We start from the raw sequence: 57671 nt of genomic DNA on the forward strand, positions 1-57671 counted from the left end.
TGCAATCCAGGCGCAATGGTAAATATGGTATATTGTTTTTAACATATGACAATTTATCTTATCAAGATTGGCGAGGATTATATTATTTTCTTAAACTGTTTTATAATAATTGAGCTTCTTAATTAAAGGTTTGCTATATTCAAGATTATTTTTGCAAACTAGGATTGAGTATAATTATCGGTTAGCTACATGGTAATTAAATGCATTTATTTCATATTTCGGCAGTTTTATGTGTTAGACCAATTTGATAAAGTTGATTTTTTTTCAACCCATAAATTTCTGCGACTATAGCTGCTGCTTTTTTCAGTGGCAATTCTCGTTGTAATTGATGAAGTAATTGAATGGCTTTTGGATCAAGCGTTTGTTGCTCAACTTGTTGAAAACCTTCAATAATTAGTACAAATTCACCTTTTTGACGATTAGAATCTATTTTTAACCAAGCAATAAGTTGACCAAGAGGTTGATGAATCACTGTTTCCCAAGATTTGGTCAGTTCCTTGGCTAAGACCACCATGCGATCAGCGCCATAAATAGTGAGCATATCATTCAAACTATCCATAATCCGATGGGTTGATTCATAAAATACGATAGTGCGTGTTTCTTGTTGTAACTGTGTTAATAGATCAATTCTAGACTTGCTTTTTGATGGTAGAAAGCCTTCGTAACAAAAGCGGTCTGTCGGTAACCCTGATACGCAAAGCGCAGCAATAGCCGCACAGGGGCCCGGTATTGGTACGACGTTAATTTTCTGCTCGTAACAAGCTTTTACTAGATGATAACCAGGGTCATTGATTAATGGTGTTCCTGCATCTGATATTAAAGCGATTGATAAGCCAGATTTAAGTTTTTCAATGAGCACGGCAGATTTTTGTTGTTCGTTGTGATCATGTAAAGCAAACAAACGACCTTGTATAGCCAAATGTTGTAATAATAGACCACTATGACGAGTATCTTCAGCGGCAATTAAATCGACTTGTTTTAAAGTTTCGATCGCCCTAAGGGTAATATCACCCAAATTACCGATGGGGGTTGCAACAATATAAAGGGTAGACGGTTCCACTGTGATGAATGACGACATAATATCCAATAAATATAGTATGAAAAATTTTTTTAATAACTTAACATAAAAAAGATACGAATTGGAATGATTATTCCAAATAGAATTTTTTAATACAAATAAAAATTATTTCTATTAATGCTATTATCATGTTTTTTTACAAAAGTTGTGTATAATAATAGCAATCTATACTGAAAATAATCCATTATGCTAAACTGCATATTACAGAAAAATAAACATTTAAATTCAGTTGATTATGTAAATTATTAGTAATGATAATTTATGATTGCTATGATAGTCTTATTGTAACGATTAATGTTGTAGAATTGAATTATTTGATTTAATGTGAATTATTAAGGAGTATTGTCTTGATTACGTTAGCTAACCAAAGCATGATTAAAAGTTCAATGAAAAAATGTTTCATAAGTTCTTTTATTCTATTCATAGCATCTTGTAGTCAAACTGATCCCGCTCGGGTAAAAGACATATCTGATTCGCCAGAATTTGTCGCTGGCTCAACCACAGAAAATGTTAGTGAAGTGACATCTGATTATACAGTTCCACCTAAAAATATTTCATCCTCGGAAACGTTTTCTTCAACTACTACAACCAGTAGTAATGGTGATATTGTAGAAACGTCACAAGAACGATTTTTTTATAATCGTAATTATGAAGATATTCCTAAAGGCGGTTATCAAGGTAACACTTATACCGTTAAACGTGGAGATACTTTATTTTATATCGCTTGGATAACAGGTAATGATTTCCGTTCTTTAGCAGCTAAAAATAGAATTTCTGCACCTTATGAATTAAGTGTCGGGCAAATATTGGATGTGAGTGGTGGTACTACAACGGTTGTGGTTACCCGAAAAACTGTTATACAGCCAACACAAACAAAAACTAATCCAAAACCAATTACAACAACTACTACCACCACAACTTCGAGTAATAATCAAAAGCCAGTCACACAAATTAATACCACCACAAGTACTCCCCTTGTTGATCAAAGAAAGCAGCCAATTATCTCGCCAAATACAGCTGCCATCGTTTGGCAATGGCCAGCTAAAGGTAAAATTATTGAACGATTTTCAAATGCATCTAAAGGAATTGATATAGCGGGAAATGTCGGGGATAAGATAGTTGCTGCAGCAGACGGAAAAGTTGTCTATGCCGGTAACGCATTACCAGGATATGGTAATTTAATTATTATTAAGCACAATGATGATTATTTAACTGCTTATGCACATAATCAAAGTTTTTTAGTGAAAGAGCAACAAGATATTAAAGCTGGGCAGCAGATAGCCACAATGGGCCGTACGGGTACTAGTTCACCACGACTACATTTTGAAATTCGTTACAAAGCGAAATCAGTTGATCCAACGCGTTATTTATCTAACCCATAAGAATTTGACTAGGGATTCAAAATGTGACTGTTAAAGAATTGTTAAAATATTAATTCTAAATGAAAGGAGTTATCCATGGCAGTAAAAAAATTAGTCTTAATTAGACATGGTGAAAGTGAATGGAATAAAGAAAATCGCTTCTGTGGTTGGACAGACGTAGATCTTTCTGAAAAAGGTCATCAAGAAGCAATTGAAGCGGGTAAGTTACTAAAATCAGAGGGATTTAAGTTCGATTATGCATATACTTCTGTTTTAACTCGAGCGATTCATACTTTATGGCATGTTCTTGATGGCGTGGAACAACCGTATGTTCCTGAAGAAAAAAGTTGGCGCTTAAATGAACGCCATTACGGAGCCTTGCAGGGGCTAAATAAGGCAGAAACGGCAGCAAAATATGGTGATGATCAAGTGAAATTATGGCGTCGTGGTTTTGCAATCACGCCACCAGCTTTAGAAAAATCAGATGAACGTTATCCAGGTCATGATTCTCGTTATAAAGGTTTAACTGACAAGGAGTTACCATTAACTGAAAGTTTAGCGCTAACCATTGAACGTGTTTTACCTTTCTGGAAAGAGAGTATTGCACCTCGCGTTGCAGCTGGTGAACGAGTTATTATTGCCGCTCACGGTAATTCGTTACGTGCCCTAGTTAAATATTTAGATAACATAAGTGATGATGATATTATTGAACTTAATATTCCGACAGGAGTGCCGTTAGTTTATGAGTTCGATGATAATATGAAAGTTATAAAACACTATTATTTAGGGGATGCTGATGCGATTGCAGCAAAAGCCGCAGCTGTTGCCAATCAAGGCAAAGCCAAATAATTAGACTATTGTGATAAACTAACAAGGAAGCAAAGTGCTTCCTTTTTTAAAGCTTAATAGATCATTTATACGCTACACTTTTTTATCAATTTAGATAGTATTAGCAAGTTATCACTTTAGTTTGTTTAGTGACTTGCTCAACTAATTGAGTATCTACTGATTGGTTGGTAATCAGTCCCGTTACTTCACACCAGTCGCAAATTTTATATAAACTTTTACGTGTAAACTTGCTGTAATCAGCTAAAATAAAGCGCTGTTCAGAGTGAGCTATAATGACCTGATCAATATAGGCATCCGATGATGAAGGGCTTGATGGACCATTTGAGTTACTAAAGCCATCAGTCCCTAAGAAGCAAAAATCAACATGAATTTGATTAATCATAGCTACTGTCCAGCCACCACAAACCGAACTGCTTTTATTACGTAATTCGCCACCAAAGAGAAAAACTTGATTTTCTGATTGAATTAACAAACTTGCCACCGGTAATGAATCTGTGAATATTTTAAAACCCGATTTAATAGATAAAAGTTTAGCTAACTCCAAAGTAGTACTACCGGTACCAATAATCATGGAGCTATTTTGCGGGATTAATTTTAATGTTTTTTGAGTTATCGTTTTTTTAATAATAATTTCTTTTTCTCGGACTTGAAAAGAGTGCTCAAAAGCAGATTGCTTTAATGTTGCTTCACCATGGCTCTTAATAGCAAAGCCAATCTGTTCTAAATGAGCCGATATTCCGTTAAATTGTCATATTAATTTTACATTAAATATTATCTTAAAAAATTTTCATCAAATTTGACACGATATAGTAACAATAGGTCAACAAATTGATCCTAATTTGGTTAGTCATTTTTTTAAATTATATAACTCAAGCGAAACATATTTTTGTCGCTGGTGCGAGTCGTTCAGGGTTAATGATTAATGCTTTTGCTAATCGTTTATTACATTTAGGTTATTCCGTAAGTATCGTTGGTGAAATTAATTCCCCCTATTCCCACCAGCCAATTTGTTGATTATTAATTCAGGATCAGGGGCAACGCTACGTTAATTGAACAGGCGAAACTCGTAAAGCAAATAAGGTTAATATTTCCTTAATTACCAGCAATATGGCATTGAGTCTAGCAAAACTTGCTGATTGTGTGATAACAATACCGTGTGAAATGCGAACAAGTAAACAACCCATGGGTTCATTATTTGAACAATCTAGCTTACTTTTAACGGATTGTCTGGTATTGTGTTTAATGGCTCAGCAAGCAGAAACCAGCCAGTCAATGACGGTCAGACATGCTGACCTTGAATAAGTTGGATATTAAAACGATGAGTTGTTATTCAGCTTAATAGTTGTTTAAATGTATTTAATAAGCTTACAAAAATCGGATATGTTGTATTAACTATAATTAGATTAAGTTACTTTATTTCATAACAATAAAAAAATCATTATAATAGCGAGTTTTGGAGCATTAATCATTGAGATGAATATGAATCGAAGTAACATTAAGTCATTTAAATCACAACTACATCCTCGTAATCGACATCGCAATGGTTATGATTTTCAAACTTTGATGGCGATATTACCAGAATTTTCTCAATATGTATCTCATAATCAATATGGTAACTTATCAATAGATTTTTCTGATCCGAATGCGGTGAAATTGCTTAATAAAGCATTATTGTTACAATTTTATCGCATCAATTATTGGGATATCCCGAAAGACTATTTATGTCCACCCATCCCAGGTCGGGCTGACTATATTCACTATTTAGCTGATTTATTGGCACAAGACAATCAAGGTAAAATACCAAAAGGGCGAGGGATTCGCGTGTTAGATATTGGTATAGGAGCGAATGTGATTTACCCCATTATTGGACATGCTGAATATGGTTGGTCTTTTATCGGAAGTGATATTAATCAAACAGTTATTAAACTTGCTAAACAGATTGCTCACGCAAATGAAAATTTGTCATCAGCATTAGAGTGTCGTTGGCAAAAAGATAATCAGCATATTTTTAAAAATGTGATAAACCTTCATGAACGATTTGCTTTAACACTATGCAATCCACCTTTTCATGCTTCCTTAAGTGAAGCACAAGCCGCAACACAACGTAAGTTATTCAATTTGGGAAAATCATTTGATCCTGCCAAACAACCTATGCAGAATTTTGGAGGGCAAAATAGTGAATTATGGTGTAAAGGGGGAGAAGTAGCTTTTATTGGTAAAATGATTCAAGAGAGTACATTATACAAACAGCATTGCTTATGGTTCAGCTCGTTGATTTCAAAAAAGGATTCGTTAGCGATCATTAAACGTAAATTGAAACAAATTAATGCGCAAGATGTTATTACTGTTCCGATGGCGCAAGGGCAGAAAATTAGTCGCTTTATAGCCTGGAGTTTTTATACTTCACAACAACGACAACAATTATTAGGTCAATGGCAGCACACATCGCATGAGTAATAAATCAAAGGATAGCAATTCTAATTTGATATCCTTTTAAAAGATCATACGTAGCTTACTACAACATCCCTTTGAGGCGATATAAAATATTCAATGCTTCTTTGGGCGTTAAACTATCAGGATTAATATCATGTAAAGCTTGTTCAACTTCTGATGGTTCATGTTCAGTAATTAGGGTTAATTGCGAACTATCGACATGACTACATGAGGTTTGTAGTGAGAGTGATTCTAACTCTTTTAATTTCTGTTTTGCTCGTTTTAATATCGTATTGGGTACTCCGGCCAAGCCTGCAACTGCGATACCATAACTTTTATTTGCTGCACCTTCCCGCACGGTGTGTCGAAACGCAATGGTATTGTCATGTTCAATGGCATCGAAATGAATATTATAGATGCCATTGATATGATTGGGTAGTTGGGTTAATTCAAAGTAATGGGTCGCAAATAGGGTCATCGCCTTAATGTGATTAGCTAGATTTTCAGCACATGCCCAAGCTAATGAAAGCCCATCATAGGTTGATGTGCCTCGACCGATTTCATCCATGAGTACCAAGCTTTGTTCAGTTGCGTTATGCATAATGTTGGCTGTTTCAGTCATTTCAACCATAAAGGTCGAACGTCCCGACGCCAAATCATCTGATGCACCTATTCGCGTAAAGATGCGATCAACAGGCCCAATAACTGCTTTAGATGCAGGAACAAAGCTACCAATATAAGTCAGTAAAACAATCAATGCGGCCTGACGCATATAGGTGCTTTTCCCGCCCATATTTGGGCCCGTAATAATAAGCATTCTGCGGTTTGGTGATAGCAAAAGCGAGTTTGCAATAAATGGTGTTTTTAAAACTTGCTCTATAACGACATGTCGACCATCTTTAATTTCAATTCCGGCGCTATTAGATAATGTCGGGCACTGATAATTAAGTGTTAAAGCACGTTCAGCAAGGTTAGTTAGTACATCAAGTTCAGCTATTGCATCAGCACTCATTTGCATATTCGCTAAATCAGGCAATAGTAACTCAAAAAGTTGATCGTAAAGTTGTTTTTCTAAAGCTAATGCACGACCTTTAGAGGTTAACACTTTATCTTCATATTCTTTTAATTCTGGAATAATATAACGTTCAACATTCTTCAATGTTTGCCGTCTGGTATAGTGAATCGGCGCTAAATGGCTTTGCCCTCGACTGATTTGAATATAGTAACCATGTACCGCATTAAATCCGACTTTTAAGGTATCGATACCTAGCGTTTCACGCTCGCGAATCTCAAGTTGTTCCAGATAATTCGTTGCACCGTCAGCAAGATTACGAAGTTCATCTAATTCGGCATTATAGCCAGTTGCAATCACCCCTCCATCACGAATAATAACGGGTGGGGCTTCAACAATCGCTTGATTTAAAAGATCGGCTATCTGATCAAATTGATTGATTTTAGCTCGTAAAGCAATTAAATAAGGTGATGAGTGATGATTTAACAATTGTTGTAATTCTGGCAATACATTATAGGCATCACGTAAACGAGCAAAATCGCGTGGGCGTGCTGTTCTTAACGCTAATCTGGCTAAAATTCGTTCCAGATCACCAATTTGCTTTAAGATCGGTTGAATATCACTAAGATCTTGCTGTAATTCGCTAATGGCTTCTTGTCTATTTTGCAAAATAACCACATTACGGATAGGCGAATGCAACCAACGTTTTAACATTCGGCTTCCCATAGCGGTTTGCGTTTTGTCTAATATATCGGCAACCGTATTTTCAGTGCCACCACATAAATTTTCGGTGATTTCTAAGTTTCGGCGAGTAGCTGCATCTAAAACAACAAAATCATAGGCTGACTCTTTAATGATAGAGCGAATATGGGGCAGGGCTGTGCGCTGAGTATCTTTCACATATTGCAATAAACAACCAGCGGCAGACAATGCATAACAACAATCCTCAACCCCAAATCCGACTAAATCATTCGTTCCAAATTGTAACTTAAGCTGTTGTTTCGCTGTTTCAAGATCGAAGTCCCACAATGGGCGCCGTCTTAAGCCATTACGATTGTCAATTAATGACATGGATTCGAAATCTTCAGGATAAAGGAGTTCAACTGGATTAGTCCGCTGTAGTTCTGCTTGCATTGCTTCAACGTTATCGCATTCAAATACAAAAAAACGACCAGAACTGATATCAAGAGTTGCATAACCAAAATGATTTTTGTGCTGCCAAATGGAAGCCAGCAAATTATCTTTTCGATCTTCTAAAAGTAATTCATCACTTACTGTGCCAGGAGTGACTATACGAACAACCTTACGCTCAACAGGCCCTTTACTGGTAGCAGGATCGCCAATCTGCTCACAAATTGCGACCGACTCACCCAACGCAATGAGTTTTGCTAAATAACTTTCAACTGCATGATAAGGCACGCCTGCCATTGGAATAGGTTCACCATTTGAAGAGCCTCTTTTAGTTAACGAGATATCAAGAAGTTGCGAAGCCCGTTTAGCATCATCATAAAACATCTCATAAAAATCACCCATACGATAAAACAGTAAAATATCCGGATTTTCTGCTTTCAATTTTAGGTATTGTCGCATCATTGGTGTGTGGTCGGTGAAGTTGTCGTATTCGGTCATATTATCAATTCTTTTTTATCTAAAACTCAGGCGATTACTATATATAATCTTACTAACTTTTTCGCAAAATCTTTGATTTTGCTTTTAAGTATTAAGGTAACTGTCTTAAAAAACCTAAAAATCGGTGAAACTTATTATATTAGGCATAGTTTAATATTAAATGATTGTATCACTTTATAGGCTGTATTGAAAATGAGGTGATTAAGTTATAAGCAAATTAAAGTTTATTATTAGAGTTTAGTCTGGTAATGATTGAATATAGGTGATGGTGTAAAGAAAGAAGATTAAAACTGAAAAAATTGCTTTATACGGATATCCAATAACTGATTTTACTATTTAGAAAATGATTTATTTATGTTAAACGGAATATATTTAAGACGCCTTATTGAAAAAAGGTAAAAAAATAATTGTTATAAGTAATATTAAAATTATATGCAGAATTATGTATTATAAGAACATATTTATTAAATATCTTTTTATAAAGTTATTAATTTATCATTCGCTCAAATACTTAAAAAATTAGTGGTATTGTTATGAGTTTATTAGCTAAAGCGTATTATAGAATTTATGGTGGTGAGTTAGTTACTCCTTCTCAATATGAGGCAAAAAATAGGCAATTAGGAGTAAAAAATCTTGCTATATGTATTTCATGTAAAGAACCATTGATTTCCCATGGCGTCGGTAGCCCTAATGTAACAGAGAGATTCCGTCATTATAAAAATGATGATAATTATCCTACTTGTCCATTACATAGTTCATCAAATCGAAATGCATTTTTAAGTAAAACTCTATTAGATGTTGAAAATGGGAAGTTATTACGTAGTGAGTTTTTTAGTAAAGAAAATTTGCTTCGTGCTTATGAATTATGTCATAAAATGAAAGGTGGAACAGCAAACTGTTTATCTCAAAAAGAATTTATTCACATAGTCGAAGCGGCTGATGCTACGGGAATATGGAATTATAAAGGCATTAAGTTATGGGGGATAATGATTATTCTCTTGCTTAAGACAAATTATTCTTTTAAGAGTAGTGGTATTCAATATTATTACAAATTTAAACGAAGAAAACCTCGCCGAAATTGCCCAGAAAATGAATGGTGGAATGATATTATATTACAACCTTGCTTTCTTCAAGATAATAAAGAGATTAATCATAAGTATAAATCAATAATTAATTTCTCTGAAGATTGGTATCAAAAACAAGTAAAAGAAATGAAATTTAAAGAAGATTATGCTCAGGTTATTTATTCTCATTTTAAGGTTTAAAATTAATGTATTTATCAAAATTAATAATAAAAAATTTTCGTAAAATTAAACAAGCTGAGTTTAATTTTGTCCCGGGATTAAATATTATTTTAGGACCAAATAATATTGGTAAAACAGCTGTTGTAGATGCACTTAGATCTCTTTTAGCTTGTCATGAAGATCCTTATCCTAGATTATTTAGTGATGACATTCATCGAATTGATATGCAACCAAATGGTGATAGTATTGAATTTAATTTCATATTTAGCGAATTGGATTATCTAGATGAAGCTGAATTTCTTCCTGCCTTAGTACCGATTGCGGATGGTAAGTTTAATGCGCATATAAATATACGTTATAGTGTTATTGATGAAACTGGAAGAATGAGAGTTAAACGTTGGTGTGGAGAACTTGAAGATACACCTGTAACAGTTGATATGCTGGAGAGCCTTAAATCTGTTTATTTGAAACCTTTAAGGGATGCATCTCAAGGGTTAAAACCTAATCGCAATAGCCAACTTGCTCGATTAATGCGATTGAATGGAAAACAGGACAATCAAGGCAAGGAAAGTATTGAAACATTAATTAAAAGATTTGAAAAGTTATTAAAACGACGTTCCCCTATTAAAAATACTGAAAATACAATTTCACAACGTCACAATAAAATGTTAGGAGAACAATTATCTCAGACATTGCAATTAGAAGTAAGTGGAACAAGCTTTGATCAACTTACGTCTCGTTTATCATTGATGAGTAATGGTTTTGATATAGATTACAATGGATTAGGATATAATAATTTAATTTATATGGCCGTTGTTCTTAGTGAAATGATAAATGATCCCAGTGTACTTTATCGTGGTTTAATAATTGAAGAGCCAGAAGCACATTTACATCCACAGTTACAAGTTATTTTACTTGAGTACCTTAAGAATATTCAAAAAAATGATGAAGATAAAATTCAGCTATTTGTTACGAGTCATTCATCAAATTTTGCGAGCTTAGCTAAATTAAATTCATTAACATGTATGATAGAAAAAGACTCTCAGTTAAAAGTTTTTTCACCAAGAAATATAATATTTGATAATTCTCCTGCAAAACATCAAAAAAACTTGAAAAAACTTGAACGTTATTTAGATATAACTAGATCAGAATTATTTTTTGCTAGAAAAGTTATTTTAGTCGAAGGTATGGCTGAGTTAGTATTATTGCATGCTCTTACTCGATTCACTAAAAATAAATATAACATTCGGGAGCATGCTATCAGTTTGATAAGTGTAGACGGATTGAATTTCGATTGTTTTATGCCGTTATTTAGCAATGAAGGTCTATCTATACCTGTGAGTATTATTACAGATGCTGATCCTAAATCGAATGAAATCAATGCTGATGGAACAAAGCAATCTATATATCCAAAACTTGGGGAAAAGATTATTCTTTCAGATAATACCAAATTATTAAAAAGTAAAGAAAGTGATCAAATTAAGATTTTTCATGGAGTGAAGACATTTGAATATGATCTCGCCTTATATGAAGAAAATCGAATTTTAATGTTGGAGGCTTTAAAAGAGATACATCCTGTGATATCAAATAATTTAAAAGAAAAGTTAAACTCAACAACAGAAAATGAAGAAAAAGCAAAAATCTTATTTTGTGGTATGTTTGAGCGTAAAACTGGTGAAAATGTACAAAAAGGTCGTTTTGCTCAATCTTTATCAGATATTTTAAATGATATAGATGATTCAAAAAAATTTATAGTTCCTCAATATATAGAAGATGCATTATCTCATGTTTGTAGTTAAGGAATAAATCGTAATGAAATTATCAGAGCAGCAACATCAAATAGTGAATTCTGATCTTAGTTCTATGCTAATTATCGCATGTGCTGGTAGTGGAAAAACAGAAACTGCAATACAAAAATTAATAAAGTTGCGCTCAGATATGGCTGATGATAGAGGATATGTTACTTTACTTTCATTTACTAATACAGCTATAAAGACATTTAGGAATAGATATTTTAGTTTAACTTCAAAAAATACCGATAGGTTTAAGAATAGGGTTTGTATAGAAACTATAGATAGTTTTATTACTACAAATATTTTACGCCCCCATTCTTTTCGTATAATGGGCTGTAAATCTACGCCTTTTTTGATTTCTGGTAAAGAATCTTTTCTAAAAAACAAGGGTTTCCAATATTGGTATACAACGCCATTAAATAAAATACTACCTGTGAAAAACGAAAATATAAATAATGTAACTATTAAATTAAAAGGTAATGATATTGAGTTTTATTATAAAGAAAATAAAAAAGAATATCCTATAACCAATGGTTTTGGGATAACTAAAAAATTAGGTAAAATTGGTGCATATACCCATGAACTAGGAAAGTATTGGGTATTAAAAACACTTAGCCAAAATGAAAATCTGTTATCAGCAATTATCAGACGTTTTCCAATTATAATAGTAGATGAAGCACAAGATATTGATGTATTACACGGTTTAATTTTAAAATTATTACATAAAGCTAGGTGCAAATTAATATTAATAGGTGATCCTAATCAAGCAATATTCGAATTTTCAGGTGCAAATGGGGATTTTCTTAAATCGTTTGAAGAAAAATCAATAAAAAATTATCCTTTATCAATTAATTATCGTTCTGTTCCTAAAATTGTTTCAGTGGCTAATTTGGTTTCTAATAGAAAAGATAAAGCTAATAGACAAGAAGATTCTGCTAATTATGGTATATATTATGTTTTATATGATAAAGACAATATAGGGAATCTAGTAAATATCTTTATTTCAAAAGTAGAGGAAATTGGATTAAATATTGATAATTCTGCTGTTTTATGTAGAAATAGATCTGGCATCGATAAATTGTTAGGAACGAGAGAACTTGGGCAAGGTAAAACTAAACTATTAGCTTTAGCAACAATAAAAAGAGATAAGCATAAAAAATATAAAGAAGCTTTTGATATAGTTGTTCAATGCATATCTGGATTACTTTCTTCATTACCTAATAATTTTGCTGAATTAGTCAATCATGATCCTAAATTTAAACAGCTAAAACAAATGATTTGGATATTCATCCGCAATCCTTCAAAAGGTTTACCATTAGGAGAGCAATTAGCAAAAAACCAATGGTATCCAGCCTTAAAATTAAATATATCTAATTTATTAAAAGAAATTGAAAGCAATTATGGATTTCAATTAAAAAGCGCAATTGGTAATGTTATATCTTCAAAAAATTTACCAAATGAACCCTTGATCAATAATTCCACTATGTTTAAAAGAACAATACGAGTTGATACAGTTCATCAAGTAAAAGGTGAAAGTCTTGATGCTGTCTTATATATTTCAACAGAAAAAGAACATTTAAAGGAAATGATTAATGGCACAAAAAAAGAACTAGGTCGTATTGGTTATGTAGCTTTGACTCGAGCTAAAAATTTATTTGTTATAGGTATTCAAAAAGAATGGTATTCAGTCTTTACTAAGACATTTTCTGATTTAAATGTAGCAGAATTATAAATTATTTTTAAGTTATAAGGCTTTTCAAAAGTGTAACAAAAAGTATAACAAATCATTTAAATTAAAAAAATCTAATTAAAATTCAATTGATTAATACAAACGCATCATTGGGGTATGACTAGAAAGATTTTCATTATTAATCATAGCATTAATTCTTAATTGTATTCCAACAGTTGTATTGGTGATTTCCAATATTATAGTTTAGATAATATTAAAAGATTTACTAATCTAAATTGTGGCATATTTAATATAATTATATTACACCGATATATTATTATAGCGTAAAAAGAAACCTTAAGACTATTTTCTTCGCGAGTCAAATGAAAGGTGATTAATTTAATATCAAATTTAAATATTAACCATAGCCGCCCTATTTTAGATAAGTGCTGCTATGGCTAAAAGTGATTTGATTCAGTAACTTGAAAAATTATTCCGAATTTATTATGTTTTTATTTATGATGTAAATGAAGTATATGGCCCATTTTATGTGCTTTGGTTGCTAAATAATGTTCATTATTCGGGTTTTCGCCAACTTCTAATGGAATTCGTTCGGTAATGGTGATACCTGCTTGCTGTAGGACTTTGACTTTTTCTGGATTATTGGTGAGTAATTGGATTTTATTGACGCCAAGAAGTTTTAACATATCGGCACATATTGTAAAATCGCGCTCATCAGCAGCAAAACCCAATTGCTCATTTGCTTCAACGGTATCCAGACCTTGATCTTGTAATGCATAGGCTCTGATTTTATTAAGCAGGCCTATATTACGACCTTCCTGACGATGATATAGCAAAATCCCTTTACCTGCTTTAGCAATTTGTTTTAAAGCTGCTTCAAGCTGAAAACCACAGTCACAACGCAGGCTGAATAATGCATCACCCGTAAGACATTCAGAGTGAATTCTAGTTAGAATAGGTTGTTGCTCATTGATATCACCAAATACCATTGCAACATGATCCTTGCCGGTGGTCAGTTCCTCAAAACCGATGATGATAAAGGTTCCCCAAGGGGTAGGTAGCTTTGCTTGAGCAACACGTTTTAATTGCATTGAAAACTCCAGGTTTTTTAACATTTAAAAAAGACTTATTATATCTTAAATCTAATTCAATGTTGATATTGATTGATGTGAGTTTTTTGTGCTGATTTTGTGTAAATAAAGTTAAAATTAGCTACAAAGAATGTATTTGTTGTACAGTCATTTCGCTAAATAATAGTATGATGTTTAATAACTATGTTATTATGTCATAATTCTTTATAGTCAATGAAAATATCTATGTTTGTAAACTTTCGTAAAAGCTTATTGATTCTAATAATTCTTTTAATTACACCTTTAATATTTTTAACCATAAATTGGCGTTGGCAGCCAGAATTGTTAAATAATTATTCTTATTATTTTTATTGGCTAACCGAAACAGCTGGCTCCCCATGGAGCATTATTACATGCATTTTTTTTTCATTGATAATGGTGTTATGTCTAAAAATCAGATCAAAAAACTTGTTAATTAAATTAATATTGATTTTAGCTGTTGCTATTGTAGCAGGTCAGATAATTAAATCTGGCATTAAAAATTTAATGGCCGAACCAAGACCATATGTATTATGGATGGCTGATAAATATCAGATTAATGATAAGTATTTTTATTCTTTACCTCGTATGGAACGGCAAGCATTATTACAAGTTTATTTACAATCCTCTTCAGAAGTTCCGAACTGGTTATATCAACATTGGCAGAAAGAAACGGGTTATAGTTTTCCATCAGGACATACGTTATTTGCGGTAACATGGGCGTTTATCGCTTTCTTTTTATTAAGTTTTAGGCGATTTTATTTAATTATCGGCCTTATTATAGCTTGGGCAATATTAGTACAAGTCAGTCGTTTTACATTAGGGATGCATCATCCGATTGATGTGATATGTAGTACCTTCATTGGATGGCTAATAGCTTTATTTACTTATTCATTCGGAATTGAGCGATACGTGTTTAAAAATAAACAATGAACATTATAATGTTAAATTTAATACTCTAAAAGTCAAACTATAAAATGATTTTAAATAAGTATATAATTTTAATATATTCTGTTTGATTTATTAATATGAATAGTTGAAGGAAACATTAATGAAATTTATATTACTATTTTTTGTATTGATTGTGATTTTTGTGGTCGCGATAACTTTTGGCGCTAATAATGACCAAAATGTTGTATTTAACTATTTGGTTGCACAATCCCAGTTTAGATTGTCTTCGCTATTGGCAATGTTGTTTGGTATAGGATTTATGTTAGGTTGGCTCTTTAGTGGTTATTTTTATTTTAAAGAAAAACTTAAATTGTCTTCGACAATGCGTAAACTAAAAAAATTGCAGAAAAAATACGATGAAGAAATCGTAACTCGTCAAAAAGAGCAAGTCTCTACTTTAACAGAGCGTAAATAGAAGCGTATTATGTTTGAATTATTATTTTTGTTATTGCCTGTTGCTGCTGCTTATGGATGGTATATGGGGAGGCGTAGTGCAAAGCAAAAATATCAAAATGATTCAAACCGCTTATCGCGTGAATATGTTGATGGTTTAAATTTTCTTTTATCTAACCAACGCGATAAAGCGGTTGATCTGTTCTTAGATATGTTAAAGGATGATTCCGGCACTTTAGAAGCCCATTTAACATTAGGGAATTTATTTCGAACGCGTGGTGAAGTTGATCGCGCGATTCGAATTCACCAAACTTTGATGGAAAGCTCATCGTTATCTTTTGAGCAACGCTTGTTGGCCATGCAACAATTGGGGCGTGATTATATGACGGCGGGTTTTTACGATCGTGCTGAAAGTATATTCACTCAATTAATTGATGAAGAAGATTTTCAACAATATGCGTTACAGCAATTAATTATTATTTATCAATCTACTAGTGAGTGGAATAAAGCAATTTCAGCTGCGGCAAAGTTAGTTAAATTAGGTGAAAAAAAATATAGCTGTTATATCGCTCAATTTTATTGTGAATTAGCCGTATTAACTATTGCGAGTGAAGATTTTAATAAATCATTATTTTATTTACAAAAATCAATATTAGCTGATCCTAATTGTGCCAGAACTTCATTAATGTTTGGGCGAATCTATATGGCTCAAGAAAATTATATTAGTGCTATTCATCATTTCACTCAAATTCTAGACCAAGATAAAGCATTTATTAGTGAAGCATTGCCTTTTTTGAGAACTTGTTATCAATATCTCAATTCACAAGAAGAATTCAAAGAATTTTTAAAACGTTGCGTCGAAGTTGATTCAGGTAGTATGGCGGAATTAATGTTGGCTGACTTGATAGAAGAGCAATCTGGCCGCGATGCAGCACAGTATTATATATATCGTGAATTAGTTAAACACCCTAATCTGAAAGGATTTTGTCGCTTAATGGATTATCATTTGGCAGAAGCAGAAGAAGGCAAAGCTAAAGAAAGTTTATTATTATTACGTAATATGGTTGGTGAGCAGATTAAATCTATTCCCAATTATAGTTGCGAAAAGTGTGGTTTTACCGTTAATTCAATTTACTGGTTATGCCCAGCCTGCCGCTCTTGGGCGACGATTAAACCGATCCGTGATTTTAAGCAACATAGTAAGTAAAATGCTAGACTTCAGCTTTTGTATTTAAAAAGATTATAACTGCTATACTTTTTTACCAATCAAACGTGTATTTTTATAAAAAATACCAATTTAAGAGAAAGAAACCATGTTTTTAATTGATTCCCATTGCCATCTCGATAGTTTAGATTATCAGCAAAAAACTATTGATGTAGTGCTAGATGAGGCGTATAAACGAGATGTAAAACATATCTTAAGTGTCGCCACCACACTGTCTGGTTTTCAATCGATGTACCAATTATTAGATCAATATTTTGATAAAATATCACTCTCTTGCGGTGTTCATCCACTGAATCTAGGGGATGAGCCTTTTGACTTGACATTATTTCGACAGTTAGCGACTAATAAGCACGTTATTGCACTTGGAGAGACAGGATTAGATTACTATTATCAACAAGATAATGTAAAACAACAAAAAGCTGCGTTCGCAGAGCATATCCATTTAGGAAAAGAACTCAAAAAACCGATTATTGTCCACACACGTCAAGCGAGAAAAGATACCTTAGATCTGATTAAATCAGAAAATGCTTATTCAGGGGTATTACACTGTTTTACTGAAGATCAGGATACTGCTCGACAATTACTTGATTTAGGTTTTTATATTTCTTTTTCAGGAATTATTACTTTTAATAATGCTGCTGAGTTACGTGAGGTGGCAAAATTTGTGCCTTTAGATCGTCTATTAATCGAAACTGATTCACCCTATTTAGCCCCAGTCCCTTTTAGAGGCAAAGAAAATCAGCCGGCTAATGTGCGGCAAGTTGCTGAATATTTGTCTATATTAAAAGGAACTTCGTTGGAGATGCTCGCTGAGGCAACAACTAATAATTTTAGCCATTTATTTGGTGTAACAATATGTTAATATGTGCTGAATTGATGAACCTTTGATAACAAATTTTTAGATGTTAATAAATAACAGCTTAATCGCAATTTATCAACATCATAATAATATTGATATGTAAAATGATTATTGATAATAACTGAAAACAAAAAGGTAAACCTATGGTTCAAGAAACAATTTTTAGCAGAATTATTCGCCGTGAAATTCCATCTGATATTGTCTATCAAGATGATTTTGTAACTGCTTTTCGAGATATTTCACCCCAAGCACCTGTACATATTTTGATCATACCCAATAAAATTATCCCAACTGTCAATGATATTAGTGAGCATGATGAAAAAATATTAGGTCACCTATTTACTGTCGCGGCTAAAATTGCTAAACAAGAGGGGATTGATGATTCTGGTTATCGTCTGATAATGAATTGCAATAAAGATGCAGGTCAAGAAGTATTTCATTTACATATGCATCTACTGGGTGGTAAAAATTTAGGTAAGTTGGTCGAATAAATTCAGAGCAGGATGGTAAATCATGAAATATTTTCGAAGTACTATTATTTTTGCAGTATTTTTAATGTTAAGCGGATGTCAAACGTTGACAAAAACCAATAAACAATCACAAGCAGCGCCGATTATCACTATTGATGAATCACCGGTAACAGCGCAAGCGCCAAAATTATTAGAACAACCACCAAAACTTATTCAAACAAACTGGCAACCAGTTATTCAACCATTAGTAAAAAATTTACTAAGAACGGTCAAAATAGATGAAAATAATCAGCTATTAATTAGTGACGCGAAAAATTATAGTAGCCAATATGTATCATCAACTGAAATGAATAAAATTATTGTCAAATTAATATCGCAAAAACCGGTTTTTAACATTATCGATAGATTAATAATAAATCAATCTAAATCGGTCTTAGGTATTCCTTATAATGATTCATCCGTTTCACGTAGTAAAATGCTGACGTTAGCAAAAAATGTTAAGGCTGATTATCTGTTATTTACTACAGTTAACGAGCAATCTAACTTACCGGATACTCCTGTTGATGTTGTTATGGAATTAGTCTCTGTCGAGACCGGCAAAAAAATCTGGCAATCATCGACCGAGCAACTAAAAGCTAAACCTGCGTCAAAAAGTGAGAGATAAATGGGACCATTAATGATTGATGTACAGGGCTTAGCGCTCTGTGATGATGATAGAAGATTGCTGCAAAATAACAGTGTTGCAGGTGTCATTCTGTTTGGTCGCAATTTTGAAAATCCTCAACAGCTTACTGAATTAATTCGCGAAATACGAGCATGTACTGCTGAACGACTATTAATTACGGTTGATCATGAAGGTGGAAGGGTACAGCGTTTTAAACATGGTTTTACTTTATTACCACCCGCTCAAGCTTATGGCAAATTATGTGATTTAAAATCAGCAATAAAACTTGCTTTCGATGCTGGCTGGTTATTAGCCATGGAGCTAATGGCGTTTGATATTGATTTAAGTTTTGCTCCGGTTTTGGATTTAGGCCATGACTGTCTAGCTATCGGTTCACGCTCATTTCACTCGGATCGGGTTATTGCTGAAAAGATCGCATCAGCAATGATAGATGGTATGCATAATGCTGGTATGAAAACAGTCGGTAAACACTTTCCAGGGCATGGGGCGGTTATTGCCGACTCCCATAAAGAAACGCCAGTTGACAACCGTAATCAAACAGAGGTTTACAACGATATGCAGATTTTTGCTGATCTTATTAAAGCAAATAAACTGGATGCTATTATGCCAGCACATGTAATTTATTCTGCTATTGATAATAAGCCTGCAAGTGGCTCACCGTTTTGGTTAAAAACGGTATTAAAAGATCAATTAGCCTTCAAAGGAATTATATTTTCGGACGATCTTTCAATGGAGGGTGCAGCTTTTCTCGGTAATTATGCAGAACGAGCGCAAGCTGCATTAGCTGCTGGGTGTGATATTTTACTAGCATGTAACAATCGAGAAGGTACATTGTCGATATTAGCGGATCTAGATAATATAACGAGTGAAAAACCTAAATCATTATTGAGTCATACAAAAGTTGATTATCATACATTAGTTAATAGCCATGAATGGAAGATACGCCACCAATCTTTAACCCAACTCAATGAATTATGGCAACAATCGCTCAATCAATTAGGTAATAAATAATGCATCAAAATATCTATTCACCGGTGGCTTTTTTGGCAGTAGCATCTAATGGATTATTGATTGAACTCAATCAAGTTGCGCAAACCCTATTTTCATTGCCGGAATTTTTATTAAAAGATACGGCAAAGCACAATTTTAAAGTTAACCTTCACCAGCTTTTTAAGCTTGATGAGCGTTTACCTGTTTCAGACTTAAATAATATTAAAATTATTATTAATCAACAGTATTATTTGTTACAAATAATCGATAACATCGAACGTTTAATTTTGATCATTCAACCCGTGAATTATCTAAAAAATAGTTTGATAATCGAAAATAGAGTCCATCAACAAGCCTTTGATGTGTTCACCGCAAGTAGCCTAACAATGCAGAAGTTAATCAAACAGGCTAAGGCCTTCTCCCGTCAGTCTGAACCGTTGCTTATTTCGGGTTCGACCGGAAGTGGAAAAGATCTCTTGGCTCTAACTTGCCATCAATACAGCCAACGTGGGGATCAGATTTTTCTAGGGTTAAATTGTGCAGCCATGCCAGATGAGGTCGTTGAGAGTGAGCTTTATGGTCATGCTCCAGGCGCTTATCCAGGCGCAGTTGATGGTAAAAAAGGTTTTTTTGAGCAAGCCAATGGCGGATCAGTCTTATTGGATGGCATTGATGAAATGTCGTACCGAATGCAAACTAAATTGATTCGTTTTATCAACGATGGTTCTTTTAGACGGGTTGGTGATGATAATGAAGTTAGAGTCAATGTAAGAATTATTTGCGCTACCAAAGTTGATCTTTATTCTCTGGTAAAACAAGGCAAATTTCGGGAAGACCTTTATTATCGTTTAAATGTATTACCACTTTCTTTACCTGATTTGAAAGATCGTCAAGATGATATCATCGCGTTAGCTGTTTATTTTATCAATGAATTTGCTAATAAACATGGAATTTTGCCACCCATATTAAGTCAATCAGCCGAGCAGGCATTATTAAGTTATTCTTGGCCTGGCAATGTCAGAGAATTAAAAAATATTCTATACTCTGCTTTAGCACAACTTAATAGTGCTCAACTGACCGAGAAAGACATTCTCCTGCCAAAAAAAATGGAAAGTATCCTACAGTTGACAGATAACAATATTGAAGGCAAAACGTTAGACGAAATGACTAAGCAGTTTGAAAAACAAATACTACAACAACTTTATCAAACTTACCCGAGTTCGAGAAAACTATCAAAACGCCTAGGAATATCTCATACTGCAGTTGCAAATAAATTGCGGGAATATGGGATTGGTAAATAAAAATTTATAAAAAAATTAACTTTAGGAGTATAGAGTTGAAAATTTATGCTATAAATCTCGCTTCACAAACTGAGAAGAAAAATTATATTATTAATGAATGTAAAAAATTAAATTTAAATGTGGATATTTTTGATGGGATATATGGTGCTGAATTATCAGAAGAATATTTAAAGTCAAATGTGCTGGATTATCCTAATTGTTATTTAACCAAAGGTGAAATTGGTTGTGCCTTAAGTCATATTAAAATCTATGAAGATATTATCAAAAATAATCTCCCCTATGCTATGATTTTGGAAGATGATGCGGTTTTAAGTTCACAGTTACCAAGTTTTATTGCTGATTTTGAAAAATTTAACACTAAAGAAGGTATTTTTCTTCTGATTGATGACTTTAAATATATTGTTAATAAAAAAATCAAAATAGGAAGCTTTGATGTCTATCTAGTTGAAAATGCAATAACAGCTACGGGTTATATTCTTACATTAGAAGCAGCAAAATCGATGGTAAAGTTTCTTTATCCGATACGTTATGAAGCTGACATATTTAAGATTTTCAAAATGTGTACAGGTACAAAAATCTATGCCACTGTACCACATTTAGTGAGTTCGAATGATAAAGATAAATTGAATTCATCTATCGAAGATGACCGAAAGCTATTAGTTGAAAAGAGAAAAACTTATCGAAATAATCTGTTTAAGAATTATGAAAAAAGAAAACGATTTAAGCGCTTTTTATGGCGTATTTTTATAAAACCAAAACAGAAGATACAAGTATATAAATCCTAATTTAAATCATTAACTTCGAAGTCTATTTATTAAAAATTGGAGAGCTCTATTGTATAAAAAATAAAAATAAGTTTTTCGTTAAATCTAATCGCAACATTAGTAGTTAAAATTCTTTTGTTAGAGATATAACAACATAATCATTATGTTTAAAATTAAAAATATTGTTCTTTTTGTTCAACGATATTAGTAATTTCAATGAAGCGTGAAAAATTCAAATAAAAGAACTGTGTATTCTATACTCTGATAACTCATACAAAAATGAAGTAATTATATTATTTAGTTAAGTAAAACTAGTGTTTTAAAATTAAAGCGAATTCTTTTCGTGAGGATATTTTAAATTTAAATAATAATTTTTCATTTTTTTTCAATCCATAGTCATCAGAATCTCTTCTTTTTGAGAATCTAGTTAGAATTATTTTTTTGAAAAAGGTTAATTTATCCCTTCTTGCATAATCAGGTAACCATGACCCCATGAAATGGTGTATAGCATAATTATTTTTATTAATTTCGGGCATACAAAAATAATAAGAAGGGAAAATAATAGCATTATTCATTAACTGAACTTGGCCGTTGGGATTATACGGTGGCATAAAATTAAAAGCTTTTTCAAAATAATTGGTGATTCTAATTGTAATAGGCATTAAATCAAATTCATTATTATTTTTGAATTTTAATCCACTATATAAATGTAATAAATCTCCAATTATTTTATTTCCCTTTTGAGCTCCTATAACAGCTGATGCTATTGGGAAACAAGATTTTTTATGAATTTCATGACTGGTAAAAAAATCTAAGTGCATAAAATTTTCAAATGTATTAGTTACTTCAACATCTGTATCTAAATAAATACCACCTTCATGATACAATGCATAAAGTCTTATATAATCAGATGCAAAAGCCCATTTCCTATTATTGAAAGCTTCCAGAGCATAATCATTTTTTATAAATGAAAAAGAATCATTATTCCATTCCTTTATTTCAAAATCTGGGAAATATTTTTTCCAGCTATCAATACATTTTAAAATAAAATCATTTTTTGGTGAATCACCAAGCCACACATAGTGAATCTTCTTTGGTATACTGTGCATAAGAAATGATAACCTTTCAATTGATCATTTTGTAAAATTGTTATAAATTCAGATTTAGGTATATTTAGCGATTAAGATAAAATAGCGGATGCGATTATAATAGATTTCTTAATTTTCAAAAAGTTTTATTTCAATTTTTCTATATCAAACAACAACAATTAATTAGAATCTAGCTTATTAGATTTAAAATATCACCCTATAATAAAATCCGTAATGAACTCAATATAACTAATCTTGATCAGTTAATATCTGTGATATCAGTTGCTAAAATTTTCTTTTTTTAAGTTTTAAAGGAGTGCGATTTCCAATCGCCGCTATTTTGATGATCTCTAATATCATTAAATTGGCTTTGTATTGTCAAATGCATGTATTAATATCAATTTAATATAATAATGCTAACTTTATTTGTAAAATAGAATAATATTTTGATGATTAATAGAGGTAATAGTGAATCCTATTTAAAAGGGATCATATTTAAGTAACAAATCGTTAAATTATAGGGCTATTGAGTTAAAGTATTGTTAACAAAACATGAATTTTCAAACTGTTTGCTTTTATTTAGTTATTTCGATATTTTTATATTTTCAATTAGCTAATAAATGGTTAGATCATGGTTTATTTTACTAAAAATATACTAATACTATTTATTTAAGTATAATTCCATAAATTTAAAATTTATATGGCATGTCATGAAAATACTATTTGTTGGTGAAGCCCTTTCCGGATTTGGTGGTACGGAGACGGTTATAAAAAAATTAACGCAATTTATTGAAAATGATACACAAGAGCAGCATCAATATATGCTCTATTTTTTATGTCGTAATAACAAATTTGATAAAACATGGTTAATAAATAAAAAAACCTTTTTTGAATATGCAAAATTGAATATTTCTTTTATCCGAAAAATGCAATATGTCAATTCATTATCAAAATTTATCAAGAATTATCAACCTGATGTGATTATCTCATTTGATATTACAACCTGTGAATTGGCAGCTAAAGCGATAAAAAAAACGCAATTATCTATCCCATTAGTTTCTTGGGTTCATTATTCCTTAGAACATAAAAAGCATCCAGAATGTGTCACTTATGCCGATTATCATTTTGCAATTAGTCGAGGTATTCAACAACAGTTAAATAAACGAGGCATAGCTAATGATAAAATATTCACTATTTTTAATCCCGTAACTAATCAGTCAGAAATAATACCCAGACCAGAGCCTACCATGCCTAAGATCTTTGTTTATGTTGGTCGATTAAAATTTGAGGGGCAAAAACGTTTAAAAGATATGTTTGAAAGCCTTGCTCAAATTAAAGGTGATTGGATATTACATATTATTGGTAATGGTTCCGATAATGAATTATGTCAAAATTATGTAGCACAGTTAGGTATAAAAGATAGAGTGAGATGGCATGGGTGGCAAAGTAATCCATGGCGATATATAAAAAATAATATCAGATATATTTCTTCCTTTTTAATGACATCAAAATTTGAAGGTTTACCAATGACACTATTAGAAGCAATGTCATATGGTATATATTGTATTAGTTCTGACTGTCCTTCTGGCCCTGCGGATATTATCCAAAATGATATTAATGGCAAATTATATCCATTAGGTGAGCTGGACATTCTCCGTACCGAGATAACGGCTATTATAGATGGCAAAGTGTTGCCATCATCTGAGCAAATTAAAATATCTATTAAATCGTTTTATGATGATGAATACTATCAAAACGTTAAACAGCGTTTACATTGGATCATAAACCATTTTAATTAAAAGAGACCGACATGTACTTTAATCAAGACCAAGTTATTTCTAATGTACTAAATTATAATTATTTCGATGATCAAGATGATTTAAATCCTTCGTTTAATATTGCCTACGGAATAGACAAGAATTTTTTATTTGGTTGTGCAATATCGATTTCGTCAATATTGCTAAATAATAACAACCAAAAATTTCAGTTTCATATTTTTACTGATTATTTGGATGATGATTTTAAAGCCAAAATTAAAGCACTTGCCCAGCAATATCAGACAAGTATTTCAATTTATTTGGTAAATTGCCAAGAGCTTAAAAAATTACCAAGTACTAAAAATTGGTCTTATGCTACGTATTTTCGTTTTATCATCGCTGATATTTTATACCCGACTATCGATAGATTACTTTATATTGATGCCGATATTATTTGTAAGGGCTCACTTGAAGAATTGATTAGTCTTGATATTGATGATTATGTAGCCGCGGCTGTAACTGAAGGTGAATCTGTATGGTGGCAAAAGTGTGCGCAACGTTTAGCTATTGATAATTTGATATTGGGCTATTTTAATGCGGGTTTTCTTTATATTAATATCAAAAAGTGGCAAGAAGATGATGTTAGTGGTAAAGCGATGGCACTTTTAGCTCAAGAAAGTATTAGAAGCAAATTAGCTTATTTAGATCAAGATCTCTTAAATATGATCATTGTTGGTCAAGTCTATTTCTTAGATAAACGTTATAATCGTCAATATAGTATTAATTATGAGCTAAAAGCGGCAAAAGGGACTTATTACCCAAATCCGATTGATGATGCAACCATATTTATTCATTATATCGGACCAACAAAACCTTGGCATACATGGGCTGCAGCGTATCCATGTGCAAATTACTTTATAGAAGCGAAAAGGCATTCTCCTTGGCAAAATGATCCATTATTAGTTGCTATGAATGCCAATCAGTGGCGATATTGTGCAAAACATCAATTTCACCAAAGAAAGCCAATGGCGGGCTTATTAAGTTATTTTAAATATTATTGGTATAAAATTTTTAAATAATGGATTAGCGATAATAAATAAAAGGGTCACTTGTTATAAGGTATTTTTATTAATCACATCGAGTGACCTATCACTTACAGATATGGATTTTATAATTCTTTTTGTTTCTTCTGTTAAAAAATAATTCAATGGGTTGTGGTCATAATTTCACATAAATTGCCAATAATTGCGCTAGATTAAACAAATATTGAGTAATGAAAACTATAAGCGATTAAATCAATATTCATAATGTAGGAAAAAATATAATTTAAGGCAATTTTTGCCAGAATAATATCAGTGGTAGTTTGTGCTAGATGATGAAGAGCATGTGTTGTGGTATATTCCAAAAGTGTCATCGCTAAGATTTTACCATTTACATGATCGTCTGGTGTGAACTCTACTCAGATAGCTTAAGCATTTTATTAAATCGATGTTTTTTGTAATACTAAGTGGCAGCATAGAATATTGTTCGTCTATTGTTTAATAATGAGTCTCTCTAGTTTAGAGCTGTGCAGTTACAACCTTTATTTTGGTATGCGAACTGACAACACACGTTTTCAAAACCAAATTATCCCGACAACAGTTCGTTATACAAAAAATTTTCCATATAAGCTTTTTGAGCAAAACAACTATCTGAAGCGTAAATATAAATGTTTGACATTTTGTTAAAACCAATAACGCGATCTACTAAATATTTATATTTAATACAAACGATATCTAATATCACTTGTGACGTTTAAATGAATATTTAACACATGCATGCTATTACATCTGATCACTATCATATAATTATGATAATATCAGTGGATAATATTATTCAATATGTGAAAATATAACATTTAGAAATAAAAAAATATTTATCTCATAAAATAGTTTTTTCATGGAAAAATAATGATTAATTAAGTAGTATTAACAACCAGTTAATACAGTGCGAAATTTTAGAAACATCTCGGGAATTTGGTAATATGATTTTTAAAAAGAAAATAGGGAAGCTGACCGTTTTTATTAAAGATAATGATAGTTTTTATGAAAAAATATTAGATGAATTTTTATCAAATCGTATGGATATAAAGAAATTATTACGCAGTGAAGATGAAACCAAAGTGTGGTTGATTGATACTGAAAAAGGACCAATGGTTTTAAAGCTTTATGTACCAAAAACCAAACGATTTGAACGTATTTTGAAATCCTTAATTAAACGTGATTTTTATCAAAGTTTAATTTATCGTACTAATAATGCAGTTATTCATGGTGCGAGTATGATTAATGATATTTATCTTTTAGCACAAAAAAAAATATGTAATTATGCTTATGTTCATATTATTTTAATGGAATATATTGATGGCATTCAAATTCGTGATTTGGAACCGATTTCCGATGAGTTAAAGTTAGAGATTACTCAGGTTATCGAGCAAATTCATAGTTATGATATGGTGAGTGGCGCGCCACACAAGGAAAATACGATGTTAACTAAAGATGGGATTAAATTAATCGATCTTTCGGGTAAAAAATGTACTTGTGTCAGCCGGGCTAAAGATAGAATGGAATTACAAAAATATTTAGGTATAAAAAATACCAAACAAGATCTAGGTTATTATATTTATATATCAATTAAAAATCTGAAAAAAACTTTTAAAAACATTAGAATTAAACTTGGTTTAAGAAAACCTTAAATAAATAATAAAGATGAGTAGAAATAGATTTACTCATCTTTCTAGTAACAATCCATCTATTTAGTCACTAATTTAAAATAAGCTTCTAGGACTGTTGAGTTTTCTTTTTTAATACTTGCTATAAAACGTTGCCATTTTCTATCGATGGAACGTTTAGCAAAATAGCGACAATAATTATCAATTTTTATGAGTCGCGCGTTACCTATATTATCGATAATCACCAAGCGATTACCAATATGACGTTTTTGATACAAGATATTTTTACTTTTTATTGTCATGGTAATAATGCGATCTTTTTGAAGAGCATCATATAAATGATTTAATGCCAAAGCCAGATCAGTTATCTCTTTATCGGTTAATGCTTGTTTTAGACAATTTTCCAGTGAGATGGAGATTTGATTATTATCGTCACGAATTAAGTCATAAACATGACCAATACCTAAATCGGTGTCAATTGGACCATAGTATTTTGATAAACAGTTCCAACGAATATGGCGTTTAAGTAGATGATTATAGTATTTTACTTCGCGATTCGTTTCTGTTTCGGCACCAGCATTATAATTAATTTTGATACATTTATTTTGATCTTCGGGATGACGATAACATTTACGATGTAACCCCTTGCCAATATAATTTTCTGGTGTGAGATAAATAATGTTTTTCATAATTTTAAACTAATAAGAATCCTATAAAATGGTTAACTATTTTTTATTTCTTAACTTTCTGGAAAATTTAATCCATTTATCTCTTAATCCAACAAAATGATATAAAAGCCCAGGTTTTTCATTTAAATTAATATCATAATAACGTTTCAGATGACGAGCATCTTTAGCTTTAGCAATACAAAACATACCATTATCTGATAAATCAATAAATTTAATGTCATTATTTTCATTCAGCAAAATATTAAAAGGATTCAAATCGCATGATGCTAATCCGTATTGATGTAATTGTTTCACTGCCGTTTTTATTTTCATAGTTAAAGGTGAATAATCGTCACAAAAATCCTTAATTGGTTTGCCTTCAACATATTCACTGAGTAAAAAAGTCTCTAAAATATTATGGGTTCTATACTGAGCGACCACAAAAATGCTGCCAACCAGATTGCAACCCTGTTGTTTTGCTTTTTCAATACGTTGTTGAAGATTGAAATAAAATGACCCTTGCAGAAAGAGTTTGATTTTTTGATCAAAATGAGCAATTTTTTCACTATCCCATTTTATCGTATATTTTTTACCATCAACTTCAATTAACCAAACAGCACGTGTTTTTTTTTCAGTTAAAGTTTGGTAGGGTATTTGTTTGGACAAAAATTGTTTTAGCATAGTGACATACTGATTATCACTAGCATGAATAGTAAAATTTTCTAAGGAAGTCGACTTAATCATAAATAATTAATTACAAAGTTAAAAAAATTTATTGTTAATGATTATTTTAACACGTTTATTTTTTAATTGACCGGAATAATTAGAATCCATTTTTTTAGTGATGTTAGTTAATAGGGTCTATTTAATATCAAATTGATTATTAAATAACAATTGGTCTTATTAAAAATAGCTTAATAAGACCTGATAAAATATGTTGGTAGCGATCAATGCTCATAAAAATATTTCATATTATTTAAAGCCTGATGAATATATTGGTAATTAGGAACATCATCCACGGTTTTGTTATATTGATCCATATAATGACTAAAACCGACACTATTAACTAGATAAATATTTTTCGGTGTGCGCACAGCATAACTACTATAATTAGACATCAATAGCCAATTGCGATTGCTAATAGGCCTAAATAAATCGTAACCTGTTGAATAATCTTGAATATCATTCGTCACTGATAAATAATGCTTCATCAAAGATGGTACAACATCTTCGTGACTTGTTAAAACATTTGCTAAGGCATTCTTGTTAAGTTGATAAGCCTCTTCGCCATTACTACCAATAACAATAAACGGAACTTTAGTTTGAGCATCGGTATAATTACCATTATGACCCCAAAATCCCATATGATTATCATTCATTTCTTGAGAATGATCGCCAGTGATAATAATAATGGTATTATCAAGCGTACCTGAATTTTCTAACTCAGTGTAAACTTGTTGTAATAAATAATCGACCGAATAAACACTCATTTTATAGCGATTGAATATGGGTTCTGGGTTAGTATCATTACTTAGACTTAAATAGTTAATATCACTTATCGGTTGATATTTCAAATCTAAATCTTTTAGAAAATCGTAACCATGGGGTTGATCATAAAATAAGAATGAAAATGATGGACGTGATGTATCACGACTATTAAACCAGGTTAACCAATCTTTAGTTAAATTTACATCTCTTTCAGATGCACTATTACCAGCACTATTAATGCGTAAGTTTTCTATACTGACAAAGGCTGTTCTATCAAATTCAGGTGCTGATATTTTTGCTGAAGAGAAGATACCAATGTTATAGTTTTCTTTTTGTAATGTCGTCACAAATAATGAAGGAATACTATTATTGAAAAAACTTTGCCAGTAAGTACCGGGAATACCATAGAATAGCCCAAAAATACCTGTGCGTGTTGCATTACCGGTAGAGTAATGATTATTAAAAATTACACCATCATGTTGTTGCACAAATTTATAGGTATTGGGTGTATTTTCTTGATTAAATGTGTCATAACGCCAAGAATCTAAAACGATAAAAATAATATTTTTTGGGTTAGGATTTGATGCAATTTGAAGTGAATGTTTGGGGTATATAACATTACTTTTAAAATTAACGGTAGTGCGGATATTCTTTTGTAAACCTTCTTTATCAAAAATACCCATTATTTTTTTTGAAGTTAGTGGATAATAATGAGGAATATACTCTTTGATTACCACAATGGGTGCATAGGCATAATAAGCTGAGATCATATAAACAATATTACTCATTAGTAGGCTAAAAATGAAGAAAATTAACGAGATTTTGAGCCATTTTCGTTTGGTTTTTGCTTGCAGTGCTTGATTGTTAAGATAACGATCAATCAGACATAATATTGTGTATTCAATTAAAATTACCGAAAGAATTAGCACAAACATTAAAAGACAGGTAGCCATAGAAAAATCGACAACTTGTCCTGATAAAACTAACGATAATACTGATTGATTAATATGAAATCGGTATTGTTCAAATGTAACTGTATCAATATAAAGCATAATTAGCGTAGCGCCAAAGATCACGGCAAGTAATATATTGTGTAAAAATCGAGGAGTTTTTCTTATACACAAAAGTAAACTAAAACAAATAATTGATAGCAGTAAATAAAAAATAAAAGTTTGACTGAGTACAGCAAAAAAAGCAAATAGAATGCTAATACAATTCAAGGATATACCCGGTACTAAAAAGTACTTAATGGCAACTAAAGAAGAAAATAAAACATTAAGTAAAAGAAATATAAATAGTTTTTTCATCAAATTCACTTAGAAAAATAGACATGCTAACTTATAATAAAAAAATCATTGCCATTCTATATGAATTTAAAGAAATAAGCATTATCAATATAGCTAGTGACAAATAGATAAAATCACATTAACTATCTAAATAAATAAAAAAGCCCAATAGCACGATTGGGCAAAATGATGAAAAAGGAATAAATAACTATTCCTCAAATATATTATAAAAAAATCAATGAATTAACTAATCGTTTATTCATATCCATGTAATAGGTTAAAGTTTATCCAATTTATTTAGTAATGAATATCTAGCTAATTAAAAATCATTTATTTTAGGGTAGCGATTGATTATCAATGATGATGAAAACGGTTATCATTGGCCAAGTTAGTGAAATTTTCTATTTTAGCTTTTATCAGGCATAATAGTGCCATTTTTTTGAAAGGGTTGATGTATTAGTGTGTGATGATTTTGCTCCGAATGGCTTACTCGCTAAGACGATTAAAGATTTTGTTCCCCGTGAACCACAACAGAGAATGGCTGCTAAAATAAGTCAGGCTATTGTAGACGATAAAAATTTGGTTATTGAAGCGGGAACAGGTACAGGAAAAACGTTCGCCTATCTTGTGCCAGCTTTCCGCAGTAATAAAAAAGTGATTATTTCAACTGGTTCAAAAAACCTTCAAGATCAACTTTATTCTAAAGATATACCCATTATAAAAAAAGCACTTGGTTTTACGGGAAAATTAGCCCTTTTAAAAGGTAGAGCAAATTATTTGTGTTTGGAAAGATTGATTCATCATAATACCGCACCAGGTGAACTAACAAAACCCATGCAGACTGATTTAGTACGAGTTAAACAGTGGTCTACTAAAACTACTGATGGCGATATCAGTAAATGTACTACTGTTACTGAAAGTAATCCAATTTGGCCAATTTTAACCAGTACCAACGATAATTGTTTAGGAAGTGATTGCCCTAATTTTGATGAATGTTATGTAGTCAAAGCCAGACGAAAAGCACTGAATGCCGATATTGTTGTGGTTAACCATCATCTATTCTTGGCCGATATTGTTGTAAAAAATACGGGATTTGGTGAGTTAATTCCTAAGGCTGATGTTTTTATCTTTGATGAAGCACACCAGCTACCTGATTTAGCATGTCAATATTTCGGTCAACAACTGACCAGTCGACAATTAATTGATTTAGCTAAAGAAATAGCTCTATGCTATCGAACTGAAGTGAAAGATCTAGTTCAATTGCAAAAGTGTGCTGATAAATTACAAAAATGTACCCAAGATTTACGTATCGCCATTGGCAATGTGAGTAATAAAGGAAATTTAAGAGATTTGTTCACTTATACATCGGTTAATCAGGAAGTGGAATGTTTACAAGCCTCGTTAAATTTTTGTCATGAAGTTTTATTATTGGCGATTGGACGATCATCTACATTAGATAATTGTTTTGATAGAGTTAATCAGTATCAGCAACTACTTACTCGTTTGATGAGTATTCATGTTACGGGGTTTAGTTATTGGTATGAATGTATGGGGAATCATTTTTCATTGGCACTTACCCCACTTTCGGTTGCAGATAAGTTTGCGCACTTAATGGATGAACGCAATGGTAGCTGGATTTTCACCTCAGCGACATTATCGGTGAATTCCAAATTAGATTATTTTACACAACGATTAGGATTGACTGAATCAGCTTCAATGATTTTAGAAAGTCCTTTTGATTTTACTCATCAAACACTATTTTGTGTACCACGTTATATTCCTTCGCCAAACGAAAAAGACGTAGCTCAGAAATTAGTGAATATTTTATTACCGGTGATAGAAGCGAATAAGGGGCGTTGCTTTTTCTTATGCACTTCGCATATGATGATGAATGAATTAGCAAAACTTTTTCGTGAAAAAACAACATTGCCTATTTTAGTGCAAGGTGAAACTAGTAAGACGCAATTATTAGCACAATTTATCGAATCGGGTAATGCTTTATTAGTTGCAACCAGCAGTTTTTGGGAAGGCGTTGATGTTCGTGGTGATATTTTATCCTGTGTTATAATTGATAAACTGCCATTTGCTTCACCAGATGATCCGTTGATGAAGGCAAGAATTGAAGATTGTCAATTGCGCGGTGGTAATCCTTTTAATGAAATACAAATTCCAGAAGCGGTGATTACATTAAAACAAGGCGTAGGTCGACTAATACGTCATCATCAGGATCGTGGAGCAATTGTCATTTGTGACAATCGATTAGTTATGCGTTCCTATGGTGCGATATTTCTTAATAGTTTACCACCGTCACCACGAACACGAGATATCCAAAGGGTTACTGAATTTTTATTATCCCCCAAAGATAAACCAATTAATTAATCTTTCATTTAAAAGAGATATTCAATGAGTTGTAATATATTAGCAATTGATACATCAACAGAAGCGTGTTCTGTTGGTTTACTTTTTAATGGTCAAATTAGTGAAAATCTTGTTATTTCGCAACGTGATCATACTAAACACATTCTTCCTATGATCGACAAAATTTTAAGACAGTCCGATTGTAGTTTAGCTCAACTTGATGCAATTGCGTTTGGTCAGGGGCCAGGTAGTTTTACCGGAGTGAGAATTGGTATCGGTGTGGCACAAGGTTTGGCATTAGGAATTAATTGCCCATTAATCGGAGTGTCAAATTTAATGGCTTTAGCGCAAGGAGCCTATCGCAAAACAGCGGCTAAACATGTGATATCGGCGATTGATGCGAGGATGTCAGAAGTGTATTTAGGTGTCTATCAATATTTAGATAATGGGAACTGGCAAGCAATGATTGATGAGTGCGTGATTAAACCGGGAGAAGTTGCCAATAAACTTAGTCATAGCCAATTAATAAACCCTGTTATAGCAGGAACAGGATGGCAAACATATTCAACAATGTTAGACAATGTAAAAGATAGCTACCATTATTTGCCTGAAGCGCAAGATATGGTTGTTATTGCAGAAAAACACTTTAAAGAGGGCCATATAACCGCTGTAGAAGAAGTACAAGCAACATATTTACGTAACGAAGTCACTTGGAAAAAACTACCAGGTAAATAGCAAAGGGTATGTAAATACCCTTTTTCTAAGTAAAACAGCTAACTTAAATTATTAATTTTTGAATAAATCCAAATGCTCTTTTGCATAAGCTTCAAAATCAGTGCAACCACCAATTGGTTTTTCATCAATAAAAATTTGTGGAACGGTTTCAACTGGTTTACCAACGCTTTTTGATAAATCTTCTTTAGTAATACCTTCAGCTTGAATATCCACATAACGATATGAAAAGTCATCACGTTCTTGGGAAAGTTTTTCTGCCAATTCTTTAGCTCTCACGCAATAAGGGCAACCAGGTCGACCAAAAATGACTACGTACATTAAATACCTCTTTATGTTATCAACATACTAATTACTATACTCATCTTTAGTAAAAAGTGAAATAGTTAATGATGGTTATTCTAATAAGGATGAACAATTAATAACCGGCTAAGCAATTTTTGAATCAATAAACTAACCTCAAAATTTAATTATAAAATACAGTTACTTTTGATAAATTTTTATAGTATATTTTTTACTAAACGTAGTTGATAACACAAAATTGGTTGTGTCAAAAGGTGTATAAATATTGGATAATCACTATAATTTTAGGCGTTTTTTTATTAGTCTAATCAACGATATTTTCAATTAATGTGGCAGGATTTTCGGGTTTATGAATATTATTACTTTGTTATTTTAATTGTTTATTATCATGATAGTAATGTAGTTATTCTATTATTACATACAATAATTAGTCATATAATTGATTTACGTGTGACTTTTAGAAAGCGAAAAGATTATGTTAATTGTTCCTAATTTTACGATTATTTCGGCTTGGCTCAATAAGTTGAAAGTGGTTTACCATCCATCAGAAGACAGTAATATCATTGAATTAGTTTATTTAAAAAAAGTGAAGGGTATTTCTTATGCGTCGATAATACTTCTTGATGATATTCTAACTATCTCAATTTATTCTCAAATTAAGCAGGTAGCATTACAAACCCTAATTGGCGAAGTGAGTCAAATAAATAATTCGACTTTTTTAGCTAAAGTTTATTTGGAATTACGAGAAGATGAAAGTGCAAAATTAATATTTTCCTATTCGATGCCAATTTCTGAGGGTATCACATTTAATCAATTTTGTTTATCGCTTTCTCGTTTTGAAGAAGAGGCACTACAAGTCATTGCTGAATTGGATCAATGCGACTTATTATTAAATGCATTAGACAATAATGGTTGTTTAAAGGGCAATCACTTCAATATTTACCATTAATTTTAGAATCACGAAGGTAATGTTAATTTTTGGTAAAATAGTAAATTGATTGTTTAATTATGTGTAAAAAACAATCGATTGTATGGTAAATTTTCATTATTGTAAATTAATAGATGAACTTATATTGAAATTAAGGTATTTTATGTCCTCATAATCTAGGTTGTAAATCTATTGTAAATATTTAATCAATATTTAGTAGAGACTACAATTATCTTGGTTTGTGACCTGTTTGGTTCAGGTGAATTAGGTGTTTGTTAATATGATTAATAAACATAGTGTTTAGCATGTTATTACCCGAAGGGAGTGGTGCGCATGTTTTCTCAACATAAAAAATCTCAAAGTAAATCTTTCATTAAAGTTCTTACCTTAGTAGCAAGTATTTCTGCAGGTTTTACTCATAATGCTAACGCAGAAGATCGTGTCGTTAATTTTTATAATTGGGCTGGGCAAATTGGTTCAACAACGATTGCTGATTTTGAACATGCCACTAGTATAAAAGTCAATTATAGTGTGTTTGATTCTAATGAGGTATTAGAAGGAAAACTCATGGCAGGTCATTCAGGGTATGATGTTGTTTCTCCTTCAGACAGTTTTCTAGCCAGACAAATCCAATCAGACATCTATCTACCACTGGATAAAAGTAAATTAACCAATTGGGATAATTTAGACCCAAATCTAATGCAACTGATGCAAACACATGATCCAGATAATAAATATGCTATTCCTTATGTATGGATGACTACAGGTATTGGTTATAATATTGATATGGTTAAAGCGCGTTTGGGTGAAGATGCACCAGTTAATAGCTGGGATCTCGTTTTTAAACCTGAAAATATGGAAAAATTGCAAGACTGTGGGGTGGCTTTTCTGGATGCACCAACCGAGATTTTTGCTAGCGCATTACAATATTTAGGGTTAGATCCTAACAGCCCTGATGCTAAAAATTATACTGGACCTGCTTATGACTTATTATCAAAAGTAAGACCATATATTCGTTATTTTCATTCATCACAATATATTAATGATTTAGCAAATGGTGATATTTGTGTAATTTTAGGTTGGTCTGGTGACATTTTACAATCGCGCGATCGAGCAAATGAAGCACAAAATGGCGTAAGAGTAGGTTATGAAATCCCAAAAGAAGGTGCACTGGTTTTCTTTGATACCTTTGCTATTCCTAAAGATGCGGAACATGTTGATGAAGCCTTAAAATTCTTGAATTTTATTCTTAGGCCAGAAATTGCTGCTCAAGTTACCAATGATGTTAACTTTGCCAGTGCCAATAAAGTTGCTTTTGATAAATATGTTAAACCAGAAGTAAAGAATGATCCTGCTGTTTATCCATCACCAGATGTAATGAATAACCTCTTTACTTTGAAAGTTCAAGATCCAAAACTTGAACGCACAATTACGCGTACATGGACAAAAATTAAGACTGGTAAATAAGTTGTTTGTTTTTGAGTAATAGACGGTAGATTCTTAGGATTTTGCCGTCTAGTTTTTTTTGACTTGTTGTTATGAGGAAAGTATTGATGAATAATGCAACAACAAATCAGGTTCAACTAAAAAAGAAGTTAGTTACACCATTATTGGAAATTAAAAATTTAACTAAAGTTTTTAATGACGATTATTATGCAGTAGATGATATTAATTTAACAATTTATGAAGGTGAGATTTTTGCCTTATTAGGTGCCTCAGGTAGTGGTAAGTCTACTTTATTAAGAATGTTAGCCGGTTTTGAGCAGCCAACATCAGGACAAATTATTCTTGATGGCAAAGATTTATCAACGGTACCACCATATAATCGGCCAATAAATATGATGTTCCAATCGTATGCATTGTTTCCTCATATGACGGTTGAACAAAATATTGCATTTGGCTTAATGCAGGATAAATTATCTGCAGCAGAAATTCATCAGCGTGTAAAAGAGATGTTAGCGTTAGTTCATATGGAACAATTTGGTAAACGTAAACCTCATCAATTATCAGGTGGGCAAAGGCAGCGTATAGCATTAGCGCGTAGTTTGGCGAAAAGACCAAAATTATTACTACTTGATGAACCAATGGGAGCATTAGATAAGCAGCTACGTGATCGCATGCAGCTTGAAGTAGTATCTATTCTAGAAAAAGTTGGTGCTACTTGTGTAATGGTAACCCATGATCAAGAAGAAGCTATGACAATGGCGGGACGGATTGCCATCATGAATAAAGGGCAATTTATTCAAATCGGTGAACCTGAGGAACTTTATGAGCATCCTAACAGTCGCTATAGTGCTGAATTTATAGGTTCAGTAAATATATTTGAAGGTATGTTACAAGAGACATTAGAAGATGGCTTACTTATCAACTGTCCAATGTTAAAACATCCAATTAAAGTCGATTATGATTCTCCTGCAGTTGAAGGGGTACCTATTATGATCGCATTAAGACCTGAAAAGATTCATTTATGTGATGAAATTCCAGAAGATCGTTATAATTTTGCTGTTGGTGAGGTTGTGGATATTGCTTATTTAGGCGATCTCTCAATTTATCATGTGAAATTACATAGTGGGCAAATTGTTATAGCACAATTGCAAAATGAACATCGCTATCGTAAAGGTATGCCGACGTGGGGCGATGATATGTACCTCAGTTGGGAAATAGACAGTTGTGTCGTGTTGACTGAATAATCGTGGTTTTTATGAGGAGATTTTCAATGCGGGCAATTGGGATCTGTTTTGTTTTAAACATACTTGCTTTATTAGTGTGTCTTAGCATGATGGCTAATATTAACGACAATAATGCTTTATTAGAGCTATGTTTTACGCTATTTCTTTTAGGTTTTCTAATTTCTTTATTGGGTTTAATGTTACTTAAATATAAAGTATCTAAGTTAGCTTACTGGTTAATTATTATTGGTAGTGTGATTTCATTGCCGACCCTACCTGTTGGTCTCATCTTAATCTATTTTTGTTACAAAAATATGGTGAAATTGCAAGATGATTCAGATTTGATGACAGATTATGGTCGTCTATTAGTTACTTTAATACCTTATTTATGGATGCTATTACTCTTTTTACTGCCATTTTTAATTGTTTTTAAGATTAGCTTCGCTGATATGATAAGAGCGATTCCGCCTTATACAGATCTGATTAACTATGAAGATGGTGTGTTAAATATAGCCTTTAATTTTGGTAATTACTTTAATTTAGTTGATGATACCATTTATATAAATGCATATTTACAGTCATTAAAAATTGCCTGTATTTCAACATTTTTATGTATTTTAATTGGTTACCCACTTGCATGGGCAATTAGCCAATGTAAACCTTCAACGCGTAATATCCTATTATTATTAGTCATATTACCTTCATGGACTTCATTTTTAATTCGTGTTTATGCTTGGATGGGGATTTTAAAAAATAATGGTTTATTAAATAACTTTTTAATTTGGTTAGGAGTAATTGATCAACCATTAATTATCCTAAATACCAATATAGCTGTTTATATCGGTATTGTTTATTCTTATTTACCTTTTGTGGTTTTACCGATCTATACATCATTAAGTAAAGTTGATAATACCTTGATCGAAGCCGCATTAGATTTAGGTTGTCGACCATTAAAAACATTTTTCAAAATTATTGTTCCATTGACAAAAAGTGGCATTATTGCGGGAGGAATGTTAGTTTTTATTCCGGCGGTTGGTGAATATGTTATTCCAGAATTACTCGGTGGATCAGATACGTTAATGATTGGTAAACAACTTTGGTTAGAATTTTTTAACAACCGCGATTGGCCGGCTGCATCAGCAGTGGCGTCAGTAATGTTGTTAATTTTAATTGTGCCAATATTTTATTTTAATAAATTTCAAAATCGTCAAATGGGAGGTAAATAGTACATGACAAATTTACCTATTTTGATACGTTCGATTCTTGCTGTTTTTTTTAGCTCTTTAATTGGATCGTTTATCCTGACAGTATTAATCTCGGCAAGTGGTTTCGATATTGTTGTTGATCCACTTGAATATGCACATGTTTATTTTGGGGTAATGATTTTTAGTATAATTGTAACTTGCATAATTACTGTTGTTCTTTTATTGCGTAGCCTTAAGTTTTTTATCTTATTTATTACGTTTTCATTTTTATACGTACCAATGTTAATGCTAGTTATTTACTCATTTAATAGTTCAAGACTGGTTACCGTATGGGCTGGTTTTTCAACTCATTGGTATGGAGAACTGTTAGCAAATCACGCTTTATTAAGTGCCGTTGGATTAAGCTTACTCATAGCCGCAGCTTCAGCTACACTTGCGGTTATTCTTGGTACTTTAGCTTCCTATACAATTGTTCGTTTTGGGCGTTTTAGAGGAGCTAATTTATTTTCCTTTATGACAACAGCACCTTTAGTTATGCCTGATGTTATAACAGGTCTAGCATTACTGCTTATGTTCGTTGCAATGGGACATATGATTGGGTGGCCACAAGATCGCGGTGCCATAACGATTTGGTTGGCGCATGTAACATTTTGTACAGCCTATGTTACGGTCGTGGTTAGTGCCCGTTTACGAGAGTTGGATAAATCGATAGAAGAAGCCGCAATGGATTTAGGGGCTAATCCATTAAAGGTCTTTTTTGTTATTACGTTACCCATGATTATTCCAGCATTAGTATCTGGCTGGTTATTAGCTTTTACACTATCATTAGATGATCTGGTTATTTCCAGTTTTGTCGCTGGACCTGGGGCAACAACCTTACCAATGTTGATTTTCTCGAAAGTAAGGTTAGGCGTTAGTCCAGATATCAATGCGTTAGCTTCAATTATTATCTTAATTGTTTCTGTAATTGGCTTTATCTCCTGGATTTTAATGAGAAGCGCTGAAAAGCGTCGTATACAAGAAATGCGTAATATTAATAGATAGTTAAATTTAGTTATTTAATAAAAAGTAGGGGCTTAATTTTGCCCCTTTTTTGTTATTCTAATCAGTGTTAGCAGAATAATTGAATGATTAATATTGTTTAATGATGTATATAATTTAGAATATTACTTGTCACGATTCATCGCTGAACTTATTACACTACAGCATTATCAACTATTTTATATTTATGGTAGATAATTTTTTATATAAATTAAAACTGTCACTGTAAGATGAAAAAAATGTACCAATAAAAGATGTATGATGGCTTTTAAGTAGAAATAGTGTATAGCAAACTATATCAAATTATATAAAAGATAAATGGTGATTGAAATAAGTGACGAGTATTATGTGCTGTGTCAGTTTTTGAGCGTACAATGATTGCATATTAAACGCGACTAAATTAACGATAAAATAATCACTGTTATATATTACTAAAATACCTAACAATTAGGCATAGTCAAAAGTTCCCTTAAGCCGGCAGAAAATAGCCAAAATCTCTGTTATTTTAAAATATGTAAAGTGAGCACTAAGTGTGAATTAAAATAAAAGGGTAAATAATTTACCCTTTACGTGATGTAAATATTGTGTGGGTTAAATAATTAACGCTTTGGCTTCCTCATCGCTTAACAAAGCTTTGACTTCCTCATCACTTAAAGATGGAATTGCACGAGTAAACATACGTGTCATATATAATAAATATGCTAGTCCGATAAGAAACCATATAATACCAATCAAAATTGCCATTTCATCAAGACTGGTCCATAACCATAATGATAATAAAAGACCAATTGCTGGTAATACACCATATTTAAACAATATTTCTATGGTTAAGTGTGCTTTACGATTAATATATGTCTTGATTACACAAAGATTAACAAAGGTAAAAGACATTAAAGCGCCAAAGCTTATCATCGAAACCACCAAATCCAATGGTAAAACTAATGATAATAATGAAAATGTCGCCACAAATATAATGGATAGATGCGGCGTGTGGAAACGTTTATGTAATCGATAAAAGATCTTTTTCGGTAACACACCTTCGCGTCCCATTGCAAAAAATATTCGTGACACACTAGTTTGCGCCGTCATAGCTGAAGCAAACACACCAGTTAAATAAGCCGCCAAGAAAAAGTTAGTCATGATAGTTTTACCAATTGCACTGATTTCTCCAACCTTACCAACGACATATAAACTAGCAACATCAGGGTCATTTTCAAAATCATGCCAGTTTGGATATGCCAAATGGGAAGCGTACGACATGATTAAGAAAATACAACCAGCGATGATAACTGTCCACAAAATCGCTTTTGGTAGATTAGTTTTAGCATTAGTGGATTCTTCTGCCAAAGTTGCGATGGCATCAAAACCTAAAAAAGCCAGACACAAAACAGCTGCACCAGAAAATAGACCACTAATATCATCGGTGGTACATAATAGCGGTTTTAATAATGTATCAGTGGTATGTTCAACATTAGAAAAAGCAAGAATAACAAAGAGTGTGATAAAAACAAATTGTACAAAAATCAGTATAAAATTCACTGAATTGATTAATTTAATACCTAAATAATTCAATGTACTTACAAGGATTAATGATGTTAATACAAACACATAAGCCGGGATTGATGGCATGGCTTGGTGTAAGTAAATACCTAATACGAGATAATTCAGAATGGGTAAAAAAAGATAATCTAAAATTTGTGTCCAACCGATTAAAAATCCCATTCTATTACCAAATGTATGTACTACATAGGAATAGGCTGAACCAGCAATAGGATATTTATTAGCCATGCGGCAATAACTCAATGCGGTAAACAAGATCATCATTAGGGTGATAACATAAGCTATAGGTAAATGACCATCTGTAAAAATGGTGACTTGCCCGTAAGTGGTAAATATTCCTAATGGAACCATATAAGCTAAACCAAACGCAACTAATGCAGGAGTGGTTAAAACTCGTTTCATTTTTATTGCGGACATTCACGTTGCTCCTGTGTCCAGATTAACAATAAAAAACTACTAATATAGTTTTATGCCTTCAAGTTCGATGTAATTAATGATAATTACTTCAATCATAACCTTATATTGATAAAAATCATCTTATAAGTCACACTTTTTCATTTTGTTGATAAACTAGTCTCCCTCCTATTATTGTGTTGATTACGTTAACATGCTCAATTTCTTCGGGGCTAATGGTAAATGGATTCCGATCAATAATAATTAAATCGGCAAATTTACCAACTTCTATTGAGCCAATTGTTTGTTCTTGACCTAACATAAATGCCGCATCAATGGTAGCAGCACGTATAACTTCTGTGACAGTTAGATTACGATCTGTTGCTAAACGTTGAGCATTATTACCGGCTCCGATACGTGTTACAGCGACTTTGAAATCAAACCATTCATTCAATGGATCGATTGGCCAATCACTGCCAAAAGCAATTTTAGCGCCAGCATCAATAAATTTTGCACTAGGTTCTAATTCTTTAAAACGTTGTTCACCAAGCATATGATGAAATTGATCAATCATCTCATTAGTTGGACCTGCCCATTGAAAAGATAAAGTAGCAATCGTATTTAATTGCGCAAAACGAGCATAATGAGAAGGGGCTGCTAACTCATTATGGGCTAAACTTGGTCTTATATGCGCAAGTTCCGGATGTTTGGTTCTTAATGACTCAATATGGTTGAGTACAGTCTCAATAGCACCTTCACCAACGGTATGCATATGCGGATAAAATCCTGCTTTACTTACTTCAATAATCAAATTTTCTAGAATTGTGTTGTCATAATACAAGTCACCTACACGATCACTTGCTACATAATCAATGTTATTAGCAGTACCTTGATTGATTCGATAAGGTTCCAGTAATGAAGCAGTCATAATTGGCGCTTGTAATACCCCATCGATAAAAAATTTAACTAAAGAAATTTTAAGCCCAGGTTTTGGTAACCATTGAGAATCACTATAGGTTTGAGCAAATAATTTAGCTTCTTTAACCGCTTTAGGAATATCCTGAATAGTTGGGGCATCGTCGGGAGTAATTTCAATGGCACCGAATAATCGAATAGTAAGATTGTTATCATCAGCTAATGTTTTAAATGCGTTAAATTGTAAATCAGCAGCACGTGCATCCATTGCTGTAGTAACACCTTGTTGATTCAATTCAAATTGTACACGTTTTGCCACTTCAATAGCTTGTTCGGCATTGAGTGCCGGAATGCTATCAAAAGCTCGCATCGCGGGCGCATCTTCTAAAATACCGTTCAATTCACCGTCAGCAGTTCGGCCAATTTTACCATCTTTTGGCTCTGGAGTATGGCGATTTAAGCCAAACATTTCAAGTGCTCGCGTATTGGCAACTAAAGTATGACAATCATTGGAAAACAAAATAACCGGTCGACGTGTATTTAGTTGATCTAAATCTGCACGAGTAATATCGGTGCCTAACGGCAATACTTCCTGACGTAACCAGCCACGAACTTGTAACCAATCATTAGCGCCCTTACAAGGATCATTATCTAAATAGTGCTGGATTTTATCTAAAGTTTGCGCGATAGTTAAACTCGCATAATCAAGATGGCAACCGGAAAGTTGCATTCCCCCCCAAAAAGGGTGTAAATGTGCATCAATAATGCCAGGTAACATCGTTTTCCCATGTAGATCAAAAATCTGCGTATGTTCAGTAATTAATTTTTGAATTTGCGCTGTCGATCCAGTTGCTATAATATAGCCATCTGTAACTGCGATAGCTTCACAAACTGTATTAGTATTATCAGCTGTATAAATATAACCATTTATATAAGCAATATCCGCATAAGAACGATTTTCTACCATGATAACGATGCCTTACCAATTTAGTGTATAAAAAAGGACAAGGAAAGATAGCAGATTTATTAGCGGTGACAAGTAAAATTTCACTTTATTAACAATAATCATTAATAAAATGGTTGAGTTTGGTATAAAACAATGTTAAATATATTAATTAAGTTACAGCGTCACTGAGTATAAATCATGAAATATCAACAATTAGAAAATTTAGAGTGTGGCTGGAAATGGAAATATTTAATAAAAAAATATCGAGAAGGTGAGCCAATAACACGCTACATTGAAAAAAGTGCTGAACAAGAAGCGATAAGACAGTTATTGAATTTAGAAAACGATCCGATTAAAGTAACAAATTGGATAGCCCATCATCTTAATCCAGCTTTAGTCAATCGGATGAAGCAAACGATAAGGGCAAGACGCAAGCGCCATTTTAATGCAGAACATCAAAATACTCGTAAAAAATCCATCGACCTTGAATTTCTAGTATGGCAACGTTTAGCTAATTTGGCTAAACGACGTGGTATGACGTTATCTGATGTCATTATTCAACTGATTGATGATGCGGAACAAAAAGATCAATATGCTAATAAAGTATCAACAATTAAAGATGATTTAATTTCTTTGCTGGCTAACAATAAAGATAAAAAAGGCAAAGTTAACAAATAATATGTGAACAAAATTAAAAAGTATAGGTAATAAATTATGGGAAAATCCCTTGTTATTGTGGAATCACCAGCAAAAGCGAAAACGATTAACAAATATTTAGGAAAAGACTATATTGTTAAATCGAGCATCGGTCATATTCGAGATCTACCTGTCAGTGGCAATAAAACTACTGAATCTAGTGATGAAACTAAAAAAACTAGCAGTAAAGAAACGACTAAAAAAGTTAAACGCTCATCACAACAAATTCTTGTCGATAGAATGGGCGTTGATCCCTATCATGACTGGAAGGCAAATTATCAAATATTACCTGGTAAAAATAAAGTTGTTGCCGAGCTAAAAAAATTAGCAAAAGATGCTGATACCGTCTATCTGGCAACCGACTTGGATAGAGAAGGAGAAGCTATTGCTTGGCATCTTAAAGAAGTTATAGGGGGAGATGAAGATAAGTATCGTCGAGTTGTTTTTAATGAGATTACCAAAACTGCAATTCAAAATGCGTTTAAACAACCGTCTTTCCTTGACATTGACAGGGTTAACGCTCAACAAGCACGTCGTTTTATGGATCGTGTGGTTGGTTTTATGTTATCACCATTATTATGGAAGAAGGTTGCCAGAGGTTTATCCGCCGGTCGAGTGCAATCGGTGGCGGTAAGATTATTAGTTGAACGCGAACGAGAAATCCATGCTTTTACGCCTGAAGAATATTGGGATCTTTTTGCTGAATTGCAAACTCGGTCAAATGAAACCTTGTCAATGCAAGTCACTCATTTTGCTGGTGAGGCTTTTGAACCGAAAGATCGTACGGCGATCGATCTGGCCGTGCAAGAATTAAATCAAAGCCAATATCAAATTAAAAATATTGAAGAAAAGCCAACAAAAAGTAATCCGACAGCGCCTTTTATTACTTCTACACTGCAACAGGCAGCAAGTACCCGTCTTGGTTTTGGGGTCAAAAAAACCATGACGCTCGCACAGCGTTTATATGAGTCGGGATTTATTACCTACATGCGTACTGACTCAACCAATTTAAGTCAAGACGCTTTAAACATGGTCAGAGGGTATATTGAAAAACAATTTGGCTCAAAATATTTACCACAAAAGCCAAACTTCTATGCCAGTAAACAAAATTCACAAGAAGCTCATGAAGCGATCAGGCCATCTGATGTGAAGTTGACCTCTGATCAACTCAATGAGATCGAGTCTGATGCCCGTAAATTATATCATCTTATTTGGTGTCAGTTTGTGGCATGTCAGATGACTGCTGCCGAATATAATTCGACGACCATAACAGCGCAAGCCGGCAATTTTACTTTGAAAGCCAAAGGTCGAACCTTGCGTTTTGATGGTTGGACGAAAGTACAACCGCAGTTGCTAAAAAATAATGATGACAAAATTTTACCCGCGATTAATGTTGATGAAATAGTTAAATTATTAGCATTAAATCCGACGCAACACTTCACTAAACCACCAGCACGTTACAATGAAGCATCACTGGTAAGAGAACTTGAAAAACGAGGTATTGGTCGTCCATCAACTTATGCTACGATTATCTCTACGATTCAAGAACGAGGTTATGTAAGACTTGAAAATCGCCGATTCTACGCGGAAAAAATTGGCGAAATTGTTACAGATCGATTAAGTGAAAATTTTAATGATTTAATGAGTTATAACTTTACCGCGCGTATGGAAGATACGCTTGATGAAGTAGCTCATAAAAAAATAGATTGGAAAAAAGTATTGGATACCTTTTTTAGTGATTTCACAAAACATCTCGAAGTAGCTGAACAAGAACCCGATAAAGGTGGAATGCAATTAAATCCATTGGTGTTAACACCAGAAATTAAATGTCCAAATTGTCAACGTGAGATGGGTATCAAAACGGCTAGTACTGGGGTATTTTTAGCTTGCTCAGGATACAGCCTACCACCAAAAGAACGTTGTAAACAAACCATTAATTTAATTCCCGAGCATGAGGTTTTAAATTTCTTAGAAGAAGATAGTGAAAATTCAGTTGCTGAAACAGATGCTCTACGGGCACTTAAACGTTGTCCTAAATGCCATACTGCAATGGACAGTTATTTATTAGATAGTACACATAAATTACATATTTGTGGTAATAATCCAATTTGTGATGGCTTTATTGTTGAAGAAGGGAACTTTAAAATCAAAACCTATGATGGTCCCATCATTGAATGTGATAAATGTGGTAGTGATATGCACCTCAAATCAGGTCGTTTTGGTATTTATATGGGGTGTACTAATCCAGATTGTAAAAATACCCGTAAGATTTTGAAAAATGGAGATGTTGCTCCACCAAAAGAGGATCCAGTTGACTTACCTGAATTAAAATGCAGTAAATCAGATGCTCATTTTGTCCTCCGTGATGGGGCTTCAGGAGTATTCTTAGCCGCTCATAATTTCCCTAAATCACGAGAAACTCGAGCGCCATTAGTTGCTGAATTACAACGTTTTAAAGATCGTTTACCTGAAAAATTTATCTATTTAACCCAAGCTCCCGCAACAGATCCACAAGGGAATGATGCTATTGTTCGATTTAGTCGCAAAAACAAGCAACAATATGTTACTTCTGAGGTAAACGGTAAATCTACTGGCTGGGTGATGAATTATATTGATAATAAATGGGTGGAAAACAAAAAATAATTGTCTTTTAATGTAGGCTTTTTTTAGTCTGGTAAAAAGTTAAATTTTTAGATAATGTTAAACTGAAATTTAAATGAATAATATTCTATTTATTTTCACAATTATCTATAAAATAGATGAATTGGATAATCGAATAATCATTTCGGTTATCCCGTTACATTGTAAATTTTCAGAATAGGGTAATAAATACCAACGTTCCTAACGATGCCAATTATATCGTTTTAATAATAATCATAATTGAGGTGTAGTATTTATGAAGCTACAACAACTCAGATATATAGTCGAAGTTGCTAATAATGCACTTAATGTATCTTTAACAGCAGAAAAACTTTACACATCGCAACCCGGCATCAGTAAGCAAATTAAACAATTGGAAGACGAATTAGGGGTACAAATTTTTTTACGTTCTGGAAAACACCTTTCAGGTATTACTACTATTGGTGAAATAATAATTGAAAAATCACGCGAAATCTTAAATAAAACACAAGATATTAAAATGATTGTGCAAGAATTTACCAAACCCAATTTAGGTGTGCTTGCTCTTTCAACCACTCATACTCAAGCCCGTTACGCTTTGCCTGAAGCGATTCAAACATTCGTACAAGATTATCCCAATATATCATTAAAAATGGAGCAAGCAGATTCCACGCAATGTCTGATTAATTTAAAAAACCGTGTCAGCGATTTTGCTATTACAACAGATCTGAGTAATTTAACTGATGATATGATTGCATTACCTTGCTACCACTGGAATCAATCAATTATTGTTCCCAAGCAACATCCTATCTCTGGACGTGCATTGATTTCGATTGATGAATTAGCAAATTATCCTTTGATAAGTTATGATTTATCGAAAGAAGGGGCTGATATTCGGCAGATTTTTCTCAAAAATGGAAAAACTCCTAATATTGTATTTAATACCGCCGATGCAGATTTGATCAAGACATATGTTCGCTTAGGTACTGGTGTTGGGATCATCGCTAAAATGGCAATAAATGTTCAAAATGACATTGATCTTGCCGTATTAAATGCTGGCCATATTTTTCCTTATAGTACAACTTATATCGTTTTTTTACGCTCGTTATATTTACGTAATTATATGTATGATTTTATTAAAAAATTTTCTCCGCATTTAGATAAATCGATTATTCATAAATCGCTTGCTTGTGAAAATAATCAACAGGTTTTAGCCATGTATAATGGTGTGAAATTAATGATTAAGTAGGTTATAATAACTGGGTTTTTTATATTCACTAGCTTAAGGGGCAATCATGCTTAATGCATACAAACTCAAAAATAAACATTTAGCCAAAATTCAGGATGAATTAGATATAAAAGGCTCAGCTTGGGTTGATTTGATTGAACCAGAAGAAAATGACCGAGCGATTGTATTATCGCAATTAGGTCAAAATTTAGCAACTAGTATTGAATTGGATGATATTGAGGCTTCGGCGCGCTTTTTTGAAGATAAAGAAGGGTTACATATCCACTCGTTCTTTTTTTACAATGACGCTGAAGACCGGGCTGGTAATGAGACGGTTGCCTTTACGATCAATAAAGGGCGTTTATTTACTTTACGAGAAAGGGATTTACCGGCTTTTCGTTTATATCGCATGCGTTCGCGTTATCAAGAAATGAATGATGGTAATGCTTATGAAATTTTGCTTGATTTATTTGAAGTTAAAGTTGAGCAGTTAGCCGATCAGATCGAAAATATTTATAGTGAACTTGAAGAACTGAGTTTAATTATTATGAACCGCAGTGCTCAAGAGCACTACGATGAAGCGATCACGAGCTTGGCTGAGTTGGAAGATACCGCTTGGAAAGTTCGACTTTGCCTAATGGATAGCCAACGAGCACTTAATTATCTGGTCAGACGAGCTAAAATGCAAATGGACCAATTAGAACAAGCGCGAGAGGTTGTTCGTGATATTGAATCACTGATTCCGCATAATGAATCTTTATTTCAAAAGGTCAATTTTTTAATGCAGGCTGCCACAAGTTTTATTAATATTGAGCAGAGTCGTATTATTAAAATCTTTTCAGTAGTTTCAGTCGTCTTTTTACCGCCAACGGTGGTGGCATCAGCCTATGGAATGAACTTTGATTTTATGCCTGAAACCCATTGGGAATGGGGCTATCCAATGGCGTTAATTTTAATGTTGGTGGCGGGTATTGCGCCGTATGTTTATTTTAAATTGAAGAAATGGTTATAAATCATGAAAACCGACTATTACTTTGCTGGGTACTTTAGTTAATTATCTTAATTTTAATGTTTATCCTTTGTCCTGATAGTTAAAAAAGTAACGGAGTATTCAAGTAGTTGTTAATATTGAAGTAAAAAGTGCTTCAATTTTATTCACGATACTTAAAATTAAGTTCAATTTAAGTGGCGTTAAATTGAACTTAATAATCAACCATTAAAAGTCAATATCTAGACCTAATTGAAAAGTTCTTCCCGGAGCAGTAAACATATTAATATATTTACGATCTGAATTTTGATATAGCTTATTATTACTTAAATAATCCCAATATTTGTGATCGGTAAGATTATAGATACCTCCACTAAGTTTGATATTTTGGGTAAAATTGACATAACCAGTTAAATCAATAATACCATAGCCGGGAACGCTGAAATATTTTTCATTTGAATTGGGAATAGGTTGACCATTATTATCATAACTTTCGCGAGAGGTTGCTTTAGCTCTTTTACCTTTTTGGATGGTTGACGTGAGAGAAACACCATAAATGTTATTTGGATCATCCCAATTTAAACCTATGACGCCTTTCATCGGTGCGACGGTGTCAATTTCAACATTTTTATCGCCTAAATAATTAGATTTTGATTTACCTTGGCTATAACCAATCGCCAAATGAGCAGATAAACCGTTGAATGATACAATCCAAGTACCTAAATTCACTTTACTACTTAGTTCAGCACCATAAATGTAGGCTTTATCACGGTTTTCCGCTTCAAAAATCGTACGGGCTCGGGTACCTGCAATGCTTTTTCTATAACGGGTATAGGCTATAAAATCCTTATATTTACTATAAAACACCGAACTTGCTATTTGAATACCATCGGTTGGTTGACCTTTCACACCAAGCTCAAAATTATGACTTGTTTCCGTTTTTAATTTAGAATTACCCAATAGCGCATAGATATTGCTATGTGCCATATACGAACCATATAGTTGATTCTGATTCGGCATTTGTGCACCGCGTTTATATTGCAAATAAGCCGTAAAATTAGGTTTTATGTCATACATAAATGCCAAAGATGGTAAAACTTGGAAATCACTATTACTACGATATTGTTGAGCAAGTTGTGATGCACTAATGCTACTGACTGCCATATTTTCTAGGTGACGCGGTTTGGTATTTTTGTATATTACTCTTACCCCTGGTATCGCATAGATTTTGTTTGATGTGTCGTTATTAAATGCTATTCGGTCTTCAGCAAATCCACCTAGCTCGTAACTACGACTGTCTGCCTGTGGTTTTGTATAGTCCCCATCTGGGAAAATAACAATATGGTTTGGCCTGGCAGACGTGTAAAACGGGGATTCATCCTGACTCCATTTTCCGTTAATTCCAACTGAAATTGTTTGGTTATATAAATGTTTTAACAAAGTTGAAGCAAAACTATAGCTTTTTGTATTATAGTGAGTTTGGATGTTGAATTTATCACTGCCAATAGTATTGATATCAGTATTATCATAAACTTTAGTTTGCTGATAATTGATTTGGGTCACTAAGCTATCAATCCAACTAAGGTTACTAGGTTGCCATTGATCTTTAAGCATAACACTTAACCGATTATTCTTGTTATCTTGATGGTCGTGAGAACTAATGGCTGAACCTCTGTTATTCCAGGTATCATAATGGGAATGTTTAGTTTTATTATTATAATCTACATGGGCACTAAGTAAATGCTCATCAGTTGCCTGCCAAGCTATGCCAACCAAAATAGAATTTGACCGCCAATTCTCTGGGTAAGCACTGATAGAATCACCATAATTACGTGTTTGTTGACCATCACGACGACTTAAAACTAGAATACCATTTAATTGATCATCTCCGAATGCCATTGTTAAACCTTGATTAAAACTTTTATCAGCACTATCGTAACCATTTTGATAACCAAAATAGCTTGGTTTGCCAGGATAAAGGTAATAGTTAGCAGACTTAGTTTTAAATGATACTGAGCCACCTAAAGCATTATTTGGATTAGCGACAGACGTTGAACCGGACTCAATATCAACTCTGTTATACATATATGGGTCAATATAATCACGTCCAATAGCATAAGTACCAAAACCAGCACGACCGACGGTATTGAAACGACGTTGTGCAATAGGTAACGCCATACCATCTACATCGATCGATACGCGGTTGGCATCTAATCCACGTATGTTATAACCAGAAAAACCACCTCTGTCCCAACTGCTCTTAGTACCACCTGCTCCAGCGATACTTCCTGGTGCTGAAATTAATGGTTGATAACGCATTATCGTACCAAAATTTGTACCGCCATTGCGACGAATATCTTGATCAGATATTTCTTGTGACGTACCTGGTTTTTTATCTGTTTCATCGGCGGTGACAGTCATAATATCATCAATAGTTTGCTCTTGATCTTTCTCTACGGAAAGAGCCGGTAATGAAATGGCTAAACTAATTGCCAAAGTAATCGTTTTTTTTAAATGAGTGAATTTACACATCGTTATCCTTAAAATTAATTAATCAATAAAATAATTCTCAAGTTTTACTTGCTAATACCGATTTACTATCACTATCGGCATTGTGTAACACATATGAAATGACCTTCAGATTTTGTTGTAACAATGAAAAATTAAAATTGCTCACCACAATATTTTTAATAAAATCAATGTCATATTAATGATAAACTGATCATTTTGGATAGAAACCCTGATAGAGCACGTCAACTGCTTGTGTTACTCTAGGACCTAATCCTAAAAGATATGCTTGATCAATGGTGATGATACGATGATTTTTCCATGCTGCTGTTTCGGTTAATCCTGGAATAGCAGATAATTTATCTAAGCCTCCCATTTGCTCAACCGATTGACTCGTGAAAACTATTGCTTCCGGATTACTAATTATGAGTGATTCAGCGGAAAAGGTTTTATAACTGGAATGAGTGGCAATATTATCCCCTCCTGCTATGGTCATGATTGCATCAGCAACGGTATTCTTTCCCGCAATCATATTATTTCCACCCATACTTAGCATAAAGAGCACTTTAGGTTTTTGTGGATGTTTAGCAATCTTTTGTTGAACTTGTGTGAGATGTTGCTGAATTTGTTGCACAAGTTGATTAGCTTCAGTGATTTTATTTAGTTTATGACCAATAGTAGTCATATTCAAATATAGCAATTCAGGAGTAGGAGGAACGCGTTGCAATGATAATATATCGACATTAGCTTGACTGACTTGTTCAATAATATTATTCGGTTCGGCATCTCGCCAAGTAATAAATAATGAGGGGCTGAGGGAGAGAATTCCTTCAATATTTAATAACTTCCAGTAACCAATTTGAGGCAGTTGTTTGACATCATCCGGATAACTACTAGTTTGATCAACACCGACCACATGGTCCCCATAACCGAGCGCATAAACAATTTCTGTTAGAGAGCCACCGGCAATTACGATCCTTTCATTGGCATAACTCACATTAAAGAAACTCATTAAACTACTTATTACTAACAACCATTTCATAAAAATGAAGTTTTTTTTCATGATAATTCCAATTTTTAATTTCTAATTATCGAAACAATATAATGAAAATGATAATTATTATCAATAAAAACTCTAATCAAATTGATGATTAATTTGTAACACCTTGTTTTAAATTAAAATATTATTAATGAGATGTTTTCCGATAAAAATAGTGATTTATTATGAGCAATGAATAAAATAAACACATTGTTTCCATTTAAGTTTATTTAATAATTTGATGGATTTTAGTTAAGTATGAGTGAAACTATAAAAAAACATTGCCAAATGATAATAATTATTATTTAATTTCCGGCAAATTATAAAAAATAAGTAAGATAGCTTATATGAAAACATTGGATGTCACACCATTTTATGCTGATACGTCAGGTTTACCTTTTAAAGATCGTTGGGCGGTGATGCCATTACAAGCGAATTTACCACTTGCTGCGGATGAAATTGAGTCACAATGGCAACAAATACAAAATACACCCTTAACAGGCCGAAAAAGACTAATTTATATTCATATTCCATTCTGTGCAATTCATTGCCTTTTTTGTGGTTTTTATCAAAATCCATTACGAAAATTTGATACAAATCGCTATGTAGATTACTTATTACAAGAAATTACACTTGAAATTCACAGCAAAGCGATACAATCGGCCCCTATCCATGCAGTCTATTTCGGTGGGGGAACACCCACTGCGCTAGCTGCTGGACAGTTAGCTAGGATTATTGATTATTTAAAACAACATGCCCCATTGGCGCCTGATTGTGAAATTACCGTAGAAGGACGAATTTCAGATTTTGATGATGAACGAATTGATAGTTATATTGCTGCTGGAGCTAATCGATTTTCGATTGGAATACAAACGTTTAATTCGGAAATCCGCAGAAGGTTAGGTCGCGAATATACTGAACAACAAATTATTCAAACATTTGAACAAATTGCTTCTCGAGATAGCGTGGCATTAGTTTGTGATTTAATGTTTGGTTTACCCAATCAGACTTATCAAACTTGGCAACATGATTTAGATATTGCCAATAGTTTACCTCTTGATGGTATCGATCTTTATGCATTAAATCTACTACCGACGACTCTTTTAGCAAAGGGAGTAGAAAACAAACGGATTGAACTACCTTCTGTGGCTGATAAAAGTGCTTTTTATCAACAAGGGGCAGAATACTTAGACCAGCAAGGTTGGATGCATTTAACTAATGCTCATTGGGCCAAGACCACTCGTGAACGCAATCTTTATAATTCCTTAATTAAGCAAGGTTCACATTTTTTTGCCTTTGGTTCGTGTGCTGGTGGTAGATTGGGTGGACAATCTTTTATGTTACATCGCAATCTTGAACAATATTATGCATTATTAGATCAGGGAAAAAAACCATTGATGATGCTCACAGGTAAAACGTTACTAGGCGATTGGCTTCATCAGTTACAAGCTGGTATCGAACGAGGCCGCATAGATCTAACACAATTAACCGATGCTTATCACTTATTTGATCCACTGATCAAACAGTGGCATCAAGCTGGTTTATTACAAGACACTGATCACTGCATGCGCTTAACATTGTCAGGGCGTTTTTGGTCAAGTAATATTTTACAAGCTTTACAGCAACTTTTATTGAAACTAAATAACCCAGAACATATTGCGTTGCAAGAACAAATGCAAAAAGCTAGAAAAGCAATGCAATCCAAACATGGCAATGGGATGCCACCTACCCATCTCAAAATGCATCCTAATAAAATTACATCATCTAATTAAAAGGTATAAATATGTCAGAACAATCAACCCAACAAATGAACTTGAAAGATTTTATGCAAAGCAATCCTGACGGAACGTTAGAAAAAATTGCCAATGATTATCAGGTAACATTAAGTGAAGTCATTCATGCTTTACCCAATGTTAAAATAGCTAATGGCAGTCAATTTGATACTATTTGGCAGGAAGTAGAAACATGGGGTGAAATTACTTTTTTAGTCCATACTGCTGATATTATTGCCGAATTTTCGGGGGAATTACCGTCCGGTTCTCATCGTTCTGGCTATTTCAATCTGAAACATAAACAAGGTCTAAGTGGTCATATTAAAGCCGAACACTGCCAGCAAATTGCTTTTATTGAACGTAATTTTATGAAAATGTCTACTGCATCAATTATCTTTCTTAATCAAGATGGTCAAGCAATGTTCAAAATTTTCGTTGGTCGTGATGCTAACCATCAGTTAAAAGTAGAGCAATTAGAAAAATTCAGATTATTAGCACAGCAATATAATGAGTGGATGTAAAGTCAGAATGAAAACACTATTAATTTTTGGTGTTAGCCCCAAACAGGGTACAGCCTATCAGGTTTTACAAGCTGCCAGAAAATGTCATCCGCAATGGCGTTGTGTCGTGTTAGTCAGACATGCCGAGTTAGCACAACAGTTAACCAAACAAGGGGTTGAATGTGTTATTGGTGATGCAACTGATCCAGTGAAAGTTAATCAATTATGTCAATTAGCCGGGCCTGATGCCATTATTGTTTCAACATTAAGTGGCATAACAGGAAATTACACGGCGCAACGTATTATTATTGATTGTGCTGAACAAATGGGACTTAAGCAGATGTTATTAGTGACGTCTTTAGGATGTGGTGATACATGGTCAACCTTATCAACACGCGCAAAACAGGCATTTGGTTTAGCGGTACGTGAAAAGTCCTTGGCAGAAATTTGGTTACAAACTAGCACTCTCAATCATTTGATTTTAAGACCTGGAGGGTTAATTGATGGTCCATCAACGGGTCACGGGCAATGTTATTACCAACAAGAAGTTCATGGTTTTATTCATCGTGATGAATTAGCGGAATTAATAATTGCCATGCTTAATAAACAACAATGGGACAATCGGGCATATAGTGTTATCGATCCGAGTCTTAAGGTTGCTAATTAAAATACATTAACAATAAGTAATATGACAATAATTATGAGGGTAATCTGTGCACACTGATAATCACCGACCATTATTATGGAAATTAGTTATTCTTTTACTTATCCTCATCATCATTGCGGCGAACTCTGGTGCATTAAAACTCTCTGTTTATCAATTAAGTCATATATCTTGTAACGATCCACTTTTAAGGGCTTGGTTTAATATTCGTTTACCGCGTATCTTATTAGCTGTGATTGTTGGTATGGCATTAGCCAGTTCAGGTGCCGTTATGCAAGGTTTATTCCGCAATCCATTAGCGGATTCTGGTTTGCTAGGTATTAGCAGTGGTGCGGCATTAATGGTTGCTTTAACAATACTTTTTCCTGCTGCGTTTCCTTCAATTGTTATGTTATATGGAAAAATGATCGCTGCTTTCATTGGTGGCATGATTATCTGTTTATTTATCTACTTATATAGCTTTAATGAACAAGGTAATATGGCAAAATTAATTTTACTTGGCGTTGCGATTAATGCCATTATTGGGGCCGTGATGGGGTGCCTGAGTTACATCAGTGATGATATACAACTCAAGCAAATTACATTATGGTCAATGGGACATTTAGGCAAAGGTTCATGGGAGCTGGTATTGGTTGCCGTATCGCTAATTTTTCTAGCATTAATTATGGTTTTGAAACTTTCTTATCAACTCAATATATTGCAACTTGGTGATGAAGATGCCCATTATCTGGGCATTAATGTGCAGCGAATTAAACGTTATTTACTTTTGCTCAGTGCATTGCTTATTGGTACAGCGGTCGCGGTGAGTGGTATTATTGCTTTTGTCGGATTAGTGATCCCACATATGATTCGCCTACGTATCGGCGCGGATCATCGATGGTTAATCCTTGGTTCAGCTTTAGGCGGTGGGTGCTTATTACTATTAGCCGATACTTTAGCGCGAACGGTGGTTGCTCCTGCCGAGATTCCTGTGGGTTTACTAACGAGTCTTATTGGCGGACCTTATTTTCTCTGGTTGATATTGAAACATAAATAACAAGGAAATCTGAACCTATGTTAACGGCTAAACATATAAGTTATCATTGTGGACAATTGAAGCTTATTGACAATATTTGTTTAAATATAAAAGCGGGTGAAATCGTCATCATCATTGGACCAAATGGGGCGGGTAAATCTACTTTATTACGATTATTAACCGGTTATTTAATCCCTTCATTTGGTGAATGTTGTATACTCAATAAACCCTTAAATCAATGGCAGGCTAAAGATTTAGCTAAAGTTCGTACCGTTATGCGCCAACATCGTCAATTATCTTTTCCGTTTAAAGTTAAAGAAGTTGTGGCAATGGGGCGGGCCCCATGTGGGAAAGCGCATTTTCATCAGGCAATTTCAGAAACGATGTGCCAGACTGACTGTTCAACGTTAGCAGAGCGTGATTACCGACATTTATCCGGAGGGGAACAACAACGTGTGCAACTCGCACGGGTACTTGCACAATTATGGCAACCGACACCTACGCCAAGATTACTTTTCCTTGATGAACCTACATCAGCATTAGATTTATATCATCAACAACATACCTTACGCTTATTAAAACAACTTGCTACTGAACAACAATTAGCAGTTTGTTGTGTTCTGCATGATCTTAATTTAGCAGCTTTATATGCTGATCGGATTTTATTGTTACATCATGGTAAAATCGTACAACAAGGCACACCCAAAGAAGTGATTACCACCGAAAGTATTCATCGTTGGTATGGTGTTGAATTAGGTACTT

48 protein-coding genes and 2 pseudogenes (2 of these 50 cut by a window edge) are annotated in these 57671 nt (G+C 33.1%); 37 read left to right on the forward strand and 13 right to left on the reverse strand.

Going from position 1 to position 57671, the window contains the following annotated elements:
- A protein-coding gene (locus tag FcAc13_RS12500; protein WP_187754977.1) for a protein YgfX crosses the window boundary here: on the forward strand, positions 1-113 show its final stretch. The gene continues 292 nt to the left of window position 1, outside the view; only the last 113 of its 405 coding nucleotides appear in the window; its start codon lies off the left edge, out of view; the stop codon is at positions 111-113.
- Between the two features lie 98 nt (positions 114-211).
- Here the strand turns inward: FcAc13_RS12500 and rsmI are convergent, their stop codons facing one another.
- Complete coding sequence (gene rsmI, locus FcAc13_RS04310; protein ID WP_187754978.1) at positions 212-1078, reverse strand: 16S rRNA (cytidine(1402)-2'-O)-methyltransferase; 867 nt, start codon at positions 1076-1078, stop codon at positions 212-214.
- Between the two features lie 371 nt (positions 1079-1449).
- Here rsmI and nlpD point away from each other — a divergent pair, with 371 nt between their 5' ends.
- Both nlpD and gpmA read left to right on the forward strand, forming a co-directional pair.
- Entirely contained in the window at positions 1450-2460 is a 1011-nt protein-coding gene (nlpD, locus tag FcAc13_RS04315; RefSeq protein ID WP_187755090.1) for a murein hydrolase activator NlpD, read from the forward strand.
- 75 nt (positions 2461-2535) lie between these two features.
- Positions 2536-3288 (forward strand): 2,3-diphosphoglycerate-dependent phosphoglycerate mutase, encoded by a 753-nt coding sequence (gpmA, locus tag FcAc13_RS04320; protein ID WP_187754979.1) that lies wholly within the window; start codon positions 2536-2538, stop codon positions 3286-3288.
- A 100-nt stretch (positions 3289-3388) separates the two neighbouring features.
- On the opposite strand, the pseudogene FcAc13_RS04325 reads toward gpmA, so the two are convergent.
- A pseudogene (locus tag FcAc13_RS04325) lies at positions 3389-4015 on the reverse strand (DeoR/GlpR family DNA-binding transcription regulator); the annotation flags it as partial.
- Between the two features lie 101 nt (positions 4016-4116).
- Here FcAc13_RS04325 and FcAc13_RS12100 point away from each other — a divergent pair.
- The 3 genes from FcAc13_RS12100 to rlmF all read left to right on the forward strand — a co-directional run bounded on the left by FcAc13_RS12100 (position 4117) and on the right by rlmF (position 5745).
- The gene (locus FcAc13_RS12100) at positions 4117-4302 is read left to right on the forward strand and encodes a phosphoheptose isomerase family protein (protein ID WP_220679686.1); all 186 of its coding nucleotides are present in this window, start codon (positions 4117-4119) and stop codon (positions 4300-4302) included.
- 93 nt (positions 4303-4395) lie between these two features.
- Positions 4396-4590, forward strand: a complete 195-nt coding sequence (locus tag FcAc13_RS12105) for a phosphoheptose isomerase family protein (RefSeq protein WP_223064525.1) — start codon at positions 4396-4398, stop codon at positions 4588-4590.
- Positions 4591-4767: 177 nt separating this feature from the next.
- Positions 4768-5745: a 23S rRNA (adenine(1618)-N(6))-methyltransferase RlmF gene (rlmF, locus tag FcAc13_RS04335; RefSeq protein ID WP_223064526.1), complete on the forward strand. Its 978-nt coding sequence runs from the start codon at positions 4768-4770 to the stop codon at positions 5743-5745.
- A gap of 58 nt (positions 5746-5803) precedes the next feature.
- Here rlmF and mutS read toward each other — a convergent pair whose 3' ends face one another.
- Positions 5804-8362 (reverse strand): DNA mismatch repair protein MutS, encoded by a 2559-nt coding sequence (gene mutS / locus FcAc13_RS04340; RefSeq protein ID WP_187754981.1) that lies wholly within the window; start codon positions 8360-8362, stop codon positions 5804-5806.
- A 533-nt stretch (positions 8363-8895) separates the two neighbouring features.
- Here mutS and FcAc13_RS04345 point away from each other — a divergent pair.
- Genes FcAc13_RS04345 through FcAc13_RS04355 form a run of 3 tightly spaced genes read left to right on the forward strand, consistent with a single transcriptional unit; the run spans position 8896 to position 13131 of the window.
- Positions 8896-9627, forward strand: coding sequence for a hypothetical protein (locus FcAc13_RS04345; protein WP_187754982.1), 732 nt, complete (start codon positions 8896-8898; stop codon positions 9625-9627).
- 5 nt (positions 9628-9632) lie between these two features.
- The gene (locus FcAc13_RS04350) at positions 9633-11405 is read left to right on the forward strand and encodes an ATP-dependent nuclease (protein ID WP_187754983.1); all 1773 of its coding nucleotides are present in this window, start codon (positions 9633-9635) and stop codon (positions 11403-11405) included.
- Between the two features lie 13 nt (positions 11406-11418).
- A complete protein-coding gene (locus tag FcAc13_RS04355) occupies positions 11419-13131 on the forward strand; it encodes a UvrD-helicase domain-containing protein (protein WP_187754984.1) in 1713 nt (570 codons plus the stop codon).
- 449 nt (positions 13132-13580) lie between these two features.
- Here FcAc13_RS04355 and ribA read toward each other — a convergent pair whose 3' ends face one another.
- Entirely contained in the window at positions 13581-14180 is a 600-nt protein-coding gene (gene ribA, locus FcAc13_RS04360) for a GTP cyclohydrolase II (RefSeq protein WP_187754985.1), read from the reverse strand.
- Between the two features lie 447 nt (positions 14181-14627).
- Between ribA and FcAc13_RS04365 the strand changes: the two genes are divergently transcribed.
- The 9 genes from FcAc13_RS04365 (at position 14628) to FcAc13_RS04405 (ending at position 21857) form a co-directional block, all read left to right on the forward strand.
- Positions 14628-15131, forward strand: coding sequence for a phosphatase PAP2 family protein (locus FcAc13_RS04365; protein ID WP_223064527.1), 504 nt, complete (start codon positions 14628-14630; stop codon positions 15129-15131).
- Between the two features lie 118 nt (positions 15132-15249).
- Positions 15250-15564, forward strand: a complete 315-nt coding sequence (locus FcAc13_RS04370) for a LapA family protein (RefSeq protein WP_187754987.1) — start codon at positions 15250-15252, stop codon at positions 15562-15564.
- 9 nt (positions 15565-15573) lie between these two features.
- Entirely contained in the window at positions 15574-16749 is a 1176-nt protein-coding gene (gene lapB, locus FcAc13_RS04375; RefSeq protein ID WP_187754988.1) for a lipopolysaccharide assembly protein LapB, read from the forward strand.
- Between the two features lie 106 nt (positions 16750-16855).
- Complete coding sequence (locus tag FcAc13_RS04380; protein WP_187754989.1) at positions 16856-17629, forward strand: YchF/TatD family DNA exonuclease; 774 nt, start codon at positions 16856-16858, stop codon at positions 17627-17629.
- Positions 17630-17769: 140 nt separating this feature from the next.
- Positions 17770-18117 carry an HIT domain-containing protein gene (locus FcAc13_RS04385; protein WP_187754990.1) on the forward strand — a complete coding sequence of 116 codons (348 nt, stop codon included), beginning with the start codon at positions 17770-17772 and terminating at the stop codon, positions 18115-18117.
- 22 nt (positions 18118-18139) lie between these two features.
- A complete protein-coding gene (locus FcAc13_RS04390; protein WP_187754991.1) occupies positions 18140-18760 on the forward strand; it encodes a hypothetical protein in 621 nt (206 codons plus the stop codon).
- Positions 18761-19792: a beta-N-acetylhexosaminidase gene (nagZ, locus tag FcAc13_RS04395; protein WP_187754992.1), complete on the forward strand. Its 1032-nt coding sequence runs from the start codon at positions 18761-18763 to the stop codon at positions 19790-19792.
- The gene (locus tag FcAc13_RS04400) at positions 19792-21072 is read left to right on the forward strand and encodes a sigma 54-interacting transcriptional regulator (RefSeq protein WP_187754993.1); all 1281 of its coding nucleotides are present in this window, start codon (positions 19792-19794) and stop codon (positions 21070-21072) included. Before nagZ ends, FcAc13_RS04400 begins: the two co-directional genes overlap by 1 nt.
- 35 nt (positions 21073-21107) lie before the next feature.
- Positions 21108-21857 (forward strand): glycosyltransferase family 25 protein, encoded by a 750-nt coding sequence (locus FcAc13_RS04405; protein WP_187754994.1) that lies wholly within the window; start codon positions 21108-21110, stop codon positions 21855-21857.
- Positions 21858-22147: 290 nt separating this feature from the next.
- On the opposite strand, the gene FcAc13_RS04410 is transcribed toward FcAc13_RS04405, so the two are convergent.
- Positions 22148-22945 carry a glycosyltransferase family 32 protein gene (locus FcAc13_RS04410; RefSeq protein WP_246415088.1) on the reverse strand — a complete coding sequence of 266 codons (798 nt, stop codon included), beginning with the start codon at positions 22943-22945 and terminating at the stop codon, positions 22148-22150.
- A gap of 689 nt (positions 22946-23634) precedes the next feature.
- On the opposite strand from FcAc13_RS04410, the gene waaB reads away from it, so the two are divergent.
- The 3 genes from waaB to rfaY all read left to right on the forward strand — a co-directional run bounded on the left by waaB (position 23635) and on the right by rfaY (position 27412).
- Positions 23635-24723 carry a lipopolysaccharide 1,6-galactosyltransferase gene (waaB, locus tag FcAc13_RS04415; protein WP_187754996.1) on the forward strand — a complete coding sequence of 363 codons (1089 nt, stop codon included), beginning with the start codon at positions 23635-23637 and terminating at the stop codon, positions 24721-24723.
- An 11-nt stretch (positions 24724-24734) separates the two neighbouring features.
- Positions 24735-25760, forward strand: a complete 1026-nt coding sequence (gene waaO / locus FcAc13_RS04420) for a lipopolysaccharide 3-alpha-galactosyltransferase (protein WP_187754997.1) — start codon at positions 24735-24737, stop codon at positions 25758-25760.
- A 944-nt stretch (positions 25761-26704) separates the two neighbouring features.
- Positions 26705-27412: a lipopolysaccharide core heptose(II) kinase RfaY gene (gene rfaY, locus FcAc13_RS04425; RefSeq protein WP_187754998.1), complete on the forward strand. Its 708-nt coding sequence runs from the start codon at positions 26705-26707 to the stop codon at positions 27410-27412.
- 56 nt (positions 27413-27468) lie between these two features.
- Here rfaY and FcAc13_RS04430 read toward each other — a convergent pair whose 3' ends face one another.
- From FcAc13_RS04430 to FcAc13_RS04440, 3 genes are all read right to left on the reverse strand, one after another.
- Positions 27469-28077, reverse strand: coding sequence for a YrbL family protein (locus tag FcAc13_RS04430; protein WP_187754999.1), 609 nt, complete (start codon positions 28075-28077; stop codon positions 27469-27471).
- A 36-nt stretch (positions 28078-28113) separates the two neighbouring features.
- A complete protein-coding gene (locus FcAc13_RS04435) occupies positions 28114-28800 on the reverse strand; it encodes a lipopolysaccharide core heptose(II) kinase RfaY (protein WP_187755000.1) in 687 nt (228 codons plus the stop codon).
- A 203-nt stretch (positions 28801-29003) separates the two neighbouring features.
- Positions 29004-30851, reverse strand: coding sequence for a sulfatase-like hydrolase/transferase (locus FcAc13_RS04440; protein ID WP_187755001.1), 1848 nt, complete (start codon positions 30849-30851; stop codon positions 29004-29006).
- 438 nt (positions 30852-31289) lie between these two features.
- Between FcAc13_RS04440 and yoaA the strand changes: the two genes are divergently transcribed.
- Both yoaA and tsaB read left to right on the forward strand, forming a co-directional pair.
- Positions 31290-33209, forward strand: a complete 1920-nt coding sequence (gene yoaA, locus FcAc13_RS12375) for a DNA repair helicase YoaA (protein WP_187755002.1) — start codon at positions 31290-31292, stop codon at positions 33207-33209.
- A gap of 24 nt (positions 33210-33233) precedes the next feature.
- Positions 33234-33923 (forward strand): tRNA (adenosine(37)-N6)-threonylcarbamoyltransferase complex dimerization subunit type 1 TsaB, encoded by a 690-nt coding sequence (tsaB, locus tag FcAc13_RS04450; protein WP_187755003.1) that lies wholly within the window; start codon positions 33234-33236, stop codon positions 33921-33923.
- 51 nt (positions 33924-33974) lie between these two features.
- Here tsaB and FcAc13_RS04455 read toward each other — a convergent pair whose 3' ends face one another.
- Positions 33975-34241, reverse strand: coding sequence for a GrxA family glutaredoxin (locus FcAc13_RS04455; protein ID WP_187755004.1), 267 nt, complete (start codon positions 34239-34241; stop codon positions 33975-33977).
- Between the two features lie 457 nt (positions 34242-34698).
- On the opposite strand from FcAc13_RS04455, the gene FcAc13_RS04460 reads away from it, so the two are divergent.
- The 5 genes from FcAc13_RS04460 to FcAc13_RS04480 all read left to right on the forward strand — a co-directional run bounded on the left by FcAc13_RS04460 (position 34699) and on the right by FcAc13_RS04480 (position 40069).
- The gene (locus FcAc13_RS04460; protein ID WP_187755005.1) at positions 34699-35172 is read left to right on the forward strand and encodes a YbjN domain-containing protein; all 474 of its coding nucleotides are present in this window, start codon (positions 34699-34701) and stop codon (positions 35170-35172) included.
- A 312-nt stretch (positions 35173-35484) separates the two neighbouring features.
- Positions 35485-36618, forward strand: coding sequence for an extracellular solute-binding protein (locus FcAc13_RS04465; RefSeq protein ID WP_187755006.1), 1134 nt, complete (start codon positions 35485-35487; stop codon positions 36616-36618).
- Positions 36619-36704: 86 nt separating this feature from the next.
- Positions 36705-37841, forward strand: coding sequence for a putrescine ABC transporter ATP-binding subunit PotG (gene potG / locus FcAc13_RS04470; RefSeq protein ID WP_187755007.1), 1137 nt, complete (start codon positions 36705-36707; stop codon positions 37839-37841).
- Positions 37842-38134: 293 nt separating this feature from the next.
- Positions 38135-39046: a putrescine ABC transporter permease PotH gene (potH, locus tag FcAc13_RS04475; RefSeq protein ID WP_187755092.1), complete on the forward strand. Its 912-nt coding sequence runs from the start codon at positions 38135-38137 to the stop codon at positions 39044-39046.
- 3 nt (positions 39047-39049) lie between these two features.
- On the forward strand, positions 39050-40069 hold the full coding sequence (locus tag FcAc13_RS04480; RefSeq protein WP_220679713.1) for an ABC transporter permease subunit: 1020 nt from the start codon (positions 39050-39052) through the stop codon (positions 40067-40069).
- Positions 40070-40657: 588 nt separating this feature from the next.
- On the opposite strand, the gene FcAc13_RS04485 is transcribed toward FcAc13_RS04480, so the two are convergent.
- The gene (locus tag FcAc13_RS04485) at positions 40658-42043 is read right to left on the reverse strand and encodes an APC family permease (RefSeq protein ID WP_187755008.1); all 1386 of its coding nucleotides are present in this window, start codon (positions 42041-42043) and stop codon (positions 40658-40660) included.
- Between the two features lie 127 nt (positions 42044-42170).
- Entirely contained in the window at positions 42171-43901 is a 1731-nt protein-coding gene (locus FcAc13_RS04490) for an amidohydrolase (RefSeq protein WP_187755009.1), read from the reverse strand.
- Between the two features lie 177 nt (positions 43902-44078).
- Here FcAc13_RS04490 and matP point away from each other — a divergent pair, with 177 nt between their 5' ends.
- The 4 genes from matP to corA all read left to right on the forward strand — a co-directional run bounded on the left by matP (position 44079) and on the right by corA (position 49435).
- The gene (matP, locus tag FcAc13_RS04495; RefSeq protein WP_187755010.1) at positions 44079-44558 is read left to right on the forward strand and encodes a macrodomain Ter protein MatP; all 480 of its coding nucleotides are present in this window, start codon (positions 44079-44081) and stop codon (positions 44556-44558) included.
- Positions 44559-44594: 36 nt separating this feature from the next.
- Positions 44595-47219, forward strand: a complete 2625-nt coding sequence (topA, locus tag FcAc13_RS04500; protein ID WP_187755011.1) for a type I DNA topoisomerase — start codon at positions 44595-44597, stop codon at positions 47217-47219.
- Between the two features lie 253 nt (positions 47220-47472).
- Positions 47473-48444, forward strand: coding sequence for a LysR substrate-binding domain-containing protein (locus tag FcAc13_RS04505; protein ID WP_187755012.1), 972 nt, complete (start codon positions 47473-47475; stop codon positions 48442-48444).
- A gap of 46 nt (positions 48445-48490) precedes the next feature.
- A complete protein-coding gene (corA, locus tag FcAc13_RS04510; protein ID WP_187755013.1) occupies positions 48491-49435 on the forward strand; it encodes a magnesium/cobalt transporter CorA in 945 nt (314 codons plus the stop codon).
- A gap of 204 nt (positions 49436-49639) precedes the next feature.
- Here corA and FcAc13_RS04515 read toward each other — a convergent pair whose 3' ends face one another.
- Together FcAc13_RS04515 and FcAc13_RS04520 are read right to left on the reverse strand one after the other, a co-directional pair.
- Positions 49640-51943 (reverse strand): TonB-dependent receptor domain-containing protein, encoded by a 2304-nt coding sequence (locus tag FcAc13_RS04515; RefSeq protein ID WP_187755014.1) that lies wholly within the window; start codon positions 51941-51943, stop codon positions 49640-49642.
- Positions 51944-52133: 190 nt separating this feature from the next.
- The gene (locus FcAc13_RS04520) at positions 52134-52982 is read right to left on the reverse strand and encodes a heme/hemin ABC transporter substrate-binding protein (protein WP_220679715.1); all 849 of its coding nucleotides are present in this window, start codon (positions 52980-52982) and stop codon (positions 52134-52136) included.
- Positions 52983-53305: 323 nt separating this feature from the next.
- Between FcAc13_RS04520 and hutW the strand changes: the two are divergent.
- The 5 genes and pseudogenes from hutW to FcAc13_RS04545 form a co-directional block, all read left to right on the forward strand.
- A pseudogene (gene hutW / locus FcAc13_RS04525) lies at positions 53306-54610 on the forward strand (heme anaerobic degradation radical SAM methyltransferase ChuW/HutW); the annotation flags it as partial.
- Between the two features lie 131 nt (positions 54611-54741).
- Positions 54742-55251, forward strand: a complete 510-nt coding sequence (gene hutX, locus FcAc13_RS04530; protein WP_220679716.1) for a heme utilization cystosolic carrier protein HutX — start codon at positions 54742-54744, stop codon at positions 55249-55251.
- A 7-nt stretch (positions 55252-55258) separates the two neighbouring features.
- Positions 55259-55897 carry an NAD(P)H-binding protein gene (locus FcAc13_RS04535; protein ID WP_187755016.1) on the forward strand — a complete coding sequence of 213 codons (639 nt, stop codon included), beginning with the start codon at positions 55259-55261 and terminating at the stop codon, positions 55895-55897.
- Positions 55898-55943: 46 nt separating this feature from the next.
- Entirely contained in the window at positions 55944-56930 is a 987-nt protein-coding gene (locus tag FcAc13_RS04540) for an iron chelate uptake ABC transporter family permease subunit (RefSeq protein ID WP_187755017.1), read from the forward strand.
- Between the two features lie 17 nt (positions 56931-56947).
- Positions 56948-57671: the 5' portion of a heme ABC transporter ATP-binding protein gene (locus FcAc13_RS04545; protein ID WP_187755018.1), read on the forward strand. 50 nt of this gene lie beyond the right edge of the window; only the first 724 of its 774 coding nucleotides appear in the window; the start codon lies at positions 56948-56950; its stop codon lies off the right edge, out of view.

The sequence above is a fragment of the Frischella japonica genome (assembly GCF_014489845.1).
GTDB lineage: Bacteria > Pseudomonadota > Gammaproteobacteria > Enterobacterales > Orbaceae > Frischella > Frischella japonica.

Bases quoted from the DNA above. Each gene is read 5' to 3' on its own strand.
- rsmI (WP_187754978.1), bottom strand. From the start codon at position 1,078: ATGTCGTCATTCATCACAGTGGAACCGTCTACCCTTTATATTGTTGCA.
- nlpD (WP_187755090.1), top strand. From the start codon at position 1,450: ATGATTAAAAGTTCAATGAAAAAATGTTTCATAAGTTCTTTTATTCTA.
- gpmA (WP_187754979.1), top strand. From the start codon at position 2,536: ATGGCAGTAAAAAAATTAGTCTTAATTAGACATGGTGAAAGTGAATGG.
- FcAc13_RS12105 (WP_223064525.1), top strand. From the start codon at position 4,396: ATGGCATTGAGTCTAGCAAAACTTGCTGATTGTGTGATAACAATACCG.
- rlmF (WP_223064526.1), top strand. From the start codon at position 4,768: ATGAATCGAAGTAACATTAAGTCATTTAAATCACAACTACATCCTCGT.
- mutS (WP_187754981.1), bottom strand. From the start codon at position 8,362: ATGACCGAATACGACAACTTCACCGACCACACACCAATGATGCGACAA.
- FcAc13_RS04345 (WP_187754982.1), top strand. From the start codon at position 8,896: ATGAGTTTATTAGCTAAAGCGTATTATAGAATTTATGGTGGTGAGTTA.
- FcAc13_RS04350 (WP_187754983.1), top strand. From the start codon at position 9,633: ATGTATTTATCAAAATTAATAATAAAAAATTTTCGTAAAATTAAACAA.
- FcAc13_RS04355 (WP_187754984.1), top strand. From the start codon at position 11,419: ATGAAATTATCAGAGCAGCAACATCAAATAGTGAATTCTGATCTTAGT.
- ribA (WP_187754985.1), bottom strand. From the start codon at position 14,180: ATGCAATTAAAACGTGTTGCTCAAGCAAAGCTACCTACCCCTTGGGGA.
- FcAc13_RS04370 (WP_187754987.1), top strand. From the start codon at position 15,250: ATGAAATTTATATTACTATTTTTTGTATTGATTGTGATTTTTGTGGTC.
- lapB (WP_187754988.1), top strand. From the start codon at position 15,574: ATGTTTGAATTATTATTTTTGTTATTGCCTGTTGCTGCTGCTTATGGA.
- FcAc13_RS04380 (WP_187754989.1), top strand. From the start codon at position 16,856: ATGTTTTTAATTGATTCCCATTGCCATCTCGATAGTTTAGATTATCAG.
- FcAc13_RS04385 (WP_187754990.1), top strand. From the start codon at position 17,770: ATGGTTCAAGAAACAATTTTTAGCAGAATTATTCGCCGTGAAATTCCA.
- FcAc13_RS04390 (WP_187754991.1), top strand. From the start codon at position 18,140: ATGAAATATTTTCGAAGTACTATTATTTTTGCAGTATTTTTAATGTTA.
- nagZ (WP_187754992.1), top strand. From the start codon at position 18,761: ATGGGACCATTAATGATTGATGTACAGGGCTTAGCGCTCTGTGATGAT.
- FcAc13_RS04400 (WP_187754993.1), top strand. From the start codon at position 19,792: ATGCATCAAAATATCTATTCACCGGTGGCTTTTTTGGCAGTAGCATCT.
- FcAc13_RS04410 (WP_246415088.1), bottom strand. From the start codon at position 22,945: ATGCACAGTATACCAAAGAAGATTCACTATGTGTGGCTTGGTGATTCA.
- waaB (WP_187754996.1), top strand. From the start codon at position 23,635: ATGAAAATACTATTTGTTGGTGAAGCCCTTTCCGGATTTGGTGGTACG.
- waaO (WP_187754997.1), top strand. From the start codon at position 24,735: ATGTACTTTAATCAAGACCAAGTTATTTCTAATGTACTAAATTATAAT.
- rfaY (WP_187754998.1), top strand. From the start codon at position 26,705: ATGATTTTTAAAAAGAAAATAGGGAAGCTGACCGTTTTTATTAAAGAT.
- FcAc13_RS04430 (WP_187754999.1), bottom strand. From the start codon at position 28,077: ATGAAAAACATTATTTATCTCACACCAGAAAATTATATTGGCAAGGGG.
- FcAc13_RS04435 (WP_187755000.1), bottom strand. From the start codon at position 28,800: ATGATTAAGTCGACTTCCTTAGAAAATTTTACTATTCATGCTAGTGAT.
- FcAc13_RS04440 (WP_187755001.1), bottom strand. From the start codon at position 30,851: ATGAAAAAACTATTTATATTTCTTTTACTTAATGTTTTATTTTCTTCT.
- tsaB (WP_187755003.1), top strand. From the start codon at position 33,234: ATGAGTTGTAATATATTAGCAATTGATACATCAACAGAAGCGTGTTCT.
- FcAc13_RS04455 (WP_187755004.1), bottom strand. From the start codon at position 34,241: ATGTACGTAGTCATTTTTGGTCGACCTGGTTGCCCTTATTGCGTGAGA.
- FcAc13_RS04460 (WP_187755005.1), top strand. From the start codon at position 34,699: ATGTTAATTGTTCCTAATTTTACGATTATTTCGGCTTGGCTCAATAAG.
- FcAc13_RS04465 (WP_187755006.1), top strand. From the start codon at position 35,485: ATGTTTTCTCAACATAAAAAATCTCAAAGTAAATCTTTCATTAAAGTT.
- potG (WP_187755007.1), top strand. From the start codon at position 36,705: ATGAATAATGCAACAACAAATCAGGTTCAACTAAAAAAGAAGTTAGTT.
- potH (WP_187755092.1), top strand. From the start codon at position 38,135: ATGGTGAAATTGCAAGATGATTCAGATTTGATGACAGATTATGGTCGT.
- FcAc13_RS04480 (WP_220679713.1), top strand. From the start codon at position 39,050: ATGACAAATTTACCTATTTTGATACGTTCGATTCTTGCTGTTTTTTTT.
- FcAc13_RS04485 (WP_187755008.1), bottom strand. From the start codon at position 42,043: ATGTCCGCAATAAAAATGAAACGAGTTTTAACCACTCCTGCATTAGTT.
- FcAc13_RS04490 (WP_187755009.1), bottom strand. From the start codon at position 43,901: ATGGTAGAAAATCGTTCTTATGCGGATATTGCTTATATAAATGGTTAT.
- matP (WP_187755010.1), top strand. From the start codon at position 44,079: ATGAAATATCAACAATTAGAAAATTTAGAGTGTGGCTGGAAATGGAAA.
- topA (WP_187755011.1), top strand. From the start codon at position 44,595: ATGGGAAAATCCCTTGTTATTGTGGAATCACCAGCAAAAGCGAAAACG.
- FcAc13_RS04505 (WP_187755012.1), top strand. From the start codon at position 47,473: ATGAAGCTACAACAACTCAGATATATAGTCGAAGTTGCTAATAATGCA.
- corA (WP_187755013.1), top strand. From the start codon at position 48,491: ATGCTTAATGCATACAAACTCAAAAATAAACATTTAGCCAAAATTCAG.
- FcAc13_RS04515 (WP_187755014.1), bottom strand. From the start codon at position 51,943: ATGTGTAAATTCACTCATTTAAAAAAAACGATTACTTTGGCAATTAGT.
- FcAc13_RS04520 (WP_220679715.1), bottom strand. From the start codon at position 52,982: ATGAAAAAAAACTTCATTTTTATGAAATGGTTGTTAGTAATAAGTAGT.
- hutX (WP_220679716.1), top strand. From the start codon at position 54,742: ATGTCAGAACAATCAACCCAACAAATGAACTTGAAAGATTTTATGCAA.
- FcAc13_RS04535 (WP_187755016.1), top strand. From the start codon at position 55,259: ATGAAAACACTATTAATTTTTGGTGTTAGCCCCAAACAGGGTACAGCC.